Genomic DNA, 55,296 nt, shown 5'->3' with positions numbered 1-55,296 from the left:
CGTGATGTGGCCGATGCGATTTCGTCGATGTTGAGATATGACGTGTTCGAGGCGAGCACCGCCCCGGGTTTGGCCACCTTGTCAAGGATTGCGAACACCTCTTTCTTGACATCCATGTTCTCGAACACAGCCTCGATGATCAGGTCGGCATCGCCAAGGTCGTCGTAGGAGGTCGAAGGCGTATAGCGCGCCATGATGGCGGCCTTTTGCTCTTCGGTCTTGCGGCCCTTCTCGACGTCGCGGGCATAGACCTTTTCGACGTTGTTCCGGCCCCGGTCGATGCTTTCCTTGTCACGTTCGACCATGGTGACCTCGAGCCCCGCATTGAGCGCGGCCACGGTGATGCCCGCCCCCATCGTGCCGCCGCCGATCACGCCGATCTTGCTGAGCGGGCGCGGGTCGGCGCGGCCGTTCTCGGGCACCTTGGCGCTGGCGCGTTCTGCGAAAAAGGCGTGGACAAGCCCCTTTTGCTGCGGCGTTTTCAGGCATTCCATGAAGCAGTCGCGCTCGTAGTTCGAGGCGTCTTGCAGCGAATGGGTGAGCGAATATTCCATCGAGTCGACCATGCGCGCCGGGGCGTAGAGCCCCTTGGCCTTCTTCACGATTCCATTACGCGCGGCTTCGAGTGCGGCGGCGTTCTCGGCGTCCGTTCCCAGGCCCTCGCTGCGTTCGGAGGTCTTGCGCGGGCCGGCACCTTCGGCAACGAGTTCGCGTGCATAGCTCTTGGCACTGTCCAGCAGATCGCCATCGGCCAGACGATCAAGGATACCCAGCGACAGCGCCTCTTTCGCGCCGACCTGGCGGCCCGAGATCATGATATCGAGCGCGGCCGCGATGCCCGCAACGCGAGGCAGGCGGATCGTGCCGCCCGCGCCGGGCAAGACACCGATCAGAACCTCGGGCAGGCCGACGCGGCCCTTGGGATCGGCAATACGGTAATGACAGCCCAGCGAGATTTCGAGCCCACCGCCAAGTGCCGTGCCATGGATCGCGGCGATCACCGGTTTGGTCGCGTCCTCGATTCGCGTGCAGACTTCGGAGAGACCAGGCGGTTGCGGAGGCTGACCGAATTCGCGAATATCTGCCCCGGCAGGGAAAGTGCGACCGGAGCCGATGATGATCGCGGCCTTGATCGCGTCGTCGGCGTCGATCTCTTCCATCGCCTTGTAAAGCCCCTGCCGCACGGCGGCGCCGAGCGCGTTGACCGGCGGGTTTTCGACTGTGACCACGGCGATTTCGCCGTCGCGGGTGAGGGTGACCTGATCGCTCATTGCTGTTCTCTTCCCTGATTGTCCTCCGGCGCCGTGGCGCGTGGCCCGGCACGAACGCTAATATGCCTGCATGGGAGGCAATTGGGCAACAGCGCATCAGAGTTTGGCCGTCACGTAACTGGGTCTGACGCCGCGTTACCGTGTGGGAGGATCAACCCGAAAGACCCGGCGCATCGAGCAGGTGGCGACCCGTGCGGTCCTCGATCTCGACGACCCAGAGATCGGGATCGAAGCCGCGTTGTTTCGCAATGGACGCATCGACATCCGTTTCGCCGCCTTCGGCCAGAAGGTCCCATTTGCGAGCGCCGGTCATCGGGTCGAAGGTGCGATGGTAGGCGCGCGCCTGTCCGTCGAGCGTGTTGAGCTTGACCAGCACCGCGCCCGACGTGTCGTCGCCATGGGCAGTGACGAATGCGGGGATGTCATGGAGCCTCAGCCGGGCGAGATAGGCATGCACCCAGAATTCGGCGGTCAGGCGGGACATGGCGACACGGGCATGGGCGCGCGATCAAGGCCCCTTGCACACCTCTGGCGGGACACGCCTTTCAAGGCATGTTCGGTCAGGTGAAGCGACAGGTCAGTTCCCATCTTTGAATTCGAGTCCCATTTCCGAATAACGTTCGCTTTCCTCAAGCCAGTTGGGCCTCACCTTGATTTGTAAAAACAAGTGGATGCGGCGGCCGAGGAATTCTTCGAGTTCTTCGCGGGCGAGTTTCGAGATGGCCTTGATGGTTTCGCCCTTCTTTCCCAGAACGATCCCCTTGTGGCCGTCACGCATGACATAGATCACCTGATCTATGCGGGCGGAGCCATCCTTGCGCTCCTCCCAGTTTTCGGTTTCGACGGTGAGTTGGTAGGGAAGTTCCTGATGCAGGCGCAGGGTGAGCTTTTCACGGGTGATCTCGGCGGCGATCATGCGCATCGGCAGGTCCGCGATCTGGTCCTCGGGATAGAGCCACGGCCCCTCGGGCAGCGTTTCGGCCAGCCAGGCACGAAGATCGTTCGTGCCATATCCCTTTTCGGCGGAGATAAGGAAGGTCTTTTCAAACGCGAAGCGATCGTTGAGATTCTTCGTCAATTCAAGCAGTTGCGGCGCCTCTACGCGGTCGATCTTGTTGATGGCAAGGGCGATGTGCCGGCTCTGCGGCAAATCCCCGAGCCCTTCGAGGATACGCTCCACGCCTTCGGTGATGCCGCGATGCGCTTCGATCAGGAGCACGATGATATCCGCATCCGCAGCCCCGCCCCAGGCGGCGGCGACCATGGCGCGGTCGAGTCTGCGGCGCGGCTGGAAGAGGCCGGGGGTGTCGACAAAAACGATCTGGGCATCACCCTCGATCGCCACGCCACGGATGCGGGCGCGGGTGGTCTGGACCTTGTGGGTCACGATCGACACCTTGGCGCCGACCATGTGGTTGGTGAGCGTCGATTTACCCGCGTTGGGCTCTCCGATCAGGGCGACAAAGCCGCAACGTGTGGTCATGTTTCTACCTTGTCCAGAAGGGCCTTGGCGGCGGCCTGTTCGGCGGCGCGTTTGGAATTGGCGGCGGCCCGGGCGGCCTCGCCGGTGGCGAGCCGGGCCTCGATGGTGAAGACCGGCGCGTGATCGGGGCCTTCGCGTTTCAATTCGTTATAGCCAGGCGGTGGAAGTTTGCGCGCCTGGGCCCATTCCTGAAGCGCGGTCTTGGCGTCGCGAGCGTCGGTGTCGACGGTTTTTATTCTTTTACCCCATAGCCTTAGAATAAGATCGCGTGCGGCGGAAAATCCACCATCGAGATAGACGGCGGCAATCACCGCCTCCATCGCGTCGCCCAGAAGAGCGGTCTTTCGCCGCCCGCCGGTCATCATTTCGGAGCGACCAATCTTGAGCACCGCGCCGATGTCGATCTCGCGCGCGATTTCGGCGCAGGCTTCCTTGCGCACGAGCGCGTTGAAGCGCGGGGCAAGCTGGCCCTCGCTGGCTTCGGGATCGTGATCGAGCACGGCCTCGGCCATGACAAGACCCAGCACGCGATCTCCGAGAAATTCCAGCCGCTGATTGTCGCCCCGTGTGGGCGAGGAAATCGAGGCATGGGTGAGCGCACGGATCAAGAGCCCGGGATCGGCGAAACTATGGCCGAGTCGGGTTTCGAACTCCTTAATGTCGCGTGCAAGTTTCATGACAGGCCCTAAATGGAGCGAATGGGGGGCGCTGTCCAGATGCTGGGCGCGGCGATTATTCGATTGCCTTGAAATAGCGGTCGGAACGCCATGTCCAGAAAAACAGCATCGAGCGACCGGCCGACGAGAACATGATCCGGTCGGCACGTCCGATGATGTCTTCGTAGGGCACGTAGCCCACGCCGCCCGCGGTCTGGGCGACGCGACTGTCGGTGGAGTTGTCGCGGTTGTCGCCGAGGAAAAAGTAATGCCCGTCGGGCACGGTATAGACGCCGGTATTGTCCGATCCCTGCATGGTGACATTCAGGATCGCATGTTTGAGGCCGCCCGGAAGTGTTTCCCAATACCTTGATTTTTCACAGATTCCCCCTGCACCGACGGGGCCGTTTTCACAGCGGGGCGTGCGGCCCTCGGGGCCTTGGGGTTCGAACCGTTCGGTGAAGGTGCCGGCGGGTTCGGTTGGGGCGGGTTCACCGTTGATGAAGAGTTGCCCGCGCTGCATCTGGATCTTGTCACCGGGGAGGCCGATGAGGCGCTTGATGTAGTCCGAGCCCGAGACCGGGTGGCGGAACACGACGACATCGCCACGCTGGGGTTCGCCGCCCCAGATGCGGGAATTGTCGGATTTCATCCAGCCGCAGATGTCTTCGGCGTCGATGTCGAGGCCGAGGCTGGCGATGCGGATGGACGGGCAGGACGCATGGGAATAGCCGTAAACCATTTTATTCACGAACAAAAAATCACCGACCAGCAATGTGTCCTTCATGGACCCGGAGGGAATCCAGAAGGGCTGAAAGAACAGGGTCCGGAAAATTCCAGCGATGAGAAGCGCATAGACGATCGTCTTGATCGTTTCGAGTACCGAACCTGCGAAGCTGCTCTTTTCGCCCATGGGCGGACCTCCTGGGTGTCATTGTGCCCGCTTCATGCGGGGCCGGGGCAGGGGTGTCAAGGCCATCTGCGGGAAGGAGGGTTAACGCGGCTTCGCGGCGCCGAATCGGGGGGTGACATCCGGCTGACATCCGGCTGTCGCGCGGCTGCCGGGTCAGCGGGTGGCGGGTTCGGGCATGGAGGTTAACGTCGCGCGCGCTGACGGGCGCGCGACCGCGGCGTCGGATCAGTGCGCGGAGCGCGACGCGGACGGTGTCGGGTCGGACTCGGGCAGTGGGCGGGCCTCGATCAGAACGAAAGCCTGGGCCCAGGGGTGATCGTCGGTCAGGGTGACGTGGATGATCGCCTCGTGCCCCGGCGGGGTCATCTCGTCGAGCCGTTCGCGGGCCCATCCGGTGACATGCATCACCGGCTGGCCGGTCGAGATGTTCGAGACCGCCATGTCCTTCCACGCGATGCCCATGCGCAACCCGGTGCCGAGCGCCTTCGAGCAGGCTTCCTTGGCGGCCCACCGCTTGGCATAGGTGCCGGGCGTGTCGCGGCGGCGCTCGGCCTTGCGCTGTTCCACCTCGGTAAAGACGCGGTTGCGAAAACGGTCGCCGAACCGGTCGAGCGTGCGCGCAATCCGGTCGATATTCGCAAGGTCGGTGCCAATGCCGAGGATCATTGATTGGCCGATGACCGCAAGAGCGACAGCCCTGCGGCACCCAAGAGCAGACCGACGCCAACCTCGATCCAGCGCCGTGCGCGCATATAGGCGCGCATCATCACCCCGGTGGAAAAGAACGCGACCCAGCCGATGTAATTGGCCAGCCCGATCAGGCCGCAGAGCAGCATCAGCGGGACATAATCATGCCCGCCCCCGCCGAGCCCCAATGACAGCGTTGCCATCCAGGCGAATATGGCCTTGGGATTGGACAGGTTGAGCATAAGCCCGGCCAGGAACAGGCGGCGCGGCGTGGCGCGGGCGACCGTCGTGGCGTCGTCACGCGCGGCGGCGCGCAGCGATTGCAACGCCAGCCACAATAGGTAGGCCGCGCCGACGATCTTGAGCATCGTCAGTGCCCATCCTGTCGATTGCAGCACTGCGCCCAGCCCTATTGCGGCCAGCACGCCCCAGAAAAACAAACCCAATCCGAGGCCCAGGGCAAACCGCATGCCCCTGGCGCGCCCGGTGGCCATGGCGACACTTGCGGCGGCCAGGTTCGCCGGGCCGGGTGAGATCGCGATCACGGCGAAGGCCAGCGTTGCAGAGAGAAATTCCAGAGGCTCAGCCATCGCGCGCCTCGTCCATCAAACGGCGCATTTCGGCGAGCGCGGCGGGCAGGCCGATGAAAATCGACTCGGCGATCAGGAAATGACCGATATTGAGTTCCATGACCTCGGGAAAGGCGGCGACGGGTTTCACGGTGTCGAAGGTCAGGCCATGGCCGGCATGGACCTCAAGTCCGAGGGAATGGGCATGTGACGACATCTCGCGCAGGCGCGCAAGCTCGGCGTCGCGTTCGGCGACTTTGCCCTCGGCGTGCAGGTCGCAATAGGCGCCGGTATGAAGCTCGACCACCTGTGCGCCGATTCGCGCCGCCGCCTCGACCTGGGCGATGTCGGCGGCAATGAAGAGCGACACGCGGCAACCCGCGTCGCGCAGCGGGGCGATGAAATGGGCGAGGCGGTTTTCTTCGCGCGCGACTTCGAGCCCGCCTTCGGTTGTGCGTTCCTCGCGCTTTTCGGGGACGATGCAGACGGCGTGGGGCACGTGGCGCAGGGCGATCTGCTGCATCTCATCGGTGGCGGCCATCTCGAAATTGAGCGGCACCGAAAGGCCCGACATCAGCGCCTCGATATCGGCGTCGCCGATATGGCGGCGGTCTTCGCGCAGATGTGCGGTGATGCCGTCGGCCCCGGCCTCTTCGGCCAGTTTGGCGGCGCGCAGCGGGTCGGGATAGGCGCTGCCGCGCGCGTTACGGACGGTGGCGACGTGGTCGATATTCACGCCAAGGCGGAGTTTGCCCGGTTGTGTCATTCGGTGATTCCCTCGATCTTTGACCGTAGGGTAATGGCTTTGGGTGCCGGGGTGAATCGGATATTGGCTCAGCCGCGTTCGGGGTGCCCGACGCGGGTCAGTCGCCGGTCGCGTTGTCCTGAGCCTTGGACTCGGCACGTTTGCGCTTGATCGCTTCAAGCTTGTCCTTCAACCGGCCCTTGCGGCGGTTCTGATAGGCGCGGATGACCGGCACGGCGAGGTAGTAGCAGGTCGAGGCGGCGATGATGCCGGGAATGATGCCGCCGATCATGTAGGGAAAGAACACCTCGTCGTAAAAGACCGAAAGGCGATGCCAGTTCTGCGGCGCGCCGGTGAAAATCGCGATGATGTTCTGCCACAGGTCGGCCCATGCGTCGCTGAACTTGCCCGCGAGCGAGCGTCCCGCGTGTTCGGGGTCGAACTCGGTTCCCAGAAGCCAGTGGCCGGTGCCGAGCGAGACGAGGGCGATCGGAATATAGGTGAGCGGGTTGCCGAAGAACGTGGCCAGCAATGCCGCCACGATATTGCCCTGCATCAGCCGTGCAAGAATGATCGAGATGACGAAATGCAGCCCGTAGAACGGGGTGAAGGCGGCAAAGACCCCGGCCCAGATCCCGCGCGATATCTTGTGCGGCGGATCGGGCAGCCGGTGCAGGCGATGACGGACATATTGCGCGGCGCGCCACCATCCGCCGCGCGGAAAGAAGAATTCCGCCACGATCTTCCAGATGGGCCGTCTGTCGCGTCGTCTAAAGACCAACGGTCTTCTCTCCTTCCTTTCGGTGCGCGGACCCCTGTTGCCTTTGCGGTTGGGGCGTCAGTTCTGCGCGATGCGTTGGCCTGCGCGCTCGGGGTCGCGGTGACGGCTTATGGCCGCCACGTCGTTATCGGCTTCGAGGACCGATGTGACGCGGTGGAGATGTTCGGCATCGCTCAGGTCTACGTCAATCAGCAGGCGGAAAAAATCAGGTTTGCGGTCAACAAACCGCAGGTCGGAGATATTGGCCTTCTGCTCGCCGATCAAGGTGCAGACCCGGCCAAGAACACCGGCATCATTGCCGATGGTCAGATCGAGGGTCACGGCATAGACGGCCGGGTGGCGCCCGGGTTGCCAATGCAGGTCGAGCCAGCGGGCGGGTTGGTCCTCGTAGCTGGAGAGCACGTCGCAATCAATCGCGTGCACCACCACGCCACGGCCGCGATAGGTAATGCCCACGATGCGTTCGCCGGGCAACGGTTGGCAACAGGGCGCACGGCTCATCATCCGGTCGGCGCCGAGGCCGATGACCGCGCGTTCGGTCGAGATTTCCTCGGACTTGTCCGGCACGAGGTCGGGATAGACCGATTGCACCACGTCGCGGGCGGTGATCTCGGCCGAGCCGAGCCGGGCGAGCAGGGTGTTGCGATCCTCAAGGCGCAGATTGCGGGCGGCGGTTTCGAGCGCCTTGTCGGTGGCGCGTTTGCCGACATGGTCGAAGGCCGCCCGTGCCAGTTCGCGCCCGAGCTTGATGAAGCGTTCGCGGTCGACCTCGCGCAGGGTGCGGCGGATCGCGGTCTTGGCCTTGCCGGTCACGGCGATGTCGAGCCATGTGGCCTGCGGTGTCTGGCCTTCGGCGGTGATGATCTCGACCGACTGGCCGTTCTTGACCCGGGTCCAGAGCGGCACGCGCATGTTGTCGACCTTGGCCCCGACGCAGGCATCGCCGATGCGGGTGTGGATGGCATAGGCGAAGTCGATCGGCGTGGCCCCGCGCGGCAGCTTGACCACTTCGCCCTTGGGGGTGAAGCAGAATACCTGGTCGGCATACATCTCGAGCTTGACCGCTTCGAGGAAATCCTCGTGGTCCTCTTCGCTGTCAAAGCGTTCGGTGAGGCCCGCCACCCATTTCGCGGGATCGACCGCGAACGGGTTCTCGGAGGGCACACCGTCGCGATAGGACCAATGCGCGGCGACGCCGGATTCGGCCACGTCATGCATCTGCCAGGTGCGGATCTGGACCTCGACCCGGCGACCGTTGCGGCCCGAGACGGTGGTATGGATCGAGCGATAGCCGTTCGACTTGGGTTGGCTGATGTAATCCTTGAACCGGCCCGGCACGGCACGCCAGCGACGGTGGATCACGCCAAGGGCGGCATAGCAATCCTCTTCGCTGTCGACGAGGATGCGAAAGCCGTAGATGTCGGACAGGCGCGAGAATGAGAGCTCTTTCTCCTGCATCTTGCGCCAGATCGAATAGGGTTTCTTTGCCCGGCCCAGCACCTTGGCCCGGATGTCGGCCTTTTTCAGTTCGGCCTTCATGTCGCCGGTGATGCGTTCGACCACATCGCCGGTTTCCTTTTGCAGGGTGACAAAGCGGCGCATGATCGAGTTGCGCCCCTCGGGGTTGAGCACCTTGAAGGCGAGATCCTCAAGCTCTTCGCGCATCCATTGCATCCCCATGCGACCGGCGAGCGGTGCATAGATGTCCATGGTTTCGCGCGCTTTCTGGCCCTGTTTCTCGGGGCGCATCGCCTTGATCGTGCGCATGTTGTGCAGCCGGTCGGCGAGTTTGACGAGGATTACTCGCAGATCGCGCGACATGGCGATGAAAAGCTTGCGGAAATTCTCGGCCTGCTTTGTTTCGGTGGAGGAGAGTTGCAGGTTGGTGAGCTTGGTCACACCGTCGACGAGATCGGCGATTTCGCGGCCAAACCGCTTTTCGACCTCGGGAAACGAGGCGCCGGTGTCTTCGATCGTGTCATGCAGAAGGGCGGTGATGATCGTCGCGTCATCAAGCCGCTGGCCGGTGAGAATCTTGGCGACCTCGACCGGATGCGAAAAATACGGCTCGCCGGAATGGCGTGCCTGACCCTCATGCGCGGCCATGCCGAAATCATAGGCCGCGCGAATCAGGTTCTCGTCGGTCTTCGGGTTATAGGCGCGGACCAGTTCGATCAGATCGTCTACGGGGATCATCCGGTCCGCATCCGGGGTTGGGGTCGGGGCGTTTTCAGCTCTGACCCTGGGCTTCCATCAGGGCGCGCAGCAATTGTTCTTCCGAAAGGTCGTCCTCGGCCGGTTTGTCGGCTTCGGCACCCATCAGGATTGCCATCGCGTCATCTTCGGGTTCGTCAACCTCGATCTGGTTCTGGTTCGATTCGATCAGGCGTTCGCGCAGGTCCTCGACCGATTGGGTTTCATCGGCGATTTCGCGCAGGGCGACGACGGGGTTCTTGTCGTTCTCGCGCTCGACGGTGATCGGCGCACCGGCCGTCAATTCGCGCGCACGGTGTGCGGCGAGCATCACCAGATCGAACCGGTTGGGAACCTTGTCAACGCAGTCTTCGACGGTTACGCGGGCCATGTGGAACTCCGGGTTGGGGCAGGGACATCAGAAACCGACTTCATAGTGCGGCTTGGCGGGGAATACAAGCAGAGAGTCGTCGCCCGAGGGGGCGGCGTTCTGGCCCTTGCGGGCAGGGTGGTGACCGCCTTGCGGGTCAGCCCACGTGATCCCTGACCGCGGCAAGCGTGCCGATGCGGTCAACATGGTTGAGCAGGTTGCGCGGTAGCGGCGCGCCCCCGTCGGGAGCCAGCATGACAAACCGCATGCCGGCGTTCAGAGCGAATTGAAAGTCGAAGATCATGTCGCCGACATAGAGCATTTCGGCGGGTGTGGCGCCGGTCTGTTCGCATACGATCCGGGCCGCCATTGGGTCGGGTTTGCCGCGGGTGAGGTCATCGCCACAGACCAGCGCATCGACGCTGAAACCTATGCGTTCGATGATCAGTTCGGAATTGGCGCGCGGTTTCGAGGTAATGATCGAGGTGCCGAACCCCTGTTCCCGGCACCAGTCGAGAAGCCCGGACGCGCCGTCGATCTGGTCGATCCGGTCGTAAAGGCGACGGGTATGGGCGAAATAAAGCTCGTTCAGCTCCATCTCGAAATTCGACAGGCCCAGCAGTTCGAGAATCCGGGGAAACGGCAGGCCGACATAGCGGCGGTATTCGGCAAAGCCGCAATTGATGCGCAGTTTTTCGGTCGCAGCCTCCCATGCCTCCTGCATGATGGCGAAGGAATTGATCAACGTGCCGTCGAGGTCAAAGGAGATGTGGCGGATCGGGTCACTCATGCGATTTCACGCTCGATGCGTTCGCGATAAAGCGGGTCACGCTCCATCATGCGGCAGGCGAGTTCATAATCCTCGGGCGTGTCGACCGAGAGCGAGGTGCCGGTTTGCAGGAAGGTGCCGATCGGTTCGCCCAGTTCGACAAGCCGCATCAGCTCGATCCGCTCGGTGTTTTCGAGCGGGGTCGGCGGGGATGAGACGAAACGACGCAGCGCGGGAAGGCGAAAGCCGATGATCGAGAGATGTTTCTTGAGCGGTTGCGGCATCTCGCCGAAATGGCAGGGCACATCGGCACGCGAGAAATAGATCACCCGGTCGTCATGCGAGACCATCTTGACCCGGTTGAGGTTGCCGTATTCGTCGATCATCTGGTGCGGCACGACGCAGCCATAGCCGGTGCGGGCGGTGAAATCGGCCACTTCTTCGATATATTCGGGGCGCACGAAGGGTTCGTCGCCCTGCACATCGACGATGATGTCGTCATCGGTCAGGCCCATGACCTCGGCCGCTTCGGCGATGCGCTCGGTGCCGTTCTGATGCGTGGAGCGGGTCAGGCAGACCTCGATCCCGTATTTCTCGCAGGTCATGAGAATCTCGATGGAATCGGTACAGACCACGGCCTTGGTCACGCGGGGCGAGAGCGCGGCGCGCTTGGCAACATGCACGATCATCGGCACGCCCGCGATCTTGCGCAGCGGCTTGCCGGGCAGGCGCGCGCTTTCCATGCGGGCGGGGATGAGGGCGAAAACGCGGTTCTGCATCGGCTATGGCATTGTCTGGCATGAGGAAAGCAATCATACCTTCATAGGCGTGCGTCCCGGGCCTGTCCAGTCACCGGGGCGCCGGATTGGCAAGGACGGGGTGATATGGGGGAAACGGACAAACGCGATAACCTGAGCCGGGCATGGGCGGCAATGCGCGCAACAGAGCGGTGGATGCTGCGCGCCTATTTCGGGCTGATGCGGGCGATTCCCGAAGCCCTGGCGGTGGCGCTGGTGCGCCGACGTGCCCGGGCGCGTCCGGGTGAGGAAAATGCCGAGCGCGCGCCGGAGCGCGTGGCCCGGGGGATGGCCGCCCGGCCCGAGGGGCGCGTGGTCTGGCTGCATTCGATCGGGCCGGGGGATTCGACGGCGAACCTGACGCTGGCGCGGGCGTTGCTGGCCGAGGATGCCAGTCTTACCTGCCTGGTGACGACACGGGTGGCGGCGGCGCAGAAGACATTCGCGAAACTCGCCGAGGAGAGCGACGGGCGGCTGATTGTCATGCTCGCGCCGCTGGATTTTCACCGGGCGACGCGGCGGTTTCTCGATCACTGGCGGTTCGATCTGGCGATCTATGGCGAGGGCGACATGTGGCCCAATGCGCTGTGTGGGCTGGTGGAGGCAGATGTTCCCATCGCGCTGGTCAACGGCCAGTTCAATGGCCGCCTGGGGCGTCTGGTCGGGCGCAGGCCGGGCCTTGGCCGCTGGGCGATGGCGCATTTCGACCTGCTGCACGTGTTTCGGCGGGAATGCGTGGAAGAGGCGGAACGCTGGATTCGGCCGGGTTGCGAGGTGGTGCATCATCCCAATCTCAAGATGGATGCCCCCGCGCCGGGGGTGGATGAGACGCTTTTGGGCGAGATGCGCGCGCGCTGGGGGGATGCGCCGGTCTTTGCTTGCGGTTCGGTGGCCGATAACGAGATCGAGACGTTGATCGACGCATGGGGCCGTGCGCGGCGCGAGGTGCCGGGACTGAAGCTGATCCTTGTGCCGCGCTGGAAAGAACAGGGTGAAGAAATCGCCGCGATTGCCCGGGCGCGGGATCTGACCGTGCCGCGACGCTCGGTCCAAGGGTTGCCGGGGGCGCAGGACGAATTTTTCCTTGCCGACAGCTATGGCGAGATGGGGACGTGGTTCGAACTGGGATACGGCGTTTTCATGGGGCATACGCTTTTCGGTGGTATCGGGCACAACCCCTATGAGGCGATTGCCCGGCAACGACCGATTCTGTCAGGGTCGATCACGCCGCTCTTGCCGGCCGATTATACCTATCTCACCGATATCGGGCTGTGCCGGATCACGCCGGATGCCGAGAGTATTGCGCAAGGCATGATCGACTATCACCAGGCGATGCGGGATGGCGAGGACCGGTTCGCACCGTTTCGCGCGGCGCAGGGGTTTTCGCACGACCTGGCGCGGCGGTTGCTGGTGCTCATGGAGGATCGGCCGGGTTAGGTCGACGGACCGGGGGGCGGGGCGACCGGCACGATCTCGGCCACGGCCTCGGGGGGGAGGGCTGCGCACATGTCGGCGATGCTCTGGCCCAGCACGGGATGCACCCAGTCGGGCGCCACGTCGGCCAGCGGAATCAGCACGAAGGCGCGATCCTGTAGCCGGGGGTGCGGGAGAATCAGCCGGTCGGGGGCAATGCGGGTCTGACTTTCGGGGGGAAGTTCGTGCCAGTGATTCCACGTCGCGTGATCGGGCAGCACGAAATTTCCGACGGCCAGCAGATCGAGATCGAGCGTGCGCTGTCCCCAGCGTTCGGCCCGCGCGCGGCCATGGGTTGCCTCGACATCGTGAAGCAGGGCCAGAAGCGTGTCGGGCGATCCGCCGTGGTGCAGGCAGGCAGCGGCATTTATGTAATCCGGTCCGTGACCTGCCGGGAAGGCGGGGGTGCGGAAAAACCGGCTGACAGCGGTGATCGAGCAGCCCCTGGCCGCCAGGTCGTCAAGGGCCACGCGCAGGGTGTCGGACGGCGTTCTGCCCGCATGGGGCAAGTTCGCGCCGAGTGCGAGCAAGCAAAGTTGATCGCTGTTGAGTGCCACCGTATACTGTTCCCCGTGAGAAGCCGCTTGCAAGGTGTATAGGATAAACATATTTCACTTGGGTCGCCCCGCTACCCACACACTCACGGATTTACTGGCGGGACGCAATCGGAAGGAAATTTGATGTTCTACAAAGACGAACGGCTGGCGCTGTTCATCGACGGATCGAATCTTTATGCCGCCGCGCGTGCGCTGGGGTTTGACATCGACTACAAGCTTTTGCGGCATGAATTCATGCGTCGCGGAAAGCTCTTGCGCGCGTTCTATTATACCGCGCTGCTGGAAAACGATGACTATTCCCCGATCCGACCGTTGGTCGACTGGCTGCATTACAACGGTTACTCGATGGTCACGAAACCGGCAAAGGAATACACCGACAGCCAGGGACGGCGGAAGGTGAAAGGCAACATGGATATCGAACTGACCGTCGATGCCATGGAGCTTGCCCCGCGGGTCGACCATGTCGTGCTGTTTTCCGGCGATGGCGATTTCCGCCCGCTGGTCGAGAGCCTTCAGCGGCAGGGTGTGCGGGTGTCGGTGGTTTCGACTATCCGCAGCCAGCCGCCGATGATCGCGGACGAGCTGCGCCGACAGGCCGACAATTTCATCGAGCTGGATGAGCTGAAAGACGTGATCGGTCGCCCGCCGCGTCCGGTGCCGCAGGAGCGCGAGCACGAGGATGTCACCAGCGAATAGGCCGGTGACTTCGGCTTATTGACCCTGCGCCGCGTTCATCTGATCGTGGCGGGCGATGATCTGTTCTGGCCATGTCGATTTGATATAGGCCAGAATGGCAAGGATCTCGTCATCGTCGAGTTGATCGCCGAATCCCTCCATCCGGGTCTTGTAATCGCCGCCCACAAGGGCGGCGGTGCCGTATTTGGTGATCATCAAGAGCTGTTCGTCCGGGTGATGCCAGGTGTGGCCGGTCTCATCATGCGGCGGGGCGGGGAGGTAGCCGTCCTCGTCGGGCTGGCGCCAGTTCGCCTCGCCTTCGAGATCGGCCCCGTGGCAGGCGGCGCAATAGTCGTCGTAAAGCGCCTTGCCGCGCAACACTTCGCGCGCGTCGGTATAGGGAAACAGCCCCTGCGCGGAAACCGGCGGCACGGCGGTCAGCGACAGGCAAAGGACCGACAGGCAAAGGACGGTGAGGCCGCACGGCATGGGCGTTTTTCGGGTCATGGTGGCTCCGGTCAGGTTTGTCGCCGTGATTTCGGGGCTTCCTGTGCGGGAAGGTCAAGTCAAGGTGGCGTGACCCCGGCTGAATTTCGGGCGCTTGCGTCTGGACGCAGGCGGTCAAAACGCATAGCTCTTGGCCTGCGACAGGAGACGTTATGACCAAACCACCCCTGACCCTTTTTCTTGCGGCGCCGCGCGGGTTCTGCGCGGGTGTGGACCGGGCGATCAAGATCGTCGAGATGGCGATTTCGAAATGGGGCGCGCCGGTCTATGTGCGCCACGAGATCGTGCACAACAAATACGTGGTCGACGATCTGCGCGCCAAGGGCGCGGTTTTCGTCGAGGAATTGAGCGATTGCCCCGATGACCGGCCGGTGATCTTTTCCGCCCATGGCGTGCCCAAGGCGGTGCCGGCAGAGGCCGAGCGGCGCGAGATGGTGTTCGTCGATGCCACCTGCCCGCTGGTCAGCAAGGTGCATATCGAGGCCGAGCGCCATTCCGAGACGGGGCTTCAGATCATCATGATCGGCCATGCCGGGCATCCCGAGACCATCGGCACGATGGGCCAGTTGCCCGCGGGCGAGGTTCTGTTGGTCGAGACGGTCGAGGATGTCGCGCGAGTCACGGTGCGCGATCCCGAGAAGCTGGCCTTTGTCACACAGACGACGCTTTCGGTGGATGACACGATCGACATCGTGGCGGCGCTCAGGGCGCGGTTCCCGGCGATTCGGGGGCCGCACAAGGAAGATATCTGCTATGCCACCACCAACCGGCAGGAGGCCGTCAAGGCGATCGCCGGGAAGGCGCAGGCGATGCTGGTCGTGGGGGCGCCCAATTCGTCGAACTCGCGCCGTCTGGTCGAGGTCGCCCGGCGGGCGGGCTGTGGCTATTCGCAGCTGGTGCAGCGAGCGGGCGATATTGATTGGCGCGCGCTTGAAGGGGTTGAAAACATCGGCGTGACGGCGGGGGCCTCGGCGCCCGAGCTTCTGGTCAAGGAAGTGATCGACGCGCTGTGCGCGCGGTATGACGTGACCATCGAAGAGGTCGAAACGGCGCAGGAGAATGTCGAGTTCAAGGTGCCGCGCGTGCTGCGGCAACCGGCATGAGCGGCGCGGCGGTTGCCCTGACCGGGTTTCGCCACAGCGTTTATACCCGCGTGGCACGGATCGCGCTGGCCGAAAAGCGGGTGGATCACGATTACGAGGAACACGATCCCTTTGCGCCGGGCGCGCGGGGGTCGCATCCGTTCGGGCGGGTGCCGGTTCTGCGTCATGGCGATTTCACGATCTACGAGACCGCTGCGATCACCGACTATATCGACCGGGCGTTTGACGGACCGGCATTGATGCCGCGCGATTCGAAAGCGGCGGCGCGGGTTGCGCAGGTGATCGGGATCGTTGATGCCTATGGCTATTGGCCACTGGTGAGGCAGGTTTATTCCCATGCCGTCTATCGCCCGGTTTTGGGCGAACCCGTCGCGCCCGAGATCATTGCCGAGGGGCTTGAGGCCGCGCCGGGGGTTCTGGGCGCGCTTGATGCGCTGGCGGCGGAAGGCCTGGTTCTGAATGGCGGGTTCACCCGGGCCGATTGTCATCTGGCGCCGATGATCGCGGCCTTTGCCAGCGCGCCGCAGGGGGCGGCGATGCTGGGCGATTTTCCGCGGCTTGCCGCGTGGTGGGCGATGGTACGGACGAGGCCGAGCGTGGTGGAGACCGATGTGCCCCTTTCGCCGGAATCGCCACGCGGCTAGGCTAGGACGTGGCCCGGTTCAGGAGGTGCTCCCGATGTCCATTCAATTTCTGATGACCGCCCTCGTGGTCTGTCTCGTGCCGGGGACGGGGGTGATCTATACGCTGGCCTGCGGGCTGGGGCAGGGCAGGCGCGCGGCCTTGTGGTCGGCGCTGGGCTGCACGATCGGGATCGTGCCCGCGCTGGTCGCGGCGGTGGCGGGGCTGGCGGCGGTGCTGCATTCCTCGGCGCTGTTGTTCCAGGTGGTGAAATTCGCCGGTGTCGCCTATCTTCTGTGGTTGGCGTGGCAGGCGCTGAAATCGGGGGGCGCGCTCAATGTGCAGGCCGAACGCAGGGCGCAGCCGGGCTGGCGCGTGGCGTGGCGCGCGGTGCTGATCAACACGCTGAACCCGAAACTGTCGATCTTCTTCCTCGCGCTTTTGCCGCCCTTCCTGTCGGGTGATCCGGCGACGGCCACGCGGGAGCTTGTCTTGATGGGGTCGGTGTTCATGGCGATGACCTTTGGCATTTTCGTTCTTTACGGGCTGTTTGCGGCGCAGGCGCGGGTGCTGATCCTTGGCAATGCGCGGCTGATGGCGTGGGTCAATCGCGGCTTTGCCGCGGTCTTTGCCCTGTTGGCCGGCCGCCTGGCGCTGGAACGGGCATGAGCGGTGCGCGCGATATTCCCGGCGCGGCGCTTTGGCTCGGGCTGGCGGGGCTCTTGCCGTTCATCTGGGGTGCGGGCACGACGATTTTTCCCGAGTTGGGCGATGCTGTGCGTCCCGTGGTCGGATCGCGGATGATCGGACCTTATGTTCAGCTTTTCTTTGGCATGGTGATCCTGTCGTTCATGTCGGGTGTGCTATGGGGGTTTGCCACACGGGCGCAGCCGGATCAGGCGACCTGGGCCTACGGGCTCTCGGTGTTGCCGGCGCTTTGGGCGTTTTTCATGACCGGGGGCGGGCCTTATGGTGCGGGGCTGGCGCTGATGGCGGGGTTTGCGGGGCTTCTGGCGCTGGATTGGCTTTACTGGCGCGCGGGAATCGCGCCGGATTGGTGGATGCGGCTGCGGGTGCCGCTGACGGTGGTCGTGATTGTCTGCCTCGGAGTGGGAGTGATGGCATGAGCGATGGACGCACGATCGCGGTTTATGATGCGCGGGCCGGGGATTACGAAAAGGTCAACGAAAAGCTCTATGAGCTGGCCGATCTCGAAGCGTTTGCCGCGCGCGTGGCCGCGGGTGGGCGGGTGCTCGATCTGGGCTCTGGGCCGGGGTTTTATGCCGCGAGGCTGGCCGAATGGGGGTTCGAGGCGGATGCCACCGATGCCTCTGCCGAGATGGTGGCACGCGCGGCGTGCAAACCCGGCGTGACCGCGTGGCAGGCGCGGTTCGACGAATTGGTGGCCGAGGGTGTGTATGACGGCATATGGGCCAATTTCAGCCTGCTGCACCTGCCCAAGGCCGAGATGCCGGGGATGCTGTTGCGTATCCGGCGGGCGGGCAAGCCGGGGATGGCGCTGCATGTGGGTCTGAAGCTCGGTGAGGGCGAGGGGCCGGACGGGATCGGGCGGTTCTATGCGTATTACGGCGAGGATGAGTTGCTGGGCCTCATGCGCGATGCCGGGTTCGAGGTGATCGCGCGGCGGTTCGGGCGCGGCAAGGGCCTCGACGGGAGCCTGTCGGATCATATCGTGGTGCTGGCCCGAGCGAAGCCGGTGCCGGAATGAGCGGGATGGTTCTCTACTCGATGCCCTCGTCGGGCAACAGCTACAAGGTGCGCCTGTTGCTGGCGTTGCTGGGGCGGGATTACAGCCATGTGCCGGTTGAGGCGCGATCACCCGGGATCGAGGCGGCAAAGGCGGCGGGGCAGTTGCCGATGGGCAAGGCCCCGGCGTTGCATCTGGACACCGGCGAGATCCTGACCGAGTCGAACGCGATCCTGTGGTACCTGGGGGAGGGAACGGGCTGGATTCCGCCTGATCCCCTGGCGCGGGCGCGAATGCTGAGCTGGATGTTCTTCGAGCAGAACCGGCATGAGCCGGTGATCGCGGTGCGTGCCGCGCTCAGATGTTATCCGGATCGGGCCGAGGCGGCCACGCCGGAACGCATGGCGGAACTCTACGAGGCCGGGCAGGATATCCTGAGCCTGATGGAGCAGGGTTTGGGCGAGGCACCGTTCTTTGGCGGCGCGCGGGCCGACTTGGCCGATATCGCGCTTTATGGCTATACCCACAGCGCCGAGAGCCGGGGCGGGTTCGATCTCGGGGCGTGCCCCCGCCTGAGGGCGTGGATCGCCCGGATTGCGGACCTGCCCGGATACGTGGAGTTGATGCCCGATGCCTGAACTTTTCGCCTATACCGACGGGGCGTGCAGCGGCAACCCGGGGCCCGGGGGCTGGGGTGTCCTGTTGCAGGCGGTCGAGGGCGAGACGGTGTTGAAGGAACGCACCCTGTCGGGGGGCGAGGCCGAGACCACCAACAACCGGATGGAGCTTTTGGCGGCGATCCACGCGCTTGAGGTGCTGGAGCGGGCGTCGAAGATCACGATCGTGACCGATTCGGCCTATGTGAAGAACGGTGTGACCGGGTGGATTCACGGCTGGAAGCGGAACGGCTGGAAAACGTCGGCCAAGAAGCCGGTCAAGAATGCCGAGTTGTGGCAGCGGCTCGACGCGGCGCAGGCGCGGCATGACGTGACGTGGCAATGGGTCAAGGGCCATGCGGGCCACCTCGAGAACGAACGCGCCGACGAGTTGGCGCGCGAGGGCATGGCACCTTTCAAGAAAGCGGCCCGGGCATGAGCTGGGCCGCGCTTCTCGATTATGCGGCGGTTCTGGTTTTCGCACTGACCGGGGCGTTGGCGGCGAGTCGGGCGCAGCTCGATATCGTGGGGTTTGCTTTCGTTGCCTGCCTGACGGGGGTGGGCGGGGGCACGCTGCGCGATGTGTTGCTTGACCGTGACCCGGTCTTCTGGATTGCCGAGCCGCTTTATATCGCTGTGGCGGTTCTGGGGGCGGTTGCGGTGTTCTTTACCGCGCATTTGATGGAAAGCCGGTATCGCTGGCTCACCTGGTTGGATGCTTTCGCGCTGGCCGTGGCGGTTCCGGCGGGGGTGAGCCTTGCTGTGGCGACGGAGCAATCGGGGCCGGTGATCATCATCATGGGGATGGTCACGGGCTGCCTTGGCGGGTTGATGCGTGACGTGGTGTGCAACGAGGTGCCGCTGGTTCTCAAACAGGGAGAGCTTTACGCCAGCGCGGCCCTTGCGGGCGCGGGCGGTGCGGTTGTTGCATTGGCTGCGGGTCTGGGCGAGGGGATGGCACTCGTGATCTGTGGTGCGGTGACGCTGGCACTGCGGGCGGGTTCGATCATCTTTGGCTGGCGTCTCCCGGTTTACAAGGCCCGTCCGCCAAGGGTGTGAGTGGTCTGCCTGCCGACCCGTTGTTGACTTTGGGCGCGCCTGCCGGGAGGTTGCGCGAAATTGGAAAAAGGGTGCCTGACATGGCTGACTTGCGAGAAATCGAGGAAATTCCGGACCTTGGGATCGTGATGCCCGATGGGGTGCGGCTGTCGTGCCGGGTGTGGCGTCCGGTGGATTGCGCGGATGATCCGGTGCCCGCGATTGTCGAGCATCTGCCCTATCGCAAGCGCGACGGGACGGCGGCGCGTGACGAGATCACCCATCCATGGATGGCGAGGCGCGGCTATGCCTGCGTGCGGGTGGACATGCGCGGCAATGGCGACAGCGACGGGTTGATGGAGGATGAATACACCCCGCAGGAACTGGCCGATGCGGTTTCGGTGATCGAATGGCTGGCGGCGCAGCCTTGGTGCAACGGCCGCGTGGGCATGATGGGGATCAGCTGGGGCGGGTTCAACGGGGTGCAGGTGGCGCAACTGGCGCCCGAACCTTTGAAGGCGGTGATTTCGCTGTGCTCGACCGTGGATCGTTTCAACGATGACATCCATTACAAGGGCGGGTGCCTCTTGAACGAGAACCTGGCCTGGTCCTCGACCATGTGGGCCTATTCGAGCCGTCCGCCCGACCCGGCGCTGCGCGCGGATTGGCGGGAAACCTGGCTGAAACGGTTGGAGGCGGAGCCGTTTCTGTTGAGCACGTGGCTCAGGCACCAGAGGCGGGACGATTACTGGAAGCATGGCAGCATTTGCGAGGATTATTCGGCGCTGAAGGCGAAGGTTCTGGCGATCAGCGGCTGGGCCGACGGGTACAAGAACGCGGTGCCCGCGATGGTGGAGAACCTGCCCGGTGCCAAGGGCATCAACGGGCCGTGGGTGCATCTTTACCCACATATCGCGCGCCCCGAGCCGCGGATCGGGTTCCTGCAGGTCGCCAAACGCTGGTGGGATCGGTGGTTGAAGGACGTGGAGAACGGCGCCGAGGATGACCCGGCCTATCGCGCCTACCTGATCGAGGGGCACAGGCCGCACCGGGTGGCCACGGAACGGCCCGGACTCTGGATTGCCGACGCGGCAACGCAGGGTGTGCCGGAGCGGTTCGCGCTGGGCGCGGGCGGTATTCTGGGTGGTGACGGGGAAGAGGCGGTGAGCGTGGCCTCGCCCCAGACCTGCGGCATGGGGGGCAGCGAATATTACGCCATCGGGCGTGGGCCGGAACTGTCGGGCGATCAACGTGGTGACGATGCGGTATCGGCGGTGTGGGTTTCTGCGCCGCTGGACGAGAGCCGCGATATCCTCGGTGCGCCGGTGGTGCGGTTGCGCCTGTCGGCGGACACGGCGCAGGGGCAGATCGTGGTGCGACTCAATCATGTTCATCCCGACGGGGTGCGGACACGGATCACCTATGGTGTGCTGAACCTCACGCATCGGAACGGTCACGCGGCGCCCGAGCCGATGGTGCCGGGGGAGGCGGTGGAGGTCGAGGTCGTGCTTGACCATATCGCCTATCGGGTGCCCGAGGGGCACAGGATCGCCGTGGCAGTGAGCACGGCCTATTGGCCGCTTTTGTGGCCCGCGTCCGAGGCGGCCTGCGTGACGATCGCGGGCGGGGCGCTGGATCTTCCGGTGCGGGCGCGGGCGGACGCCGAGGAATGGGATTTTCCCCCGGTGGACGAGGATGTAACGCCCTGGCAAGTGGAGGAGCTGCGCGCGCCGGAGAATATTCGCCGGGTCGAAGAGGATTTGTCGAGCGGTCTTGTGACCGTGATCATCGAGGATGATTTCGGAAAACAGCGCGATCTCGGGCACGGGTTGATCTCGGGGGGGATATCCCGCGAACGCTGGGTGATTCACCCCGACGACCCGCTGAGCGCGCGGGGCATCACCCATTGGACCGAGGAAACCGGGCGTGACGACATGATGCTGCGGACCGAAACTTTTGCCGAAATGTGGTCGGATCGAAAGGAATTTCATGTTACTGCGCGACTGGAAGCTTACGAAAATGACACATTGGTCTATCAAAAGGAAATGACGGACAGCATCCCGCGTGACGGAATGTGATCGGGCACGAGGCGAAGTTTTTCCAGAAATTCCTTGAAGCCTCGGGGGGGATGCGGTTTGATTGACTCATGAGTTAATAACGCGGGGCCGGGAACGGGACACCGTGAAGCAAGAACAACAAGGGAGACCGAAATGAAAGATTATCTCGACTATCTCAAGGTGAGCGCGGCGATGGGCCGGATCTCGCGTCGCGATTTCATGGGCCGCGCGGCGGCCGTGGGCGTAACGGCGGCGGCAGCCAACACGATGCTGGCCGAGGCGGTTCACGCGGCGGGGCCGCAAAAGGGCGGGATCATGCGGCTGGGCCTTCAGGGCGGGTCGACCACTGACAGCCTCGATCCGGCGCTGGCCACCAACCAGGTGGCGCTGATGGCGATTCGGCTTTGGGGCGAGAGCCTGACCGAGCTGGCCGATGATGGCAGCATCGCGGGCAAGGTCGCCGAGAGCTTCTCGGCGTCGGCGGATGCCAAGACCTGGACCTTCAAGATCCGCGAAGGCATCACCTTCTCGAACGGCAAGTCGGTCACGGCCGAGGATGTCGTCGCCACCATCGAGCGTCATTCGGACGAGGATGCGAAGTCGGGCGCGCTGGGCCTGTTGCGCGACATCACCAATGTGAGTGCCGATGGCGACAGCGTGGTTGTCGAACTCAACAGCGCGAATGCCGACCTGCCTTACATGCTGGCCGATTATCACCTTGCCATTCAGCCCAATGGCGGCAAGGACGCGCCCGACGCGGCGATCGGCACCGGTCCTTACATCATCAAGGAAGCCGAGATGGGCGTGCGGATCATCGCCGAGAAGAACCCTGACTTCTGGGGCGATATGGGCCATGCCGCCGAGATCGAGGTTCTGGTGATCAACGACAACACCGCCCGTGTGGCGGCGCTGCAATCGGGGCAGGTGGACATGATCGACCGGGTGCCGCCGCGCACCGCCGATCTGATCAACCGGGCGCCCGGCATCACCGTGCGGACGTCGTCCGGCCCGGGCCATTACGTGTTCATCATGCATTGTGACACGGAGCCCTTTGCCAACAACGACGTGCGTATGGCGCTGAAATACGGGATCAACCGGCAGGAAATGGTCGACAAGATCCTGCATGGGTATGGCTCGGTCGGGAATGACACGCCGATCAACGCCTCCTACCCGCTTTATACCGAGATGGAACAGCGCGAGTACGACCCCGACAAGGCCGCGTTCCACATGAAGAAATCGGGCTATGAAGGGTCGATCCTGCTGCGCACCTCGGACAATTCGTTCCCCGGTGCGCCGGATGCGGCGGCGCTGTTCCAGCAAAGCTGTGCCGGAGCGGGGATCACGGTTGAGATCAAGCGTGAGCCCAATGACGGCTATTGGTCGGAAGTCTGGAATGCGCAGCCATTCTGCACCAGCTACTGGGGCGGGCGGCCGACGCAGGACCAGATGTACACCACCGCCTATCTGTCGACCGCGGACTGGAACGACACGCGTTTCAACAACGAGACGTTCGATCAGTTGCTGATGGCGGCGCGGGCCGAGCTGGACACGGCCAAGCGCAAGCAGATGTATGCCGACATGGGCATGATCGTGCGCGACGAGGGCGGGTTGATCTGCCCGATGTTCAACGACTTCCTCGATGCGACAACCGACCGGGTCGCAGGTTGGGTGGATGGCGTTGCGGGCCAGCCGCTGATGAACGCCTATGCGCCGTTCCGGATGTGGGTCGCGGCGTAAGATGTCGCCTGTCCTGAGATTGCTGGTCCAGCGGATTTCGCTGGGCCTGCTTCTGCTCTTCTTCGTGTCGGTGTTGATCTTCGCCGGCACGATCGTCCTGCCCGGAGACGTGGCACAATCCATCCTTGGCCAGTCGGCCACACCCGAGGCGCTGGCCAATCTGCGGCGCGACATGGGGCTGAACGATCCACCGGTGCAACGCTACTTCGCCTGGCTGGGCGGTGTGGTTCAGGGCGATCTCGGCACGTCGCTCACGTCGGGGCAGGATATCGCCTCGGCGATGGGGTCGCGGCTTGGCAATACGCTGTTCCTAGCGTTCTGGGCGGCAATGATCTCGGTTCCTCTGGCGATCTTCCTTGGCCTTCTGGCGGTGCGGTATCGCGACCGCTGGCCGGACAAGCTTATCTCCGGGGTCACGCTGGCGTCGATCTCGGTGCCCGAGTTCCTGGTTGCTTACGTGGTGATGTTCTTCCTCGGGGTGCAGTTTCGCCTGCTCAACCCGACGGCGGTCGGGTTCCGGCCGGATGCGGATGTGTTCACCAAGCTTGAATCGATTGCCTTGCCGGTGCTTGTCCTGACCCTTGTGATCCTCGCGCACATGATGCGGATGACGCGGGCGGCGATCCTCAACGTGATGCAATCGGCCTATATCGAGACGGCGGAACTCAAGGGGCTGACGATGTTCAAGATCATCTGGCGCCATGCCTTTCCCAACTCGATTGCGCCGGTGGTCAACGTGGTGATGCTCAACCTTGCCTACCTGGTGGTGGGGGTCGTGGTGATCGAGGTGGTGTTCGTCTACCCGGGAATGGGTCAATATCTGGTCGATCATGTGAGCAAACGGGACGTGCCGGTGGTGCAGGCCTGTGGCCTTGTCTTCGCGGCGGTCTATATCGGGCTGAACCTTGTGGCCGATATCGTTTCGATCCTGACCAATCCGAGATTGAGGCACCCGAAATGATCAAGACCATTCCAATGGCCGCGGCGGTCGGTCTGTTCTTTACCGCACTTTACTTCCTGATGGCGATTTTCGCGCCCTGGATCGCGCCCTATGGCATGGCCGAGGTGGTCGGGGGCGTGTGGGAACCGTCGAGTTCCAAGCACTGGCTGGGCACCGACAATATCGGGCGCGACCTGCTGACCCGGATGATATATGGCGGGCGCACGACGATCTTTATCGCCACGGTCGCGACTTTCATCTCGTTCACCACGGGTTCGATCCTTGGCTTTCTGGCGGCGGTGATGGGGGGCTGGGTCGATCAGGCGCTGTCGCGCTTTGTCGATCTGATCATGTCGATCCCGTCGCTCATCTTTGCGCTGGTGGTTCTGTCGGTGATGCCGGTCACGGTGCCTGTGCTGGTTCTGGTGATGGGCTTCCTGGACAGCACGCGGGTCTTCCGCCTGAGCCGGGCGGTGGCGGTGGATATCAACGTGATGGATTTCGTCGAGGCCGCCAAGCTGCGTGGTGAGGGGCGGGTCTGGGTGATCTTTCGCGAGATCCTGCCCAATGCCCTGTCGCCGCTGGTGGCCGAGATGGGGCTGCGCTTCATCTTCATGGTGCTTTTCATCTCGACGCTGTCATTCCTCGGGCTGGGCATTCAGCCGCCTGAGGCCGATTGGGGTGGGATCGTGAAAGAGAATGCTGACGGGATCAATTACGGCATCGGTGCCGCGCTTTATCCGGCGGTGGCGATCGCGACGCTGGCGATCAGCGTGAACCTTGTCGCGGACTGGGTCCTGAACCGCACGACGAGCCTGAAAGGGGGGCGGGGATGAGTGATGCTCTGGTAAAGGTGCGTGGCCTCAAGATCGGCGCGACGGTCTATCCGCCCGATGAGCCACCGCATGACATCGAGATCGTGCATGGTGTCGATTTCGAACTTGAACGCGGCAAGGTTCTGGGCCTGATCGGCGAGTCGGGCGCGGGCAAGTCCACGATCGGTCTGGCCACCATGGCTTATGGCCGAGGCGGGGTAACGATCACCGGCGGCGAGGTCTGGGTCAACGGGCGTGACATCCTGCAAACGGGCTGGCGCGATGTGCGGCGGCTGCGCGGTGGCGAGGTGACCTATGTCAGCCAGTCGGCGGCGGCCTCGTTCAACCCGGCCAGGAAGATCATGGACCAGGTGGTCGAAGCCTCGGTCGAGCACGGCAAGTTCTCGCGCCGCGAGGCCGAGAAGCGGGCGGTCGAGTTGTTCGCCAAGCTGGGCCTGCCCGAGCCCGACAAGATCGGCGACCGCTATCCGCACCAGGTGTCGGGTGGGCAGTTGCAACGCTGCATGACGGCGTTGGCGCTCTGTCCCGAGCCCGAGCTGGTGGTGTTCGACGAGCCCACCACCGCGCTGGACGTGACCACCCAGATCGACGTGTTGATGGCGATCAAGGAGGCAATCCGCGATACCGGGGTGGCGGCGCTTTACATCACCCATGACCTCGCCGTGGTGGCGCAGGTCAGCGACAACATCATGGTGCTCAAGATGGGCGAGATGGTGGAATATGGCACCACCGAGCAGATCATCAACGCGCCCAAGGAAGAATATACCCGCGCGTTGGTTTCGGTGCGCTCGATCGAGCATGAAGAGAAACAGCCGAATCCCGAACCGGTGTTGCGATGCGAGAACATCACCGCGCGTTACAAGGGCACGAAATTCGATGTTCTGCATGATGTGAGCGTCGATCTGAGCCCCGGTCAGACGCTGGCCGTGGTGGGCGAAAGCGGATCGGGGAAGTCGACCTTGGCGCGCGTGATCACGGGGCTTTTGCCGCCAAGCGAAGGCCGGATCGAGTTTGCCGGACGCACCCTTTCGCCAGACCTGGTGAGCCGAGACCGAGAAGACCTGCGCGAATTGCAGATGATCTATCAGATGGCTGACGTGGCGATGAATCCGCGTCAGACGGTGGGTACGATCATCGGGCGGCCGCTGGAATTCTATTTCGGCATGCGGGGCGCGAAAAAGCGCGAGCGGATTCAGGAATTGCTCGACGAGATCGAGATGGGGGCGGGGTTCATCGACCGTTACCCGGCGGAATTGTCGGGCGGACAGAAGCAACGTGTCTGCATTGCCCGGGCGCTGGCGGCGGAACCCAAGCTGATCATCTGCGACGAGGTGACGAGCGCGCTCGATCCGCTGGTGGCGGATGGGATTCTCAAGCTCTTGCTGAACCTGCAGAAGGTCGAGAACGTGGCCTATCTCTTCATCACCCACGATCTGGCCACGGTGCGGGCCATCGCGGATTCGATCGCGGTGATGTATCAGGGCAAGGTGGTGCGATACGGCACCAAGAGCGAGGTTCTGAGCCCGCCCTTCGACGATTACACTGATCTGCTTTTGAGCTCCGTCCCCGAGATGAAGCTGGGTTGGCTGGAAGAGGTCATCGCGCATCGCAAGATGGAAAGCGCGGGCAACTGAGCCGGGCCGGGCGGGACGGCGAATCGCATATGCGGCGCTTTGCTTTGCGAGGGACGTGGCGCGCTTTCGGGTGACGTTTGGGCAAGCGGTCTGCTTCTTGATCTGGCGCAAGGAGACCCGGGCAAGGCCATGTATTTTGCACGTGCAGCATGATAGGATTGCTGCGCAGCAAAGGATGAGACGCCATCATGTTCAAACGTCCGCTCGAAACATTGTTCAACCCGCGCGGCATCGCGGTTTTCGGTGCCAGTGAATCGGCCACGAGTGTCGGGTCCAAGGTTCACGCCAATCTTCTGGCGGGCGGGTTCGAGGGGCCGGTGGTGCCGGTCAATCCGAAATACGAGAGCGTGCGCGGACAGGTCTGTTACAAGTCCATCGCTGATGTGCCCGACCGGATCGATCTTGCGGTGATCGCGACGCCGGCGGCGGTGATCCCGGATATTCTGCGGGATCTGGGCGCGGCGGGTATCGGCGCCGCGATCGTTCTGTCCGCAGGGTTCCGCGAAGTGGGCGAGGAGGGCCGCAAGCTTGAGGCGAAGCTCAAGGAGGCGGCGCGCAAGGCGGGGGTTCGGTTCCTCGGCCCCAATTGCGTCGGGCTGGTGCGGCCATGGCTGGGGATGAACGCGACATTTCTCAATTCCGACGCGCCCGAGGGGCGGTTGGCGGTGGTGTCGCAATCCGGCGCGCTGTGTTCGGCGATTGTCGATTGGGCGGGGCCGCATCATCTGGGGTTTTCGGCCATTGTGTCGCTGGGCAATTCGGCCAACGCCGATTTCGGCGACGTGCTGCATTTCCTGTCGACCGATCCCAAGACGGAGGCGATCCTGCTTTATGTCGAGGGGATCAACAATGCGCCGGGGTTCCTGAGTGCCTTGCGGATCGCGGCGCGCTCGAAGCCGGTGATCGTGCTGAAATCGGGGCGCCATGCGGCCAGCTCCAAGGCGGCGAACACCCATACCGGGGCGCTGATCGGGTCGGACGCGGTGTTCGACGCGGCGCTATCACGCTCGGGTGCGGTGCGGGCCACGACATTCGGCCAGCTTTTCGCCGCTGCCGAGATCCTGTCGGCGGGCAAGCGTGCCGGGGGCAACAGGTTGGGCATCGTGACCAATGGTGGCGGGGCCGGGGTTCTGGCCGCCGACCGGGCGGGCGATCTGGGGCTCGAAGTGGCGCCGATCACCGAAAAGACGGTGAAGGCGCTCGACAAGGTGTTGTCGCCCTATTGGAGCCATGGCAACCCGGTCGATATCCTGGGGGATGCCTCGGCCGAAGCCTATGGCGTGGCGTTGAAGGCCAGCCTCGACGATCCCAACCTGGACGGGGTTCTGGTGATGCTGACCCCGCAGGCGATGACCGAGGCAAGTGCGGCTGCGCGGGCGGTGGTCGACGCGGTGCCCAAGCGGGGCAAGAAGCCGGTTCTGGCCTGCTGGATGGGCGAATCCTCGGTGGCCGAGGGGCGGCGCATCCTGAGCGAGAACGGCATTCCCGATTTCATCACGCCCGAGCGCGCGGTGGAGGCATTTTCCTACCTGGCGCAGCATCACCGGCACCAGCGGCTGGCGCTGGAGGTGCCCGAACCGCTGACCGAGGTGGCCGACCCGGACCTGATGGGCGCGCGGATGATCATCGACACGGCGTTGCGCGACGGGCGCCATATGCTCAACGATATCGAGAGCAAGGCGATATTGCGCGCGTTCCGCGTCCCGACGAACATGACCATCGAGGCCGACAGCGCCGGTGACGCACTCGTGGCCGCCGAGACGGTGGGTTTCCCGGTGGCGATGAAGATCCTGAGCCCGGACATTCCGCACAAGTCGGATGTGGGCGGCGTGATGCTCAACCTGATGAATGCAGCAGACGTGATGGCGGCATGGCGTCAGATCACCGAGAGGGCCAAGGCGCTGCGCCCCGAAGCGCGGATCGAGGGCGTGACGATCGAGCGGATGGCGCAGGTCGACGATGCGCGCGAGCTGGTGGTGGGGGCAAGCCGCGATCCGGTCTTTGGCCCGGTGATCATGTTCGGCGCGGGCGGCACGATGGTCGAGATCCTGCGCGACAACGCGGTGGCGCTGCCGCCGCTCAACGCGGTACTGGCAAACCGGCTGATTGACCGGACGCGGGTGTCGCGTCTGCTCGACGCGTTCAGGGACCGGCATGCGGTCAAGCGCGAGGCGGTTGTCGATGTGCTGATGCGGGTGTCGGACATGGTCTGTGAATTGCCCGAGATCGTGGAACTTGACCTCAACCCGCTTTTTGCCGGGCCCGACGGGGTGTTGTCGGTCGATGCGCGGATCGTGATCAAACGACCGCCGAGCAAGGACGGGCCTTATGATCACATGGCGATCCATCCCTATCCGCGGCATCTGGTCAAGGAGGCGCATCTGTCGGACGGCCAGATCCTGACCATCCGGCCGATCCGGCCCGAGGATGCGGAAGCAGAGCGGAATTTCGTGCGCGACCTGTCACCGCAGGCCAAGCGGTTCCGGTTCATGGGCACGATCAACGAATTGTCGGCCGAGATGCTGGCGCGGTTCACGCAGATTGACTATCGCACCGAGATGGCGCTGGTGGCGCTTGTGGGCGAGGAGGGCCACCAGAAGCAGGTCGGCGTGGCGCGTTATGCGATCAATCCCGACCGGCGCAGTTGCGAATTCGCGGTGGTCGTCAATGACAAGCTACAGCATCAGGGGATCGGGACGCGGCTGATGAAGGCGCTGATGGATGCGGCGCGCGATCATGGGTTGGTGTCGATCGAGGGGACGGTGTTGCGTGAGAATAGCCAGATGCTGCACCTGATGGAGGAACTCGGGTTTCACAGCGAACGCTCGACAGAGGATCGCGAGATCGTGGTGGTGCAGCGGGAATTGTGAGATCGGGCGCCTGCGCTGTTGAACGGGCGCGGCGCGGGAGGAGGGAACATGCTGGCGTTCATTTCGCATGCCGAGTGCATGGAACACGATACGGGCATGCTGCATCCCGATCAGCCAGAGCGGATTTCGGCGATCGAGAACCAGTTGATCATGTCGGGGCTGGATTTCGTGGTGCGCCGGTTCGATGCGCCCAAGGTGACGCGTGCGGAGTTGGAGCGGGTTCATGATGCGGCCTATCTCGACCGGATATATGCGCTCGATCCGGTGCGCGAGCCGGTCGAGATCGACGGCGACACGGTGATGTCGCCGGGCACGCTGCGCGCGGCGGAGCGGGCGGCGGGGGCCGGTGTTCTGGGGGTCGATGCGATCATGGCGGGCGAAGTGCATTCGGCGTTTTGCGCGGTGCGCCCGCCGGGGCATCATGCCGAACGGGGCCGCGCGATGGGGTTTTGTCTCTTTGACAATATCGCGGTGGCGGCGGCGCATGCGCTTGAGGCGCATGGGCTAAGCCGTGTGGCGATCGTTGATTTCGATGTGCATCATGGCAACGGCACCGAGGATATTTTTCGCGACGAGCCGAGGGTGCTGTTCTGTTCGTCATTCCAGCATCCGTTCTATCCGTTCACCGGCCATGCGTCGGACACCGCGAACCTTGTCGATGTGCCATTGAGTGCGGGGGCGGGAGGCAAGGAGTTTCGCACGGGTGTGCGTGAACACTGGTTGCCCGCGCTGGAGGCCTTTGCGCCCGAGTTCCTGTTCATTTCGGCGGGGTTCGATGGCCATGTGGCCGATGACATGTCGCATCTGCAACTGACCGATGACGACTACGTCTGGGTCACGCAGGAGCTTTTGGCGGTGGCGCGGCGGCATGCGGGAGGGCGGGTGCTTTCCATGCTGGAGGGGGGATACGAGCCGGGGGCGCTGGCACGTAGCGTGGCGGCGCATATGAATGTGCTGATCGGATAGGGGGTCCGGTTCAGGGTTGAAAAAATCGCTGCGGTCTGGTCAATGCCGGACCAATGCACCGGAGCGGCCGGGGCTGGCGGGAAGGCGAAAGATGGAACGAACCCAGAAGATCGCCACGGGCAGCATCCTGATCGGGCTGGTGGTTCTGGCGCTCAAGCTCATGGCGTGGGCGATGACCGGATCGGTCGCGCTTCTGTCGGATGCGATGGAGAGTATCGTCAACGTGGCGACCGCGATTGCCGCGCTGATCGCGATCCGGATCGCGGCGCGACCCGCCGACAGCAACCACCCTTATGGCCATCACAAGGCCGAGTTCTTCAGCGCGGTGCTGGAGGGGGTTCTGATCATCATTGCGGCGCTCTTTATCCTGCGCGAGGCGGCGCAGGCGTTCATGAACCCGCGGGTTCTGGATGCGCCATTGACCGGGCTGGCGGTCAACGTGGCGGCGAATATCCTCAACGGGGTGTGGTGCTGGGTCCTGCTCAGGGAAGGGCGCAGGCTGCGTTCGCCCGCTCTGGTGGCGGATGGCAGGCATCTGTTGAGCGACGTGGTCTCTTCGGTCGGTGTCGCGGTCGGGGTTCTGCTGGCCATTCTGACCGGTTGGGTGCTGCTCGATCCGATCCTTGCGGCGCTGGTGGCGGTCAATATCCTGTGGTCGGGATGGAGGGTGGTTTCGACCAGCCTGAGCGGGTTGATGGACGAGGCGGTGCCCGAGGGTGAGCTTGAGCAGATCCGGGCGGTGATTTCCGACGCGGCGGAGGGTGCGATCGAGGCGCATGACCTCAAGACGCGGCAGGCGGGGCAGGCCACTTTCATCGAGTTTCACCTTGTGGTGGACGGGGATACATCGGTGACATCGGCGCATGACATCTGTGACCGGATCGAGCGGGCCTTGCATGCGGAATTCGCGGATGCGCAGGTCACCATCCATGTCGAGCCCGAGGACAAGGCCAAGCATTCGGGGGTCGTGGTGTTGTGAGCCGGGCGATTGCCAGGTTGTGCAGCCCGAGGTTTCCGGCGTCTGATCAAAGGGTTAGCGTTCTATTTCAAGGAAGGGCAGAAGATGGACGGAAAGCTTTTACTCATCATCATCGACGGGGTGCCGCAGCGGAATTTTCGCAGGCTTTTCGGTAACCTGGAAGGTTGGGTCGAGAGCGGGGAGGCGCAGCGGTTCACCCATCGCGCGGCGCTGCCGTCGATTTCGGCGAGCTGTTATGCCACGATCCACACCGGGGTTCCGGCGCAGGAGCATGGCTGCACCGGCAATGGCAACGTGTTCCGCCTGTCGCATCCGGATGTGTTCGGCCAGGTGCGCAAGGCGGGCGGCGTGACGGGGGCGGTGGCGCACAGTTTCTGGAGCGAGTTCTTCAACCGCTCGCCCTTCGATTACGTGCGCGACATCGAGTATGACGAGCCCGAGAGCGAGACCATCAATCACGGGCGGTTCCATTCGATGACGGGCTATGGCCTGATCAACCAGATGACGCCCTCGGATGTCGATCTCTATGCCACGCTGACCAGCCTGTGCCAGAGATTTTCCTTGAATTACGGGCTGTTGCACACTTGCACGCTCGACAGCATGGGGCACCGGTTCTTCCATGAAAGCCAGGAAATGGACCATGCCTGCGCGGTGATGGACGAGATGCTGGCGCCGTTCATTCCGCAATGGCGGGCGGCGGGATACGAGGTGATCGTGACCGCCGATCACGGGCAGGACGAGCGCGGCCATCATGGTGGGCGGGGCGATCTTCAGCAACTGACGTCGATGTATTATTTCGGTCCCGCGCAGGGGCCGGAGCGGGATGCCGAGATCGGCCAGGTGCAGATCGCGCCCACGATCCTGAGCCGTCTGGGCGCAGAAATTCCCGAGACGATGCGCGGCGAAATCTTCCTGCGGTGACACTGGCGGCGGCCACAGGTTGACAGTTTCCTGTGGCACCGTCCCGCCGGGTTAACGCGATCTTTCGGCGAAAAATCGGGGGGTGATTTCCGGCTGCTGCCCGGCTGTTGGGCGTATGACACGCGAGGGCGTTGGTGAGACCGCGAAAAGGGTTAACGCGCCGTGCGTTCCTTGTGGCGTTTCGGGAAAAGGCTGTATCGCAAATACCCTGCCGCGCTTCGCGCTCGCGGGACATTTGCGATGCATGATGTATCAGGTGTTTCCCGAAACGCTTCAGCCGCCGCAAATGCCCTGGAGCCTGAGCCAGTCCGCATCGGAGATGAGCGGGCCGGGGGCCTCGCTGGCAAACGGGTCGGCCTCGATCAGGCCGAGGGTGGTTTCGCCGGTGATGTCGCGGGCATAGCCATAGGGGGTCGAGCGCACGGACCAGGCCGCGAACCCGGTCAGCAGGGCCGCGTCGGTGAGCGGCACGGGGGGCGCGGTGAGCAGATCCTCGCCGTAGCTGTCGAGCATTTCGTCGGAGAGCTGTCCGGTGGTCAGCAGGCGCAGGCTGGCCATCATGCCCAGATGGTCGAGCATGCGGCGCAGCGGGTCGTCGATCTGGGCGCGCAGATGTTCGGCGATGATATACCCCGCCACCACGTCGGGTTCTTCGTGATCCTCGAACAGGCCGCGATTGAGCAGCACGATATTGCCGGGCAGGTGTGCCGCCTCGCGCACCCCGCCGCGCAGCGTGACGAGCCGCGCGGGCCCCTCGGGTGCGGGCAGGCGGGCCGAGAGCCGTGCCAGTGCCGACATGGCCTGTGGCTCGGTGCAGGGGGTTCCGGCGACACGCCGGATGCGCGTGAGCAGCGCGGTTCCGATCTCGGTGCGCTTGACGTCGGGGACGACGCTGACGGCGTGGTCGCGCAGCGCGCCAGGCAGCCAGAAGATGCCAAGGGCAAGGATGGTCGCCACCGAAAGCAGAAGCCCCATCAGGCGCAGCCGCCCGGGCCGGGGACGGGCGCGCTCGACCGCGTTGCGCAGGGTTTCGATGGCGGCGATCATCTGGGCCTCGTCCTCGGGCAGTTCGAGGGTTTCGCCGGGATCGCCGTCGGGGTGGAAGATCGCCGGGTGCTGGCCGGGATTGGCGCGCGCGACCGCGGGGATCGACCAATGGGCCAGCGCACGGTCGTTGTGATCGGTGATGGTGAGCGTCGCCTCGCCGATCGAGACGATTACCTCGCGGCGCTGGTCGTCCGGGGTGGGACGCCAAAGACCGGTGGCCTCGATCCGGTCATATGCACTGAGTGCGGTCATGTTCGGGCCTGCCCTGCCTCGTTCCTTGAGACGTTAGCATGGGCAGGACCGGGGGGGCAATTGCCATGCCCTCATGTCGTGTGCGTCGGGATCAGGCGCAGCCTGCGCCGGTGCCCTGAACCTTGAAGCCCAGCTTGCGGAAGATGGTCGCGGCGGGGCAGAGGCCGGTAAAGGCGGATTGGAAGAGGTTGGCGCCGACGAAGACGGTGAGCCAGACAAAGGCGGGATGGACGAAATAGGTGAGCACGAGCGAGAGCAGCACCATGAAGCCGGCGAATGCCATGACGGCCTGGGAAACGGTCATTGTTGCGATCCTTTCTAGGAGATTCCATTCATTACATTCGAGATATGGAATATTTTTATGGATCGCAAGGGTCAGGTGGTCGCAGGCTGGGCGGGCGCTTCGCACCCACCCCGGGCCGGTCGCTGTCCTTTCGTAGGGCCAGGTCGTGGCACCACGCCCTAACTGCCCGTAAGCGCCTTGCGCAGTTCGAATTTCTGGATCTTGCCGGTCGAGGTCTTGGGCAATTCGGCAAAGATCACCTGTTTGGGGGTCTTGAACCCGGCCAGTTTGCCGCGGGCAAAGGCGATGACTTCGTCCTCGGTTGTCGTGGCGCCGTCTTTCAATTCGACAAAGGCGCAGGGCACTTCGCCCCATTTCTCGTCCGGCCGGGCCACCACGGCGCAGAGCGAGATGGCGGGGTGCATCATCAGCACGCCCTCGACCTCGACGGAACTCACGTTCTCGCCCCCGGAAATGATGATGTCCTTGGAGCGGTCGAGGATCTTCATGTAGCTGTCGGGGTGCTGGATGGCGAGATCGCCGGAGTGGAAATAGCCGCCGCGAAACGCCTCGGCGGTGGCTTGCGGGTTCTTGTAATAGCCCTTCATCACGGCGTTGCCGCGAAACATGATCTCGCCCTGCGTGGTCGAGTCCATCGGCACCTGTGACATGGTGTCGGGGTCCATGACGGTGCTTTCCTCGATCATCGGCATCATGACGCCGGTGCGGGCCTTGATCTCGTAGCGTTCCTCGTCGGGGAGGTCGTCCCATTCGGCCTTCCAGGTGCATTCGGTGGCCGGGCCGTAGGTTTCGGTGAGGCCATAGACCTGTGTCACGTTGAAGCCCAAGGGTTCGATCGCACGCAGTGTGGCGGCGGGGGGCGGGGCGCCTGCGGTGAAGACCTCGACCACGTGATCGAAGGCGCGGCGTTCGGCGTCGCGGGCGTTGACGATGGCGTTGAGCACGATGGGCGCGCCGCCGAAATGGGTCACGCCCTCGTCGGCGATGGCGTCATAGATGCTTTTCGCGGTGATGTCGCGGCAGCAGACCACGGTGCCGCCGAGGAGCGGCATCATCCACGTGTGGCACCAGCCATTGCAGTGAAACAGCGGCACGATGGTGAGGTATTTCGGGTGCAGCACCATGCGCCAGCTGACCACCTGGGCATAGGTGCTGAGGCAGGCACCGCGATGGTGATAGACCACGCCCTTGGGTCGGCCGGTGGTGCCGGAGGTGTAGTTGAGCGCGATGCTCTCCCATTCGTCCTCGGGCATGATCCAGTCGAAACCGGGGTCGCCCTGTGCCAGCAGATCCTCGTATTCGAGGTGCGCGCCGGTGGCGGGATAACCGGCTTGCGGATCGGGAACTTCGACCAGCTTGGGGGCGGGGGCGTCCATTTCGGCGATGGCTTGGGTGACCAGGGCCAGGTGGGCGGTGTCGACGAGCACGACCTTGGCCCCGCCATGGGCGAGGATATAGGCGATGGTGCCGGGATCGAGGCGGGTGTTGATCGCGTTGAGGATCGCGCCGCAGGCGGGCACGCCGAAATGCGCCTCGGCCTGGGCGGGCAGGTTGGGGATGACGCTGGCCACCACGTCGCCGGGGGCAACGCCCAGCCCCGCGAGGGCCGAGGCGAGGCGGGTGCAGCGCGCGTAGTATTCGGCATAGGTCTTGCGGTGGGTGCCATAGACCACGGCGGGGTGATCGGCAAAGATGTCGCGCGCGCGCCGCAGGTGCGACAGTGGCGTCAGCGGCACATGGTTCGCGGCGGTTTTTTCAAGCCCGGTTTCGTCGCTGAGCCAGCCCATGTCGATCCTCCCCCTGATTCCCGTTCCCGAACGATGTCGGTTTCGGGACAGATTATTGCGCGAAACCCGGGTTTGGAAGACCGGAAAAGTCGTGAGGGGCAGAATGGTTCAGGTGGAAACGAGGCCGCTGGCCGCGGCGGTCTGGATGTTGGCCGCGATGATGATGATCGGGGTGGTCGACAATTTTGTTGCGGTGATCGCGGGGTCGATCGGGCTTTGGCAATTCTACGTGATCCGCATGGTGATCGCGCTGCCGCTCATCTGGTTGATGTCACGGGTCGGAATGGGGCCGATGCGGTGGCAGCGAGCCGGGCGGGTGCTGTTGCGCAGCCTGTTCGTGGCGCTGGCGATGCTGTTTTATTTCGCGTCGCTGGCGGTGATGCCGATCGCGCAGGCGTTGGCGGGGCTGTTCACGTCGCCGATCTTTGTTCTGATCATCACGGTTGTGGGCTTTGGCAACCGGATCGGGCCGTGGCGCATCGTGGCCGTGGCCTGTGGCTTTGCCGGGGCGCTGTTGGTGTTGCAGCCGGACCCGGAGAATTTCAGCTGGGTGACATTGATGCCGGTGCTGGGCGGGTTCTTTTACGCGCTGGGCGCGCTGGCGACGCGCGAATGGTGCGCGGGCGAAAGCACGGTCGGGATGCTGGCCGGGGTGATGGGCATGCAGGGGGTGATGGGGCTGATCATGCTGGGGCTTCTTTGGCTGTTCGGCATTGGCGAGGCGGGCGGCGCGCTGGCCTTTCTCACCCGGGGCTGGGTGTGGGCGTTCGGCGAGATCCACGTCTGGCTGCTCGTTCAGGCGGTGGGATCGGTGGCGGGCGTGTTCGGGATCATCAAGGCCTATCAATTGACCGAGCCGTCCTATGTGGCGGTATTCGAGTATTCGGTGATGATCTTCGGCCCGTTATTCGCATGGGTCTGGTTCGGGCAGGGGATCGGGCCGTGGCAGGTCTGGGGTATCGCGTTGATTAGCCTTGCGGGGGCGATCATCGCGTTGCGTTCGTCCTGAACGGGCTTGCCGGGACTTGCCGGAGCGGGGCGAATCCGGTTGAAGGGGATGGCAACGGCAGGACGGGAGCGAAGATGCAACAAGCGCGCGATCATGGCGGCGGAATCGACGCGGCGCTGGCCCGGTGGGGCGGCGCGCGCGGCGAATGGATCGACCTTTCGACGGGCATCAACCCGGAGCCTTACCCGGTGGGAGAGATATCGCGCGGGGCGTGGACGGCGCTTCCCGATGCGGGCGCGCAGGCGCGGTTGATCGCGGCGGCGCGGGCGTTCTGGGATGTGCCGGAGGGGCTGGAGATCGTCGCGGCACCCGGGGCGTCGGCGATCATCGCGGCGCTGCCGGGGCTGTGGCCGGTGGGGCGGGTCGATGTGCCGGGCCCGACCTATAACGAACACGAGGCGGCGTTTCGCTCCTGCGGCTGGGAGATCGGGGCCGGGGGCGAGGCGCGGGTGATCGTGCATCCCAACAATCCCGACGGGCGGCTCTGGTCGGCGGAGGAGCTGAGCATGCCGCGCATGGTGATCGACGAGAGCTTTTGCGACGTGACGCCGGGGCGCTCGCTGGTGGGCGAGGCCGGGGCGGGGCGGGTTGTTCTGAAGAGTTTCGGCAAGTTCTGGGGGCTTGCTGGTTTGCGGCTGGGGTTCGCGATCGGGGCGCCCGACGAGATGGCGCGGCTGCGCGCGCGGTTGGGGCCTTGGGCGGTGTCCGGCCCGGCGCTGGAGATCGGCGCGCGGGCGCTGGAGGATCGCGCATGGGCCGAGGCGACGCGCAAGCGGCTGGCGGCGGATGCCGCGCGGCTTGACGGGTTGACGGCGGCGCATGGGACGCTGGTGGGGGGCACCGACCTCTTTCGCCTTTACGAGGTGGCGGATGCGGCGGCATTTCAGGATCGGCTGGGGCGGGCGCATATCCTGAGCCGGATCTTTCCCTATTCGGATCGCTGGGTGCGGTTGGGCCTGCCGGAGCGGGAGGGTTGGGCGCGGCTGGAGGCGGCGTTGTGAGCCTTGTTCTGGGGCTGATCCTCGATGCGATGTTCGGCGAGCCGCGCGCGATCTGGGATCGGGTGCCGCATCCTGCCGTCCTGATGGGGCGGGCGGTGGCGTGGTGCGATGCGCGGTTCAACGCGGGTGATGCGCGAAAGGCGCGGGGCGTGGCGGTGATGGCTGGGCTGGGGCTGGCTGCGGTGCTTTTGGGCATGGTGTTGCAGGCGCTGGGCGGGCTGGTCGAGGCGCTGGTGATCGCGATTCTGGTGGCGCAGCGTTCGTTGGTGGATCACGTGCGGGCGGTGGCCGATGGGTTGCGCATGTCGCTGGGCGAGGGGCGGCGCGCGGTGGGCATGATCGTGGGGCGCGATACCGCCGCGATGGACGAAGGTGCGGTGGCACGGGCGGCAATCGAGAGCGCGGCGGAGAATTTCAGCGACGGGGTGCTGGCGCCGGTCTTCTGGTATCTGGTGGCGGGGCTGCCGGGGCTGCTGCTTTACAAGATGACCAACACCGCCGACAGCATGATCGGGCATCGCACCGCGCGGCACGCGGCGTTCGGCTGGGCGGCGGCGCGGTTTGACGATGTGTTGAACATCGTTCCCGCGCGGTTGGCGGCTCTGTTGATCGCGGGGCTTTACGGGCAATGGGGCGCGTGGCGCGGGATCGTGGAGGATGCGCGGCGGCACCGTTCGCCCAACGCGGGCTGGCCCGAGGCGGCGATGGCGCGGGCGCTTGATGTGGCGCTTTCGGGGCCGCGCTCCTATGGCGGCGAGATGCGGGCGTTCCCTTGGGTCAACGGTGGCGGTCGGCGTGATCCGGGGGCGCGCGAGATCGAGGCGGGTTGCGCGGTGCTGTGGCGGGTCTGGGCCGTGGTTCTGGGGGGTGCCGTGCTGGTATGGGTTTCGTGACTGTCCGCCGATGCGATAGATGTTAAGGTCTTGTCAGGGTTTTCATGCCAAGAGGTTGAACATGCGTCTTTTCTCGGTGCTTTTCATCGCGCTTCTCGCGTCCGGGCCGGTCGCGGCGCAGGCCCCGTGTGGCGGGGCGTTTTCGGGGTTTGTCGATGACCTTGGCCGCGAGGCGGTGGACAGGGGGCATGATCCGGCGACGGTGGCGCGGTTCTTTTCGTCGGTGCGCCAAGACCCCAAGGTTCTGGCGGCGGATCGGCGGCAGGGTGTGTTCCAGATGGATTTCACGTCCTTTGCCCGGCGGCTCATCTCGGCCAACCGGCTCAACACGGGGCGGGCCAAGGCGCGGGAATTGTCGGATCTCTTCGATCGGATCGAGGCGGAATATGGCGTGTCGCGCGGGGTGCTTTTGGCGTTCTGGGCGTTCGAGACGGATTTCGGCGGGTTCCAGGGCGATTTCAACACGCTCGACGCGCTGGTGACGCTGGCGCATGATTGTCGGCGGCCGCACCTGTTCCGGCCGCAGATCTTCGCGGCGCTCGAGCTTTACGCGCGCGGCGATTTCGACCCGGCGCGCACCACCGGGGCCTGGGCGGGCGAGATCGGGCAGGTGCAGATGCTGCCGCGCGATATCCTTGAAAACGGCGTCGATGGCGACGGGGACGGGCATGTGCGGCTCAAGACGTCGGCGGCGGATGCGCTGATGTCGGGGGGCAAGATGCTGCAATCGCTGGGCTGGCGCGCGGGCGAGCCGTGGTTGCAGGAGGTGGTGGTGCCCGGCGGGATGGATTGGGCGAAGACGGGGCTTGAGACGCAATTGCCCGCTGCCGAATGGGAGGCGATGGGCGTGCGGGCGCGCGAGGGGCGGCTGGCCGATTTTCCCGCATCGGTGATCCTGCCGCAGGGACGGGGCGGGCCGGCCTTTCTGGCCTATCCGAACTTCCGGGTGTTTTTCGAGTGGAACCAAAGTTTTACCTATGTGCTGACCGCCGCCTATTTCGCCACGCGGCTGGAGGGTGCGCCGGTGTTCGATCCGGGCAATCCGGCGCCGGGGCTTTCGGGGGACGAGATGAAGGCGCTCCAGCGCAAGCTTGATGCGCGGGGGTTCGATGTGGGCAAGATCGACGGCATCCTGGGCGCAGGCACCCGCGCGTCGGTGCGCGCGGTGCAGGCCGAGATGGGGATGCCGGTGGACGGCTGGCCCACGCGGGAGTTGCTGGGGCGGTTGTAGGGGGGCGCCCGAACAGTGCGCCCGCCCTTCGTGCCAAACCCTCAGGCGAGTGCCGCGAACCCCGCATCGAGCGCCGAGAGGATGGTCTGGACGTCCTCGGAGGTGAGCACCAGGGGCGGCGAGAGGATGATGTTGGGGCCCGAGACGCGCACCATGGCACCCGCGCGATAGGTTTCCTCTTGCACCGCGCCGATGGCCTTCTTGTCGATCGGGGCCTTGGTGTTGCGGTCGGACACCAGTTCCATCGCGCACATCAACCCGTGACCACCGCGCACATCGCCGATGACCTCGTATTTACCCTGAAGCGCCAGCAATCCGTCATGCAGTTCGCGGCCCCGCGCGGCGGCGTTTTCGTTGACCTTGAGGCGCTTGGTCTCGGCGAGGCAGGCGAGGGCGGCCGCGGCGCCGACCGGGTGGCCGGAATAGGTGTAGCCATGGCCGATGGCGGCGCGGCCGGTCTCGTCCTTTTCGAAGGTTTCGGCGACGTGTTCGGCGATCATTACCGCGCCGAAGGGGAAATAGCCGTTGGTGATGGCCTTGGCGGTGCAAGCGAAATCAGGCTGCACGCCCCAGTGGCGCGACCCGGTCCAGCTTCCGGTGCGACCGAAGGCGGTGATGACCTCATCCGCGATCAGCAGGATGCCGTGGCGCGAACAGATTTCGCGCACGCCGGGCATGAAGGATGCGTGCGGCGGGATGACGCCGCCCGCGCCGAGTACCGGTTCCATGATCAGGGCGGCGATGGTGCCTGCGCCCTGAAAGGCGATCTCGTCTTCGAGCGCGGCGAGGCAGAGCTGGGCCAGCTTCTCGGGGTCGGTCTCATCGAAGGGATTGCGATAGGTGTAGGGCGCGGGGATGTGGAAACAGCCGGGCAGGAGCGGTTCGTAAGCGGTGCGGAAATTGGCGTTGCCATTGACCGAGGCGCCGCCGAAATGGGTGCCGTGATAGCCCTTTTTCAGGCTGAGATACTTGGTGCGCCCACCCTCGCCACGAATCTTGTGGTATTGGCGGGCAAGGCGCAGGGCGGTTTCGACCGAGTCACTGCCGCCCGAGGTATAGAAGGCGCGGGTGAGGCCGTCAGGGGCGAAGAAATCGCGCAGCTCTTCGGCCAGTTCGATCACCGCGTCATTGGTGGTGCCGCGAAAGATCGAGTAATAGGGCAGGCGGTCGAGCTGGCCCGAGATCGCGTCCTTGACCGGCTGGCAGGAGAACCCGAGATTGACGTTCCAGAGCCCGCCCACGCCATCGACAACGGTGTGACCGTCGACATCGGTGATGGTGACGCCCGCCGCATCGGTCACGATGGTCGGCGGGTTGGCGAGGCTGTCGGCGGGATGCGCCATCGGGTGCCAGAGGGAACGCGCGTTCTTTTCCTTGAGGAAATTGCCGTCTTTCATGTCTTATCCTTTCATTGCAGGCCGAGAAGGCGGAGCGCCTCGGCATAGCTGGGGCCCGGGCGGGCGACGTCGAAATGGACCGTTTGCAGCCCGATCTCGCGTGCGCCCGCGATGTTGCGTTTCTGGTCATCGACAAACACGCAGTTCGCGGCGGGCAGGGCGAGCGCGTCGAGCACGGCGCTGTAGGCGCGCGGGTCGGGTTTGAGGATGCCGGTATGGGTGGCGTCGACGATGATTTCGAAATCCGCGAGAAAGGGCAGCTTCTCGCGGAAATCGGCACCGTAGAAGAGGTCAAGCTCGTTGGAGAGAATGGCGAGACGGATGCCCGCCGCCTTGCAGATGGCGAGCGTTTCGCGAAATTCGGGGCGGATCACCGCGTCGGGATCGGCGCCACGGGCGGCGCGGACGAATTGTTGCATCTCGCTCCAGTGTTCGCCGACGAGGGCGCCGACTTCGCGGGTGCGTTCCGTCCAGTAGTCGCGTTCCGAGATGCGCCCGGCCTGCATCGCCTGCCAGAGCCCGTCGCTTTCGGGATGGAACGGGCCGAACCATGTGAGCGTGCCGGGGCCGAGGCCGAGGGCGCGTTCGGTCAGATCATGGGTTTCAAAGAGCGTGCGCGAGATCACCCCGCCGAAATCGAGGATCAGGGCACGGTCGGTGGGGGTGTCGGTCATGCTGCCTCCTCGCGTTGGAAACCGTCGGGCAGAAAGCCGCCCATCAGGCGGGTGAGCCGCAGCCCGTGATGGCGCAGGGCGCGGCGGATCAGGGTCCGATGCTCGGGTGTCATGCGGGCCGAGGGGGCGGCGACGGCGATGGCGCCGATCACCCGGGTTTCGGAGTCAAAAAGGGGCATGGCGTGGGAATGAACGTCATCCTCGAACCCGCCGATGCATTGCGACATGCCGGTTTCGCGCACATGGGCCAGCGTGGCGCGGATCTTGGCCGGGTCGGTGACGGTGAGCGAGGTGCGCCTTTCCAGCGGGGGGGCGAGCATCGCGTCGGTGAAATCGGGCGGTGAAAAGGCCAGCACCGCAAGGCCCGAGGCCGTGTTGTGAAAGGTCAGGCGCGCGGCGTCTTCCATCGTGACGCGGGTGCCATGGAGCGGCGCATAGGCATAGGTGAGCGTGACGAGCGTGTCGCCCTGTTTGAGCGAGACATGGGTTGTCTCATGCGTTGCGGCACTGAGATCGGCCAGCACCGTCTGGGCCAGATCGCGCATCGGGACGGCGGCCTCGCGCAGGGCGGCGAGGCGCAGGAAGGCGGGACCGAGGCGGTATTCGCGCGCCGATCCGGTTTGTTCGACGAATCCCTGCGTCTGCAATTCGGTGAGCAGCCGGTGCACCGTCGCCTTGTTCAGCCCGGACAGGCGGGCCAGTTCGCTCAGCCCGATGGTGCTGCGCGAGCGATTGAAAAGGTCCAGCAGGGACAAGGCTTTGGCGACGGTTCCCATCGGTGTCGGCGTGTCTTTCGCAGTTGTTTTCGGTTGCCTGGAGGCAGCGATTTCTGTTCACTTGTTAAAAGTGTTGACAGACTCGGGCGCGGTCTGTCAATCTATTTTAGAACCAACGGTTTGAATAATGAACCGATATAAAGTTCGAAACACAGGGAGATATTCTGATGATGACACGCAACATTCTGGGCGGGACGCTTGCGCTTGCCATGGCCGCAATGGGCGGGGCCGCGCTGGCGGATTATCCCGAAAAACCGGTGAGCTTTGTCGTGCCGTGGCCGCCGGGCGACCTTGAAGACGTGCTCACGCGGATGATCGCCGAGGATTTCCAGGCTGAATATGGCGTGGCCGCGGCCGTGGTGAACAAGCCCGGCGGCGGTGGCGGGCCATTTCCCGGTGCGATCGAGGTCGCGAATGCGCCTGCCGATGGTTACACGATCGGGTCTTTCGTGATCGGGGTGCCGGTGGTTGGTCACCAGATCGGGATCGACGACCTGACGCCCGCGCAATTCGACCCGCTGGGGATTTTCCTGACCTATCCGTTCGTGATCGCCACGTCGGCCGATGCGCCCTATTCAACGATGGAGGAACTGGCCGCGCATGCGAGCGAGAACGACGTGGCGCTGGGCCATTTCGGCGATGTTCTGACGCCGACGCAGGTGACCAAGGCGCTGGCCGCGAACATGGATTTCGAATGGGGCAGCGACGCGGCGTTTGATGCGCTCGATTGCAACACGCTGGCGAGCGGAGATGCGGATGTGATCAACACCACGCTGCAACTCATCCTGCCGTGCCTTGACGATATCAAGGTGCTGGTGTCGATCACCGATGAGCGCATCCCGCTGGTGCCCGATGCGCCGACGGCGGGCGAGGTCGATGAAACGCTCGACATCGCGCTGTGGAACGGGCTTTTCGTGCACAAGGACACGCCGCAGGACGTGCGCGAGAAGATCATCGCCGTCGCCCAGAAAACCGCGATGAGCGACCGGGCGCAGGCCGTGGCCAAGGAGACCGGTGCACTGGTCTATTGGCAGGGGCCGGAAGAGAGCGCGGCGCGGGTCGCGCAGGATATCGAGACGGTCGGACGGATCGAAAGCATCCTTGAATGATCGAACGTGGCCGGGCGGGTGATCCGCCCGGCCGTCGCGTAAGCGCGAGCCGGGAGGCGGCGGAATGACCGAGGAAGAACGCCGGTTCAAGGGACCGGTCCGGGGGCAGAGTCTGTTTGCGATCATCTTCGTGGTCGCGTCGCTTCTGCTGCTCAGCCAGCTTGGCAACGAGACGCGGTGGGCCAAGGGCACGCAGCTTTTCGCGCAGCCGCGGTTCTGGCCGGCGGTGGCGGTGGGCGGCATGGTTCTGTTCGGGCTGCTGCATTTGTGGGCCTTGCCGCGCAAGAGGTTGCGTCATGCCGACCTCGTGGAATGGCGGATCTGGTTTTTCGCGCTTGAATGGGTGTTGTGGTTCCTGGCTTACGTGATGGTCGTGCCGGTGCTGGGATACCTGCCGAGCACGTTGATCTTCGTGCCGCTGCTGGCCTGGCGGGTGGGGTATCGCGGCCCGCGGATGCTGTGGATTTCGGCGGGGTTCGCCGTGGCCGTGGTGATCGTGTTCAAGACCTTCCTGCAGGTGCGCATTCCCGGCGGGGCGGTCTATGAATATCTGCCGGGCGCGCTGCGCTCGTTCCTGATCCTGAATTTCTGAGGCGGGCATGGAGCTTTTGGTATCAGCCGCGGAGATCCTGGCGCGCTGGGACGTGGTCCTGGCGCTCCTGGTCGGATCGGTGGGCGGTGTCCTGATCGGGGCGATCCCGGGGGTGGGGCCGGCGGTGGCGATTGCCATCCTGTTGCCCGCGACCTTCAGCATGGAGCCGATTGTCGGGCTGACCGTGCTTCTGGGTATCTATGGGAGTTCGATGTATGGCGGCGCGATTCCCGCCATCCTGATCAACACGCCCGGCACGGCGGTCAATGCGCTGACCACCTATGACGGGTTCCCGATGACCGCGCGGGGCGAGGCGCGGCGGGCGCTGAGCCTTGCCTATTCGGCGTCGTTCTTTGGCGGTGTGTTCTCGGTGGTCTGCCTGATCCTGTTCGCGCCGGTGCTGGCCCGGATCGCGCCGATGTTCGGCAGCCGCGAGATTTTCCTTGCCGCGCTTCTGGGTCTCATCCTCGTGGTGATCGCGCATCGCGGGCAGACGTTGATCGCCGCGGCGCTGGCGTTTTTCGGGGTATTCCTCAACACCGTGGGGCTTGAGCCGGTCAAGTATTCGAAGCGCTATACCTTCGATCAAAGCTGGCTTTCGTCGGGGGTGGACCTGATCGTGGTGGTGCTGGGGCTGTTCGCGCTTTCCCAAGCGTTTTACCTGCTACAGGGCGACGATGAAAAGGTGCGCCTTACCCCGCTGCGCGGGGGGCTGTTCCAGGGCCTGCGCGAGCTTTCGCGCCATCCGCGCGTGGCCGGTGTGGCGGGCAGTTTCGGGGTGGTGATGGGGATGATCCCCGGCGTGGGCGAGTTCACCGCGCAATTCATGAGCTATACCTATGCGCAACGCAGCAGCAAACGCCCCGAGGATTTCGGCCACGGGTCGAGCGAGGGGCTCATTGCGGCGGAGACGTCGAACAACGCGGTGCCTGCCGCCGCCATGGTGCCGCTTCTGGCGCTGGGCATTCCGGGCGAGGCGCTGACCGCGATGATGCTGTCGGTGTTTTACGTGCATAACGTGGTGCCGGGGCCGCAGCTTTTCCAGAATGACATGCCCTTCGTGGTGGCGCTTTACCTTGCGCTTCTGGTGCTCAACGTGCTGGTGCTGATCTTCCTGCTGTCGGCCACCGGGCATCTGGTCAAGGTGGTGAAGATCCCCAACCGGTTCCTTGGGGTTGCGATCCTGACACTGTCGTTCGTGGGCGTCTACAGCTTGCGCAACTCGTTCACCGATTGCCTGATCGCGGCCTGTTTCGGGGTGTTCGGTTTCGTGCTCAAGCGGCTTTCGTTGCCTGCCGTGCCGATCATTCTTGGCATGGTTCTGGGCGGGATCATGGAGGTCAAGCTGCGCGCGGGCATGGCGCGGGTGAAGACGCCGCTTGATTTCATCGACCGGCCCATCGCGATGATCCTGTTTTTGATGATCCTCGGCGTTCTGGCGCTGCACATTCGCTATGTGCTGTCTGAGCGCCGCAAACTGAAGGAGGCCAAATGGTCAGCCAGGAAAAGATCGACGCGCTTCGGAATGCAGATGTTCCGCCGCAGAGATTACTTGTCGACGGAGCGTGGCAAGAAGGTTCGGGAGAAACGCTCGAAGTATGTTCCCCGATCGACGGGGCCGCGTTCACCACGCTAGAGCGGGCGAACGCGCAGGATGTGGACCGGGCCGTCGCGGCGGCGCGGCGGGCGTTCGATGACGGGCGCTGGTCGCGCGCCGCACCGGCCGAGCGCAAGCGGGTGCTGCACCGCATTGCCGACATCATCGAGGAACGCGCGCTGGAATTGACCGTGCTGGGCGTGCGCGACAACGGCACCGAGTTCAACATGGCGTTGAAGGCCGAGGCCGGATCGGCGGCGGGCACGTTCCGCTACTACGCCGAGGCGGTGGACAAGATCTATGGCGAGGTGGCACCGACCGCCGAGGACGTGCTGGGTCTCGTGCATCGCGAGCCGGTGGGCGTCGTGGGTGCGATCGTGCCATGGAACTTCCCGCTGATGATCGGGGCGTGGAAACTCGCGCCCGCGCTGGCCACGGGCAATTCGGTGGTGTTGAAACCGGCCGAGACGGCCTCGCTCTCGCTGTTGAAACTCGCCGAATACTGCATGGAGGCGGGCCTGCCCGATGGTGTTCTGAACGTGGTGACGGGGCAGGGCAGCGTTGCCGGTGAGGCGCTGGCGCTGTCGATGGATGTGGATGTGCTGGTGTTCACCGGATCGGGGGCGACGGGGCGACGCTTGCTCGAATATTCCGCGCGTTCGAACCTCAAGCGGGTTTACCTCGAACTGGGCGGGAAGAGCCCCAATGTCGTCTTTGCCGATGCGCCGGACCTTGAAAAGGCGGCGGCGGTTTCGGCGATGGGGATTTTCCGCAATTCCGGGCAGGTCTGCGTGGCCGGGTCGCGCCTACTGGTGGAACGCTCGATCCATGACGACTTCGTCGCGGCGCTGTCGCGCCATGCCGGGGCGCTCAGGGTGGGTGATCCGCTCGACCTTGGCAGCCAGGTGGGGGCGATCAATTCGCTCGACCAGTTGGAGGGGAACCTCGGCTTCGTGGCCGATGCGACGGCGCAGGGGGCCGAGATCGCCCTTGGCGGTGGGCGCATTCTTGAAAGCACGGGGGGCTATTACATGGAGCCGACGGTTCTGACCGGGGTGGCGCCCGACAACCGGGTGTTCCGAGAGGAAGTGTTTGGCCCGGTGCTGGCCGTCACCGCGTTCGACGGCGATGAGGAGGCAATCGCGCTGGCCAATGCGACCGATTACGGGCTGGCGGCCGGGGTCTGGACCGGGAACCTCGGCCGGGCGCATCGCATGGTGCGGGGCATTCGCGCGGGCATCGTGCATGTGAACACCTATGGCGGGTCCGACAACACCGTGCCCTTGGGCGGCGTCAAGCAATCGGGCAATGGCCATGACAAGTCGCTTCATGCGATAGACAAGTATCTGGACCTCAAGACAGCATGGATACAGTTGTGAGCGAAACTCTTCTTGACCGCCGCGAGCGCCTTTTGGGCCCGCGCATGACCACATTCTATGACGAGCCCGTGCACCTTGTGCGGGGGCTGGGCACCAAGCTTTGGGATGTGGAGGGGCGCGAATATCTCGATTGCTATAACAACGTGCCGCATGTGGGCCATTGCCACCCCAAGGTGGTCGAGGCGATCTGTCGGCAGGCCGGGATGCTCAACACCCATACGCGATACCTGCATGAGGGGATCGTGGATTATGCCGAGGACCTGACCGGCACGTTCGCCGATCCGCTGAAGTCGATGATGGTGACCTGCACCGGGTCGGAGGCCAACGATATCGCGCTGCGCATGGCGCGGGCGGTGACGGGAAATGCGGGGGTGATCGCGACCGATCACACCTATCACGGCAACACCGACGCGGTGAGCCAGTTGAGTTGCACCAACCCGCCGCCGAACCGCTGGGACAGCGTGGAGTTCGTGCCGGCGCCCGACAGTTACCGGCCGGTATCGGCGCAGGACTGGGCCGGGCATGTCGAGGCGGCGATCCGGCGGCTGGAGGAAAAGGGGCATGGGCTGGCCGCGTTGATCATCTGCCCGTTCTTTGCCAACGAGGGCTTTCCCGATCTGCCCGAGGGGTGGCTGACCCCCGCGATCGAAGCGGTGCGAAAGGCGGGCGGGGTGATCATCGCCGACGAGGTGCAGCCCGGTTTCGGGCGGCTCGGCACGCATTTCTGGGGCCACGAGAAAGCCGGGTTCCTGCCCGACATCGTGACCATGGGCAAGCCGATGGGCAATGGCCACCCGGTCGCCGGGGTGGTGACAAGCCGCAAGGTGATGGAAGCGTTTCGCGACACGTTCCGGTACTTCAACACTTTCGGCGGCAACCCGGTGAGCATGGCGGCGGCGCAGGCCACGCTGGACGTGATCCGCGAGGAAGGGTTGCAGGAGAATGCGCGTGTCGTGGGGGATTACGCGCGCGAGGGGCTGCGCGAGCTGGCCGCGCGGCATGACTGTATCGGGGATGTGCGCGGATCGGGGCTGTTCTTCGGGGCCGAACTGGTGCTGGATCGGGAAGCCAAGACCCCGGCGACCGCGTTCACGAAAAACGTGGCCAATGCGCTGCGTCACAAGGGGGTTTTGATGAATTTCCTTGGCGTGCATTACAACGTGCTGAAGATGCGCCCGCCGATGGTGTTCTCGCGCGACGATGCCGACCGGATGCTGAAGGCGGTGGACGAGGCGTTGGGCGAGGTGCCGCTTGCTTGAGATTGCACAAGAGGCGGCCCGGCATTGGGGGCTGGAGGGTGCGGAGATCGCGCTGGCGGCGCGGCGCGAGAACGTGGTTTACCGCGTGTCCGCGCCCGCGGGCGATTATGCGCTGCGGCTGCACCGGCCCGGCTATCGCAGCGATGCGGAGCTTGACGCGGAACTGCAATGGATGGCGGTGCTGGCGGGCGGGGGCCTTGATGTGCCCGAGCCGCTGGCCACGCGCGACGGGCGGTTCATGGTCGAGGTGGCGGGGCACCAGGTCGATGTTCTGAGCTGGGTGCCGGGGGCGGCGCTGGGCCGCGCGGGCGAATTGCAGGGCGTCGAGGACCGGCCCGGATTCTGTCACGCGCTGGGCGTGGCGATGGCGCGGTTGCACGACATTTCGGACGCTTGGGCGCGGCCCGAGGGGTTCACCCGGCCCGCGTGGGATCGGCCCGGCCTTCTGGGCGAGGCGCCGCTCTGGGGGCGGTTTTGGGAGCATCCGCATCTCGATGCGTCGGAACGTGCGCTGCTGGGCCGCGTGCGGGTGGCGGCGGATGACGTGCTGTCGCGTGTCGAGCGTGATGCCGATTACGGGCTGATCCATGCCGACCTTCTGAGCGAGAACATGCTGTGGGATGGCGGGCGGATCTATCTCATCGACTTTGACGATGGGGGCTTCGGCTTTCGCGATTTCGAACTGGCGACCTTTCTTCTGCGCTTTGAGGATGTGCCGGATTACACCGATCTGCGCGCGGCGCTTTGCGACGGGTATGCCGCGCGGCGGCGGGTGAAGGCGGCCGATCTCGATCTTTTCCTGCTGTTGCGCGCGCTGACCTATCCCGGCTGGATCGCCGAGCGGCTGGACGAGCCGGGGGCGGCGGAGCGGTCGGAACGCGCGGTTGCGACGGCATTGCGCAGCGCGTGGCGCTGGCTCGACAGGATGGGAGGATGACGCATGGCCGATGACAAGACGATCCTGGTGGTGGGCACCTATGACACCAAGGATGACGAGTTGAATTACCTGAGCGATTGCATTCGCGGACAGGGTGGCAAGGTGCGCAGCATGGATGTGAGCGTGCTGGGCGACCCGAGTGTGCCGACGGATCATTCCAAGCATGAGGTGGCCGAGGCGGGCGGATCGAGCATCCAGGCGGCGATCGATTCGGGCGATGAGAACCACGCGATGCAGATCATGGCCGAAGGGGCGGCGGCGCTGGCGCTGCGGCTTTACCGCGAGGGGAAGATCGACGGGGTGATCGTGCTGGGCGGAACGATGGGGACCGATCTGGCGCTCGACCTTTGCGCGGCGTTGCCGCTGGGTGTGCCGAAATACGTGGTCTCGACCGTGTCGTTTTCCGCGATGCTGCCGCCCGAGCGGCTGGCGCCGGATATCCAGATGATCCTGTGGGCGGGCGGGCTTTATGGCTTGAACTCGGTCTGCAAATCCTCGCTTAGCCAGGCCGCCGGGGCGGTTCTGGGTGCCGCGCGCGCGGTCGAGGCGCCCCGGCGCGACAAGCCGCTGATCGGGATGACAAGCTTTGGCAAGACGGTGCTGCGCTACATGGTGCGCCTCAAGCCGGCGCTGGAGGAGCGCGGGTTCGAGGTGGCGGTGTTCCATGCCACCGGCATGGGCGGGCGGGCCTTCGAGGGGCTGGCCGCCGAGGGGGCCTTTGCCTGTGTCTTCGATTTCGCGCCGCAGGAGGTGGGCAACCATCTTTTCGGATCGGGGATTTCGGCGGGGCCGGACCGGATGAGCAATGCGGGTGCGCGCGGTATTCCGCAGCTTGTCGCGCCGGGGTGTTATGATCTCGTTGATTTCGTCGGCTGGCAGGCGGCGCCCGAGCGCCTCAAGGATCGCGAGACGCATGCGCATAACCGGCTTCTGACCTCGGCGGTGCTCGATCCCGACGAGCGGCGCGAGGTGGCGCGCGCGATCTGTGGAAAGCTGGCGGATGCCAAGGCGCCGGTGGCGTTCCTCTTGCCGCTTGAAGGGTGCAATGAATGGGACCGGGAAGGGGCCGATTTGCACGATGCCGAAGGGCTGGTGGCGTTCTGTGACGAGATCGGGACGGCCTGTCCGCAGAACGTCGCGCTGCACCGGCTGGAGGCGCATATCAACGACGCGGACTTCAGCGACGCGGCGCTGGCGATTTTCGATCAGTGGGTGGCCGAGGGCGTGGTGAAAAAGTGATGTTCGCCGTTCCGCCCCGGCGATAAGCTGCGGCGCATGGAATGGCGGGATCAGGGCATATTGCTGAACGTGCGGCGGCATGGCGAGACCAGCGCCATCATCGAGATGTTCACCGAGACCCATGGCCGTCACGCGGGCGTGGTGCGGGGCGGCACCAGCCGCAAGATCGCGCCCGTATTGCAGCCGGGTGCGCAGCTTGACGTGACATGGCGCGCGCGGCTTGAGGATCACATCGGCAGTTTCACGGTCGAGCCGGTGCGCTCGCGGGCGGCGGCGGTGATGGGCTCGCGCCTGTCGCTGGCGGGACTCAACGCGGTCGTGGGGTTGTTGCTGTTCTCGCTGCCCGAGCGCGAGGCGCATGGGGCGATGTATCGGCGCAGCGAACAGTTGCTTGACCTTCTGGGGCAGGATGACCTGTGGCCGCTGGCCTATCTGCACTGGGAACTGGCGCTGCTGGAGGAGATGGGGTTCGGCCTCGACCTGTCCGTCTGCGCGGTGACGGGCGCGCGTGAGGGGCTTGAATTCGTGTCGCCCCGGACCGGCCGGGCGGTATCGCGCGCGGGGGCAGGCGAGTGGGTGGATCGGCTCTTGCCTCTGCCGCAATGCCTGTTGGGGCAGGGCGATGTGCCGGATGCGGAGATCTTGCAGGGGTTTGACGTGACCGGATATTTCCTGCGCGAGAAACTGGCGGCCGAACTGTTGCACAAACCCCTGCCCGAAGCGCGCGAGCGTTTCGTCGACCGGTTCCGGCGTGGCGTGTCGGAGGCGTGAGCGGTGGGGTTCGGGCGTGTGTGCGTATGCCCGCCCATGGCTTGACGCCTGCGGAGCTGATCGCCTCGATATCGTTGGGATGCGGTCCACGCGTCAATCGGGATCACATTGCAGAGCATCGACGGTCCAATCGTGTTCGTGCGATCAACGGATTGCAGGCGGCGAGTGTCGCCAGCAACCGGCCAGAAACGCCCGGATCAACAGCTTTTCCGGATTTCGTGAACCCGATCGGCAAACGGCTTGATTTTTGTCGTCAAACCCTCTGGACGCGCGCGTCGGGCTTTGCTATCTGAACCGCCAAGTTCCGGCGTAGCTCAGCGGTAGAGCAGTTGACTGTTAATCAATTGGTCGTAGGTTCGATCCCTACCGCCGGAGCCAAAATTTTGTATAAAACAAGAGCTTAGGAAATGTCCGAATCGGTCTTTTGGGGCCGACCCCGCTCTTGTCACCGGATTTGTCACTAAATTCTGTATCTATAGACAAGACCGGGCGAATCCCGCCCGGTCCTCTCCAATATGTTTAAGGCGTCACTCGGATTCGGCGCGCATTGCTCTCAGGAATCTTCCGGCGTGTCTGCGGCTATGGTGCAGCTGACTCGCATGAATCCTGATATTTGCTCAGTGCTTGACGTCCTCGGCCTCACCGTCTTCGACATCAGGTTCGTCGAGCATCATCTCGGCCGTCTTGCCGCCGTGCCCCACCCATTCGAGAACGTGAGCCTGGTCAACCTCGAACAAACGGTCTTGCGTAGCAGTAATCAGAACAAACATACTTTCAGTTTCGGGCGAGTTGGGTAGCCTTGCAGCCTCCGCCATCTGCTCGACGGCGCGCAGCATTGCGCGCGCCTCGTCTAGCCTCTCGGAAGTTCTTTCGTGATTCCGGCGGACGTGGTCGGGAATGTTCGTCATTGTCTTCGTTTCCTTTTGTGGTACTACATTACCGGTGCAACATTGCACCAATAGCGCAAACTGCATCAAAAGTGCAAGGTGAAATTATGACGCCTGAACAATGCCGCGCCGCCCGTGCAATGCTGGCCATGTCCCAAGGCGATCTCGCCGGCGTCACGGGCGTTGCAAAGCGCACCATTGCGGGCTTTGAGATGGGACAGAGTTCCCCCTATTCACGCACCATCGCCGCACTCCGCGCTGCTCTCGAATCCGCCGGGGTCGAGTTTATCGCAGAGAATGGGGGCGGCGCAGGTGTCCGGATGCGCAAGGATACCTGACGCTGCAAAGTTGTAAACCGTGATGGGCCTTCGAGATGTGATTGACCTACAGGAGCCATTCAGCAAGTCATGCCACGCCGCAGGGCAGCTTTCGCATTCCTGCCCTTCGTGCATTCGGCAGCATTTTCGATGGCCGGATAACGGCAATCGGCCCATTCCTGATGGGGTGGATGGCTCCTGCTTCAACCGGCGTCGCAATGCGCCATAATGCAGGTGTCGATAGCTGCTTATGAGAGGAGCCACCCCATACAAGTTACCACAATCGGCCTCGATCTGGCCAAGAACGTTTTTCAAGTTCACGGAATTACTCGGGACGAAGAAGTCGCCTTCAACAAACCTTTGAGACGGGCACAGGTTCTGACGTTCTTCGGGAAGCTTGAGCTGTGTCTGATCGGTATGGAGTCTTGCAGCAGCGCACATCATTGGGCGCGTGAGCTGTCGGCAATGGGCCAAGAAGTTCGGCTCATTCCTCCGATGTACGTCAAGCCATATGTGAAGCGGGGCAAATCGGATGCCATCGATGCAGAGGCCATCTGCGAGGCAGTGACGCGTCCGACGATGCGGTTTGTGGCGATCAAGACGGTTGATCAACAAGCGCTGCTATCCATACACCGCGCTCGGGATCTTCTCGTTCGCCAGCGCACGCAGTTGATTAACGGATTGCAAGGCATACTCGCCGAGTTTGGCATCTACATCGCACGGGGCTTCGCTCGGGTCATCGGTTTTGCCGAGGACATTCTGGCTGGGAAGGTTTTGGACCTGCCTGATATCGCCAAATAAGTGATCCATAACCTTTGTGAACAACTCATTCCGCTGCACGCTCGGGTCCGATGGTACGAGGATCGTTTGAAGCAGGTTGCCAAAGAGGATGAGCGTGTGCGCCTGCTGCGCACGATACCCGGCGTCGGTGTTGTGACAGCCTCTGCCATCATCGCCAACATTGGCGACGGGCATCAGTTCAGCAACGGGCGCGAGTTTGCCGCGTGATTGGGTCTGACGCCTGCGAACAAATCCAGCGGCGGAAAGGAGAAGCTGGGGCGGATCACGAAGATGGGCGATCAGTACCTCAGACAACTTCTGGTCGTCGGCATGACGTCCCTGGTTCGACAAAAGCGGTCGCATCCCGAACGCGCCAGCAAGTGGCTGACGTCACTGCTTGAACGCAAACCTGCCCGTGTCGCTACCGTCGCCATGGCGAACAAGACCGCACGGATCGTCTGGGCTGTATTGACCCGAAACGAGCCTTACCTCCCACACGCAGCCTAGAGGAAAGCCGAAGAAGCGGCGCGCAAATCGGATGGCTGGTTCTACTCCATGACTTCGCAATGGGCTGCAATGTGTCAGATCCTCGCCTCGGCGCGGGGGGATCTCGATCTGCTCATCGCGCTGGAACTCAAGAAGAAGCCGCATATGCAGGATACGCTGGGGATCGCTGCACAACTTCTGGATATCGGTCGCAACGCCGAGGCGCTGGAGTGGGTGCGCAAGCCCGGGCGGCGTACCTTTGGCGAAGCTGATGATGGCCTGTCGCCAGAACGGGTCAGTCTGGAGGCGCGCATCTTGGACGCCACCGGCGACAGGTCGGCCACACAGGCCCTGCGATGGCGCTGTTTCGAGGCGCGTCTGTCCGCCGGCATCCTGTGGGAGTATATGAAACAGCTGCCGGACTTCGAGGATATAGAGGCCGAAGGCCGCGCTCATGCCTTTGCGTTGGAAAAGTCAGAAGCCGAAGTGGCACTGCAATTCTTCCTGGACTGGCCACGACTTGATTTGGCGGCAAAACTGATCACGATGCACCCCCACCGATGGGATGGAGGTGACTGGCACATCCTTCCTAAAGTTGCGGACCTTCTGGAATACGATCATCCGCTGGCGGCGACGATCCTCTACCGAGCCCTTCTGGACAACATCCTCGACCGCGCACGCTCCAAGGCCTATGGGCACGGCGCAAAATACCTCGGGAAACTCGACCTGCTGGCGGGCGAAGCGGACCAAATCCACCCACGCGGAATGGTCAACCACGCAACCTATCTTGCCAAGCTCAAAACAGCACATCTCCGCAAATCAGGATTCTGGGCACGTGAGGGAGACGGTGAACCGAAAGCACCTCAAGCAAGTGGGGTCCGTCGCCCTGTATGGATCGAAGATGACGGGTAACGGCCCACTGCAGTCACTCGCCAAGCCTTTGTGACGCTGCGGCGCGGCCCGTCGAAGCTGCCGTTGGTGCATCCTGCAGCATTTCCGGAACATGAACGACGGCAGTGCGGGAACAAAGCGGACGCTCAGCGCACGTGCTGGAGTGGAC

Annotated in this window: 55 protein-coding genes, 1 tRNA gene and 1 pseudogene (1 of these 57 only partly in view); 35 read left to right on the top strand and 22 right to left on the bottom strand. The window is 64.1% G+C overall.

Annotation, left to right across the window (positions count from 1 at the left end):
* From FLO80_RS14825 to kdsB, 13 genes are all read right to left on the bottom strand, one after another.
* On the bottom strand, positions 1-1,271 hold the 5' portion of the coding sequence (locus tag FLO80_RS14825) for a 3-hydroxyacyl-CoA dehydrogenase NAD-binding domain-containing protein (RefSeq protein ID WP_111362467.1). The gene continues 844 nt to the left of window position 1, outside the view; only the first 1,271 of its 2,115 coding nucleotides appear in the window; the start codon lies at positions 1,269-1,271; the stop codon falls past the left edge of the window.
* 151 nt (positions 1,272-1,422) lie between these two features.
* On the bottom strand, positions 1,423-1,755 hold the full coding sequence (locus tag FLO80_RS14820) for a DUF1491 family protein (protein WP_111362466.1): 333 nt from the start codon (positions 1,753-1,755) through the stop codon (positions 1,423-1,425).
* 93 nt (positions 1,756-1,848) lie between these two features.
* Positions 1,849-2,754, bottom strand: a complete 906-nt coding sequence (gene era, locus FLO80_RS14815) for a GTPase Era (protein WP_111362465.1) — start codon at positions 2,752-2,754, stop codon at positions 1,849-1,851.
* Entirely contained in the window at positions 2,751-3,431 is a 681-nt protein-coding gene (rnc, locus tag FLO80_RS14810; protein WP_111362464.1) for a ribonuclease III, read from the bottom strand. Before rnc ends, era begins: the two co-directional genes overlap by 4 nt.
* Before the next feature lie 55 nt (positions 3,432-3,486).
* On the bottom strand, positions 3,487-4,323 hold the full coding sequence (gene lepB / locus FLO80_RS14805) for a signal peptidase I (RefSeq protein WP_111362463.1): 837 nt from the start codon (positions 4,321-4,323) through the stop codon (positions 3,487-3,489).
* A gap of 225 nt (positions 4,324-4,548) precedes the next feature.
* A complete protein-coding gene (gene acpS, locus FLO80_RS14800) occupies positions 4,549-4,989 on the bottom strand; it encodes a holo-ACP synthase (protein WP_111362462.1) in 441 nt (146 codons plus the stop codon).
* Positions 4,986-5,600 carry a LysE family translocator gene (locus tag FLO80_RS14795; RefSeq protein ID WP_111362461.1) on the bottom strand — a complete coding sequence of 205 codons (615 nt, stop codon included), beginning with the start codon at positions 5,598-5,600 and terminating at the stop codon, positions 4,986-4,988. Before FLO80_RS14795 ends, acpS begins: the two co-directional genes overlap by 4 nt.
* Entirely contained in the window at positions 5,593-6,345 is a 753-nt protein-coding gene (locus FLO80_RS14790) for a pyridoxine 5'-phosphate synthase (protein WP_111362460.1), read from the bottom strand. Before FLO80_RS14790 ends, FLO80_RS14795 begins: the two co-directional genes overlap by 8 nt.
* Positions 6,346-6,442: 97 nt before the next feature.
* Positions 6,443-7,105 carry a DUF2062 domain-containing protein gene (locus FLO80_RS14785; protein WP_111362459.1) on the bottom strand — a complete coding sequence of 221 codons (663 nt, stop codon included), beginning with the start codon at positions 7,103-7,105 and terminating at the stop codon, positions 6,443-6,445.
* A 57-nt stretch (positions 7,106-7,162) separates the two neighbouring features.
* Complete coding sequence (locus FLO80_RS14780; RefSeq protein ID WP_111362458.1) at positions 7,163-9,301, bottom strand: RelA/SpoT family protein; 2,139 nt, start codon at positions 9,299-9,301, stop codon at positions 7,163-7,165.
* A gap of 34 nt (positions 9,302-9,335) precedes the next feature.
* Complete coding sequence (rpoZ, locus tag FLO80_RS14775; RefSeq protein WP_111362457.1) at positions 9,336-9,689, bottom strand: DNA-directed RNA polymerase subunit omega; 354 nt, start codon at positions 9,687-9,689, stop codon at positions 9,336-9,338.
* A gap of 136 nt (positions 9,690-9,825) precedes the next feature.
* A complete protein-coding gene (locus FLO80_RS14770; protein ID WP_111362456.1) occupies positions 9,826-10,458 on the bottom strand; it encodes an HAD family hydrolase in 633 nt (210 codons plus the stop codon).
* A complete protein-coding gene (gene kdsB, locus FLO80_RS14765) occupies positions 10,455-11,216 on the bottom strand; it encodes a 3-deoxy-manno-octulosonate cytidylyltransferase (RefSeq protein ID WP_111362455.1) in 762 nt (253 codons plus the stop codon). The genes FLO80_RS14770 and kdsB overlap by 4 nt, the downstream gene beginning before the upstream one ends.
* Before the next feature lie 105 nt (positions 11,217-11,321).
* Between kdsB and FLO80_RS14760 the strand changes: the two genes are divergently transcribed.
* Positions 11,322-12,671, top strand: a complete 1,350-nt coding sequence (locus tag FLO80_RS14760) for a 3-deoxy-D-manno-octulosonic acid transferase (RefSeq protein ID WP_111362454.1) — start codon at positions 11,322-11,324, stop codon at positions 12,669-12,671.
* On the opposite strand, the gene folK is transcribed toward FLO80_RS14760, so the two are convergent.
* Positions 12,668-13,315: a 2-amino-4-hydroxy-6-hydroxymethyldihydropteridine diphosphokinase gene (gene folK / locus FLO80_RS14755; RefSeq protein WP_111362453.1), complete on the bottom strand. Its 648-nt coding sequence runs from the start codon at positions 13,313-13,315 to the stop codon at positions 12,668-12,670. The two genes, FLO80_RS14760 and folK, sit on opposite strands and share 4 nt — an antisense overlap.
* Positions 13,316-13,387: 72 nt before the next feature.
* Here folK and FLO80_RS14750 point away from each other — a divergent pair, with 72 nt between their 5' ends.
* A complete protein-coding gene (locus FLO80_RS14750; RefSeq protein ID WP_111362452.1) occupies positions 13,388-13,960 on the top strand; it encodes a LabA-like NYN domain-containing protein in 573 nt (190 codons plus the stop codon).
* 15 nt (positions 13,961-13,975) lie between these two features.
* Here the strand turns inward: FLO80_RS14750 and FLO80_RS14745 are convergent, their stop codons facing one another.
* A complete protein-coding gene (locus FLO80_RS14745; RefSeq protein WP_246156699.1) occupies positions 13,976-14,446 on the bottom strand; it encodes a c-type cytochrome in 471 nt (156 codons plus the stop codon).
* Between the two features lie 152 nt (positions 14,447-14,598).
* Here FLO80_RS14745 and ispH point away from each other — a divergent pair, with 152 nt between their 5' ends.
* From ispH to FLO80_RS14660, 17 genes are all read left to right on the top strand, one after another.
* Positions 14,599-15,549, top strand: a complete 951-nt coding sequence (gene ispH, locus FLO80_RS14740) for a 4-hydroxy-3-methylbut-2-enyl diphosphate reductase (RefSeq protein ID WP_111362450.1) — start codon at positions 14,599-14,601, stop codon at positions 15,547-15,549.
* Complete coding sequence (locus tag FLO80_RS14735) at positions 15,546-16,193, top strand: glutathione S-transferase family protein (RefSeq protein WP_111362449.1); 648 nt, start codon at positions 15,546-15,548, stop codon at positions 16,191-16,193. The genes ispH and FLO80_RS14735 overlap by 4 nt, the downstream gene beginning before the upstream one ends.
* A 34-nt stretch (positions 16,194-16,227) precedes the next feature.
* Entirely contained in the window at positions 16,228-16,839 is a 612-nt protein-coding gene (locus tag FLO80_RS14730; protein ID WP_111362448.1) for a LysE family translocator, read from the top strand.
* On the top strand, positions 16,836-17,297 hold the full coding sequence (locus tag FLO80_RS14725) for a DUF3429 domain-containing protein (RefSeq protein WP_111362447.1): 462 nt from the start codon (positions 16,836-16,838) through the stop codon (positions 17,295-17,297). Before FLO80_RS14730 ends, FLO80_RS14725 begins: the two co-directional genes overlap by 4 nt.
* Positions 17,294-17,899, top strand: coding sequence for a class I SAM-dependent methyltransferase (locus FLO80_RS14720; protein WP_111362446.1), 606 nt, complete (start codon positions 17,294-17,296; stop codon positions 17,897-17,899). The genes FLO80_RS14725 and FLO80_RS14720 overlap by 4 nt, the downstream gene beginning before the upstream one ends.
* Positions 17,896-18,516 carry a glutathione S-transferase family protein gene (locus tag FLO80_RS14715; protein WP_246156698.1) on the top strand — a complete coding sequence of 207 codons (621 nt, stop codon included), beginning with the start codon at positions 17,896-17,898 and terminating at the stop codon, positions 18,514-18,516. The genes FLO80_RS14720 and FLO80_RS14715 overlap by 4 nt, the downstream gene beginning before the upstream one ends.
* On the top strand, positions 18,509-18,973 hold the full coding sequence (gene rnhA, locus FLO80_RS14710) for a ribonuclease HI (RefSeq protein ID WP_111362445.1): 465 nt from the start codon (positions 18,509-18,511) through the stop codon (positions 18,971-18,973). Before FLO80_RS14715 ends, rnhA begins: the two co-directional genes overlap by 8 nt.
* On the top strand, positions 18,970-19,593 hold the full coding sequence (locus FLO80_RS14705; protein ID WP_111362444.1) for a trimeric intracellular cation channel family protein: 624 nt from the start codon (positions 18,970-18,972) through the stop codon (positions 19,591-19,593). Before rnhA ends, FLO80_RS14705 begins: the two co-directional genes overlap by 4 nt.
* An 80-nt stretch (positions 19,594-19,673) precedes the next feature.
* Positions 19,674-21,650 (top strand): CocE/NonD family hydrolase, encoded by a 1,977-nt coding sequence (locus FLO80_RS14700; RefSeq protein WP_111362443.1) that lies wholly within the window; start codon positions 19,674-19,676, stop codon positions 21,648-21,650.
* A 132-nt stretch (positions 21,651-21,782) separates the two neighbouring features.
* Positions 21,783-23,366 carry an ABC transporter substrate-binding protein gene (locus tag FLO80_RS14695; protein ID WP_111362442.1) on the top strand — a complete coding sequence of 528 codons (1,584 nt, stop codon included), beginning with the start codon at positions 21,783-21,785 and terminating at the stop codon, positions 23,364-23,366.
* 1 nt (position 23,367) lies between these two features.
* Positions 23,368-24,327: an ABC transporter permease gene (locus tag FLO80_RS14690; RefSeq protein ID WP_111362441.1), complete on the top strand. Its 960-nt coding sequence runs from the start codon at positions 23,368-23,370 to the stop codon at positions 24,325-24,327.
* Positions 24,327-25,142, top strand: a complete 816-nt coding sequence (locus FLO80_RS14685; RefSeq protein ID WP_111363137.1) for an ABC transporter permease — start codon at positions 24,327-24,329, stop codon at positions 25,140-25,142. Before FLO80_RS14690 ends, FLO80_RS14685 begins: the two co-directional genes overlap by 1 nt.
* Positions 25,139-26,776, top strand: a complete 1,638-nt coding sequence (locus FLO80_RS14680) for an ABC transporter ATP-binding protein (protein WP_111362440.1) — start codon at positions 25,139-25,141, stop codon at positions 26,774-26,776. Before FLO80_RS14685 ends, FLO80_RS14680 begins: the two co-directional genes overlap by 4 nt.
* A gap of 188 nt (positions 26,777-26,964) precedes the next feature.
* Positions 26,965-29,646 carry a bifunctional acetate--CoA ligase family protein/GNAT family N-acetyltransferase gene (locus FLO80_RS14675; protein ID WP_111362439.1) on the top strand — a complete coding sequence of 894 codons (2,682 nt, stop codon included), beginning with the start codon at positions 26,965-26,967 and terminating at the stop codon, positions 29,644-29,646.
* Between the two features lie 48 nt (positions 29,647-29,694).
* Positions 29,695-30,612, top strand: a complete 918-nt coding sequence (locus FLO80_RS14670) for a histone deacetylase family protein (protein ID WP_111362438.1) — start codon at positions 29,695-29,697, stop codon at positions 30,610-30,612.
* Between the two features lie 91 nt (positions 30,613-30,703).
* Positions 30,704-31,591: a cation diffusion facilitator family transporter gene (locus FLO80_RS14665; protein WP_111362437.1), complete on the top strand. Its 888-nt coding sequence runs from the start codon at positions 30,704-30,706 to the stop codon at positions 31,589-31,591.
* A gap of 84 nt (positions 31,592-31,675) precedes the next feature.
* Complete coding sequence (locus FLO80_RS14660; protein ID WP_111362436.1) at positions 31,676-32,512, top strand: alkaline phosphatase family protein; 837 nt, start codon at positions 31,676-31,678, stop codon at positions 32,510-32,512.
* Positions 32,513-32,785: 273 nt separating this feature from the next.
* Here FLO80_RS14660 and FLO80_RS14655 read toward each other — a convergent pair whose 3' ends face one another.
* The 3 genes from FLO80_RS14655 to FLO80_RS14645 form a co-directional block, all read right to left on the bottom strand.
* Positions 32,786-33,811: a hypothetical protein gene (locus tag FLO80_RS14655; RefSeq protein WP_111362435.1), complete on the bottom strand. Its 1,026-nt coding sequence runs from the start codon at positions 33,809-33,811 to the stop codon at positions 32,786-32,788.
* 91 nt (positions 33,812-33,902) lie between these two features.
* A complete protein-coding gene (locus tag FLO80_RS14650; RefSeq protein ID WP_111362434.1) occupies positions 33,903-34,115 on the bottom strand; it encodes a YgaP family membrane protein in 213 nt (70 codons plus the stop codon).
* A 158-nt stretch (positions 34,116-34,273) separates the two neighbouring features.
* Complete coding sequence (locus FLO80_RS14645; protein ID WP_111362433.1) at positions 34,274-35,902, bottom strand: AMP-binding protein; 1,629 nt, start codon at positions 35,900-35,902, stop codon at positions 34,274-34,276.
* Between the two features lie 103 nt (positions 35,903-36,005).
* Between FLO80_RS14645 and FLO80_RS14640 the strand changes: the two genes are divergently transcribed.
* The 4 genes from FLO80_RS14640 (at position 36,006) to FLO80_RS14625 (ending at position 40,036) form a co-directional block, all read left to right on the top strand.
* Positions 36,006-36,911: a DMT family transporter gene (locus FLO80_RS14640; protein ID WP_111362432.1), complete on the top strand. Its 906-nt coding sequence runs from the start codon at positions 36,006-36,008 to the stop codon at positions 36,909-36,911.
* Between the two features lie 74 nt (positions 36,912-36,985).
* Positions 36,986-37,912, top strand: a complete 927-nt coding sequence (locus FLO80_RS14635; RefSeq protein WP_111362431.1) for a threonine-phosphate decarboxylase — start codon at positions 36,986-36,988, stop codon at positions 37,910-37,912.
* Entirely contained in the window at positions 37,909-38,805 is an 897-nt protein-coding gene (gene cbiB, locus FLO80_RS14630) for an adenosylcobinamide-phosphate synthase CbiB (protein WP_111362430.1), read from the top strand. The genes FLO80_RS14635 and cbiB overlap by 4 nt, the downstream gene beginning before the upstream one ends.
* Before the next feature lie 61 nt (positions 38,806-38,866).
* On the top strand, positions 38,867-40,036 hold the full coding sequence (locus FLO80_RS14625) for a lytic murein transglycosylase (RefSeq protein WP_111362429.1): 1,170 nt from the start codon (positions 38,867-38,869) through the stop codon (positions 40,034-40,036).
* A 41-nt stretch (positions 40,037-40,077) separates the two neighbouring features.
* Here FLO80_RS14625 and FLO80_RS14620 read toward each other — a convergent pair whose 3' ends face one another.
* The 3 genes from FLO80_RS14620 to FLO80_RS14610 are packed head-to-tail and all read right to left on the bottom strand — an operon-like array spanning position 40,078 to position 42,883.
* The gene (locus tag FLO80_RS14620; RefSeq protein WP_111362428.1) at positions 40,078-41,433 is read right to left on the bottom strand and encodes an aminotransferase class III-fold pyridoxal phosphate-dependent enzyme; all 1,356 of its coding nucleotides are present in this window, start codon (positions 41,431-41,433) and stop codon (positions 40,078-40,080) included.
* Between the two features lie 11 nt (positions 41,434-41,444).
* A complete protein-coding gene (locus tag FLO80_RS14615) occupies positions 41,445-42,107 on the bottom strand; it encodes an HAD-IA family hydrolase (protein ID WP_111362427.1) in 663 nt (220 codons plus the stop codon).
* Positions 42,104-42,883: an IclR family transcriptional regulator gene (locus FLO80_RS14610; protein ID WP_111362426.1), complete on the bottom strand. Its 780-nt coding sequence runs from the start codon at positions 42,881-42,883 to the stop codon at positions 42,104-42,106. The genes FLO80_RS14615 and FLO80_RS14610 overlap by 4 nt, the downstream gene beginning before the upstream one ends.
* Before the next feature lie 167 nt (positions 42,884-43,050).
* Here FLO80_RS14610 and FLO80_RS14605 point away from each other — a divergent pair, with 167 nt between their 5' ends.
* The 9 genes from FLO80_RS14605 (at position 43,051) to FLO80_RS14560 (ending at position 52,144) form a co-directional block, all read left to right on the top strand.
* Positions 43,051-43,992 (top strand): tripartite tricarboxylate transporter substrate-binding protein, encoded by a 942-nt coding sequence (locus FLO80_RS14605; protein ID WP_111362425.1) that lies wholly within the window; start codon positions 43,051-43,053, stop codon positions 43,990-43,992.
* 64 nt (positions 43,993-44,056) lie between these two features.
* Positions 44,057-44,584 (top strand): tripartite tricarboxylate transporter TctB family protein, encoded by a 528-nt coding sequence (locus tag FLO80_RS14600; protein WP_111362424.1) that lies wholly within the window; start codon positions 44,057-44,059, stop codon positions 44,582-44,584.
* Between the two features lie 7 nt (positions 44,585-44,591).
* Entirely contained in the window at positions 44,592-46,220 is a 1,629-nt protein-coding gene (locus FLO80_RS14595; protein ID WP_111362423.1) for a tripartite tricarboxylate transporter permease, read from the top strand.
* On the top strand, positions 46,193-47,560 hold the full coding sequence (locus FLO80_RS14590) for an aldehyde dehydrogenase family protein (protein ID WP_111363134.1): 1,368 nt from the start codon (positions 46,193-46,195) through the stop codon (positions 47,558-47,560). Before FLO80_RS14595 ends, FLO80_RS14590 begins: the two co-directional genes overlap by 28 nt.
* Before the next feature lie 44 nt (positions 47,561-47,604).
* The gene (locus FLO80_RS14585) at positions 47,605-48,819 is read left to right on the top strand and encodes an aminotransferase class III-fold pyridoxal phosphate-dependent enzyme (protein WP_246156697.1); all 1,215 of its coding nucleotides are present in this window, start codon (positions 47,605-47,607) and stop codon (positions 48,817-48,819) included.
* Positions 48,812-49,756, top strand: coding sequence for a phosphotransferase enzyme family protein (locus FLO80_RS14580; protein WP_111362421.1), 945 nt, complete (start codon positions 48,812-48,814; stop codon positions 49,754-49,756). The genes FLO80_RS14585 and FLO80_RS14580 overlap by 8 nt, the downstream gene beginning before the upstream one ends.
* A 3-nt stretch (positions 49,757-49,759) precedes the next feature.
* Positions 49,760-50,995 carry a Tm-1-like ATP-binding domain-containing protein gene (locus FLO80_RS14575; protein ID WP_111362420.1) on the top strand — a complete coding sequence of 412 codons (1,236 nt, stop codon included), beginning with the start codon at positions 49,760-49,762 and terminating at the stop codon, positions 50,993-50,995.
* A gap of 36 nt (positions 50,996-51,031) precedes the next feature.
* Entirely contained in the window at positions 51,032-51,766 is a 735-nt protein-coding gene (recO, locus tag FLO80_RS14570; RefSeq protein WP_111362419.1) for a DNA repair protein RecO, read from the top strand.
* A gap of 303 nt (positions 51,767-52,069) precedes the next feature.
* Positions 52,070-52,144: transfer RNA gene (locus FLO80_RS14560), tRNA-Asn, on the top strand.
* A gap of 239 nt (positions 52,145-52,383) precedes the next feature.
* Here the strand turns inward: FLO80_RS14560 and FLO80_RS14555 are convergent.
* The gene (locus FLO80_RS14555) at positions 52,384-52,674 is read right to left on the bottom strand and encodes a hypothetical protein (protein WP_111362418.1); all 291 of its coding nucleotides are present in this window, start codon (positions 52,672-52,674) and stop codon (positions 52,384-52,386) included.
* 86 nt (positions 52,675-52,760) lie between these two features.
* Here FLO80_RS14555 and FLO80_RS14550 point away from each other — a divergent pair, with 86 nt between their 5' ends.
* From FLO80_RS14550 to FLO80_RS14540, 3 genes and pseudogenes are all read left to right on the top strand, one after another.
* Positions 52,761-52,991 (top strand): helix-turn-helix domain-containing protein, encoded by a 231-nt coding sequence (locus tag FLO80_RS14550; protein ID WP_111362417.1) that lies wholly within the window; start codon positions 52,761-52,763, stop codon positions 52,989-52,991.
* Between the two features lie 246 nt (positions 52,992-53,237).
* Positions 53,238-54,257: pseudogene (locus FLO80_RS14545) on the top strand (IS110 family RNA-guided transposase).
* Between the two features lie 69 nt (positions 54,258-54,326).
* On the top strand, positions 54,327-55,148 hold the full coding sequence (locus tag FLO80_RS14540; protein ID WP_111362416.1) for a DUF6880 family protein: 822 nt from the start codon (positions 54,327-54,329) through the stop codon (positions 55,146-55,148).
* Positions 55,149-55,296 lie beyond the last annotated feature (148 nt).

It is taken from the genome of Aquicoccus porphyridii (assembly GCF_008369105.1).
Taxonomy (GTDB): Bacteria; Pseudomonadota; Alphaproteobacteria; order Rhodobacterales; family Rhodobacteraceae; genus Aquicoccus; species Aquicoccus porphyridii.
The sequence above is the reverse complement of the archived record's forward strand: the minus strand, read 5'-3'. Positions and strand labels throughout refer to the sequence as shown.

What these genes read in the sequence shown, in the direction of transcription:
- FLO80_RS14820 (WP_111362466.1), bottom strand. Translation starts at nt 1,755, where the DNA reads ATGTCCCGCCTGACCGCCGAATTCTGGGTGCATGCCTATCTCGCCCGG.
- era (WP_111362465.1), bottom strand. Translation starts at nt 2,754, where the DNA reads ATGACCACACGTTGCGGCTTTGTCGCCCTGATCGGAGAGCCCAACGCG.
- rnc (WP_111362464.1), bottom strand. Translation starts at nt 3,431, where the DNA reads ATGAAACTTGCACGCGACATTAAGGAGTTCGAAACCCGACTCGGCCAT.
- lepB (WP_111362463.1), bottom strand. Translation starts at nt 4,323, where the DNA reads ATGGGCGAAAAGAGCAGCTTCGCAGGTTCGGTACTCGAAACGATCAAG.
- acpS (WP_111362462.1), bottom strand. Translation starts at nt 4,989, where the DNA reads ATGATCCTCGGCATTGGCACCGACCTTGCGAATATCGACCGGATTGCG.
- FLO80_RS14795 (WP_111362461.1), bottom strand. Translation starts at nt 5,600, where the DNA reads ATGGCTGAGCCTCTGGAATTTCTCTCTGCAACGCTGGCCTTCGCCGTG.
- FLO80_RS14790 (WP_111362460.1), bottom strand. Translation starts at nt 6,345, where the DNA reads ATGACACAACCGGGCAAACTCCGCCTTGGCGTGAATATCGACCACGTC.
- FLO80_RS14780 (WP_111362458.1), bottom strand. Translation starts at nt 9,301, where the DNA reads ATGATCCCCGTAGACGATCTGATCGAACTGGTCCGCGCCTATAACCCG.
- rpoZ (WP_111362457.1), bottom strand. Translation starts at nt 9,689, where the DNA reads ATGGCCCGCGTAACCGTCGAAGACTGCGTTGACAAGGTTCCCAACCGG.
- FLO80_RS14770 (WP_111362456.1), bottom strand. Translation starts at nt 10,458, where the DNA reads ATGAGTGACCCGATCCGCCACATCTCCTTTGACCTCGACGGCACGTTG.
- kdsB (WP_111362455.1), bottom strand. Translation starts at nt 11,216, where the DNA reads ATGCAGAACCGCGTTTTCGCCCTCATCCCCGCCCGCATGGAAAGCGCG.
- FLO80_RS14760 (WP_111362454.1), top strand. Translation starts at nt 11,322, where the DNA reads ATGGGGGAAACGGACAAACGCGATAACCTGAGCCGGGCATGGGCGGCA.
- folK (WP_111362453.1), bottom strand. Translation starts at nt 13,315, where the DNA reads ATGTTTATCCTATACACCTTGCAAGCGGCTTCTCACGGGGAACAGTAT.
- FLO80_RS14750 (WP_111362452.1), top strand. Translation starts at nt 13,388, where the DNA reads ATGTTCTACAAAGACGAACGGCTGGCGCTGTTCATCGACGGATCGAAT.
- FLO80_RS14745 (WP_246156699.1), bottom strand. Translation starts at nt 14,446, where the DNA reads ATGACCCGAAAAACGCCCATGCCGTGCGGCCTCACCGTCCTTTGCCTG.
- ispH (WP_111362450.1), top strand. Translation starts at nt 14,599, where the DNA reads ATGACCAAACCACCCCTGACCCTTTTTCTTGCGGCGCCGCGCGGGTTC.
- FLO80_RS14735 (WP_111362449.1), top strand. Translation starts at nt 15,546, where the DNA reads ATGAGCGGCGCGGCGGTTGCCCTGACCGGGTTTCGCCACAGCGTTTAT.
- FLO80_RS14730 (WP_111362448.1), top strand. Translation starts at nt 16,228, where the DNA reads ATGTCCATTCAATTTCTGATGACCGCCCTCGTGGTCTGTCTCGTGCCG.
- FLO80_RS14725 (WP_111362447.1), top strand. Translation starts at nt 16,836, where the DNA reads ATGAGCGGTGCGCGCGATATTCCCGGCGCGGCGCTTTGGCTCGGGCTG.
- FLO80_RS14720 (WP_111362446.1), top strand. Translation starts at nt 17,294, where the DNA reads ATGAGCGATGGACGCACGATCGCGGTTTATGATGCGCGGGCCGGGGAT.
- FLO80_RS14715 (WP_246156698.1), top strand. Translation starts at nt 17,896, where the DNA reads ATGAGCGGGATGGTTCTCTACTCGATGCCCTCGTCGGGCAACAGCTAC.
- rnhA (WP_111362445.1), top strand. Translation starts at nt 18,509, where the DNA reads ATGCCTGAACTTTTCGCCTATACCGACGGGGCGTGCAGCGGCAACCCG.
- FLO80_RS14705 (WP_111362444.1), top strand. Translation starts at nt 18,970, where the DNA reads ATGAGCTGGGCCGCGCTTCTCGATTATGCGGCGGTTCTGGTTTTCGCA.
- FLO80_RS14700 (WP_111362443.1), top strand. Translation starts at nt 19,674, where the DNA reads ATGGCTGACTTGCGAGAAATCGAGGAAATTCCGGACCTTGGGATCGTG.
- FLO80_RS14695 (WP_111362442.1), top strand. Translation starts at nt 21,783, where the DNA reads ATGAAAGATTATCTCGACTATCTCAAGGTGAGCGCGGCGATGGGCCGG.
- FLO80_RS14690 (WP_111362441.1), top strand. Translation starts at nt 23,368, where the DNA reads ATGTCGCCTGTCCTGAGATTGCTGGTCCAGCGGATTTCGCTGGGCCTG.
- FLO80_RS14680 (WP_111362440.1), top strand. Translation starts at nt 25,139, where the DNA reads ATGAGTGATGCTCTGGTAAAGGTGCGTGGCCTCAAGATCGGCGCGACG.
- FLO80_RS14675 (WP_111362439.1), top strand. Translation starts at nt 26,965, where the DNA reads ATGTTCAAACGTCCGCTCGAAACATTGTTCAACCCGCGCGGCATCGCG.
- FLO80_RS14670 (WP_111362438.1), top strand. Translation starts at nt 29,695, where the DNA reads ATGCTGGCGTTCATTTCGCATGCCGAGTGCATGGAACACGATACGGGC.
- FLO80_RS14665 (WP_111362437.1), top strand. Translation starts at nt 30,704, where the DNA reads ATGGAACGAACCCAGAAGATCGCCACGGGCAGCATCCTGATCGGGCTG.
- FLO80_RS14660 (WP_111362436.1), top strand. Translation starts at nt 31,676, where the DNA reads ATGGACGGAAAGCTTTTACTCATCATCATCGACGGGGTGCCGCAGCGG.
- FLO80_RS14655 (WP_111362435.1), bottom strand. Translation starts at nt 33,811, where the DNA reads ATGACCGCACTCAGTGCATATGACCGGATCGAGGCCACCGGTCTTTGG.
- FLO80_RS14650 (WP_111362434.1), bottom strand. Translation starts at nt 34,115, where the DNA reads ATGACCGTTTCCCAGGCCGTCATGGCATTCGCCGGCTTCATGGTGCTG.
- FLO80_RS14645 (WP_111362433.1), bottom strand. Translation starts at nt 35,902, where the DNA reads ATGGGCTGGCTCAGCGACGAAACCGGGCTTGAAAAAACCGCCGCGAAC.
- FLO80_RS14640 (WP_111362432.1), top strand. Translation starts at nt 36,006, where the DNA reads ATGGTTCAGGTGGAAACGAGGCCGCTGGCCGCGGCGGTCTGGATGTTG.
- FLO80_RS14635 (WP_111362431.1), top strand. Translation starts at nt 36,986, where the DNA reads ATGCAACAAGCGCGCGATCATGGCGGCGGAATCGACGCGGCGCTGGCC.
- FLO80_RS14625 (WP_111362429.1), top strand. Translation starts at nt 38,867, where the DNA reads ATGCGTCTTTTCTCGGTGCTTTTCATCGCGCTTCTCGCGTCCGGGCCG.
- FLO80_RS14620 (WP_111362428.1), bottom strand. Translation starts at nt 41,433, where the DNA reads ATGAAAGACGGCAATTTCCTCAAGGAAAAGAACGCGCGTTCCCTCTGG.
- FLO80_RS14615 (WP_111362427.1), bottom strand. Translation starts at nt 42,107, where the DNA reads ATGACCGACACCCCCACCGACCGTGCCCTGATCCTCGATTTCGGCGGG.
- FLO80_RS14610 (WP_111362426.1), bottom strand. Translation starts at nt 42,883, where the DNA reads ATGGGAACCGTCGCCAAAGCCTTGTCCCTGCTGGACCTTTTCAATCGC.
- FLO80_RS14605 (WP_111362425.1), top strand. Translation starts at nt 43,051, where the DNA reads ATGATGACACGCAACATTCTGGGCGGGACGCTTGCGCTTGCCATGGCC.
- FLO80_RS14600 (WP_111362424.1), top strand. Translation starts at nt 44,057, where the DNA reads ATGACCGAGGAAGAACGCCGGTTCAAGGGACCGGTCCGGGGGCAGAGT.
- FLO80_RS14595 (WP_111362423.1), top strand. Translation starts at nt 44,592, where the DNA reads ATGGAGCTTTTGGTATCAGCCGCGGAGATCCTGGCGCGCTGGGACGTG.
- FLO80_RS14585 (WP_246156697.1), top strand. Translation starts at nt 47,605, where the DNA reads ATGACCACATTCTATGACGAGCCCGTGCACCTTGTGCGGGGGCTGGGC.
- FLO80_RS14575 (WP_111362420.1), top strand. Translation starts at nt 49,760, where the DNA reads ATGGCCGATGACAAGACGATCCTGGTGGTGGGCACCTATGACACCAAG.
- recO (WP_111362419.1), top strand. Translation starts at nt 51,032, where the DNA reads ATGGAATGGCGGGATCAGGGCATATTGCTGAACGTGCGGCGGCATGGC.
- FLO80_RS14555 (WP_111362418.1), bottom strand. Translation starts at nt 52,674, where the DNA reads ATGACGAACATTCCCGACCACGTCCGCCGGAATCACGAAAGAACTTCC.
- FLO80_RS14550 (WP_111362417.1), top strand. Translation starts at nt 52,761, where the DNA reads ATGACGCCTGAACAATGCCGCGCCGCCCGTGCAATGCTGGCCATGTCC.
- FLO80_RS14540 (WP_111362416.1), top strand. Translation starts at nt 54,327, where the DNA reads ATGTGTCAGATCCTCGCCTCGGCGCGGGGGGATCTCGATCTGCTCATC.